48 protein-coding genes (2 of these 48 only partly in view) are annotated in these 57,671 nt (G+C 60.4%); 26 read left to right on the top strand and 22 right to left on the bottom strand.

The annotated features are described in order from the left end of the window. The 5 genes from NMB39_RS02350 to NMB39_RS02330 all read right to left on the bottom strand — a co-directional run. Positions 1 to 2,910: the 5' portion of a sarcosine oxidase subunit alpha gene (locus NMB39_RS02350; RefSeq protein WP_057022906.1), read on the bottom strand. Its footprint begins 108 nt before the window's first position; 2,910 of the gene's 3,018 nt are visible here — the first part of the coding sequence; the start codon lies at positions 2,908 to 2,910; its stop codon lies off the left edge, out of view. Next, the gene (locus NMB39_RS02345) at positions 2,907 to 3,209 is read right to left on the bottom strand and encodes a sarcosine oxidase subunit delta (protein ID WP_027605979.1); all 303 of its coding nucleotides are present in this window, start codon (positions 3,207 to 3,209) and stop codon (positions 2,907 to 2,909) included. Before NMB39_RS02345 ends, NMB39_RS02350 begins: the two co-directional genes overlap by 4 nt. 15 nt (positions 3,210 to 3,224) lie before the next feature. Beyond that, positions 3,225 to 4,475 carry a sarcosine oxidase subunit beta gene (locus NMB39_RS02340; protein ID WP_010207084.1) on the bottom strand — a complete coding sequence of 417 codons (1,251 nt, stop codon included), beginning with the start codon at positions 4,473 to 4,475 and terminating at the stop codon, positions 3,225 to 3,227. Between the two features lie 22 nt (positions 4,476 to 4,497). After that, positions 4,498 to 5,751: a serine hydroxymethyltransferase gene (gene glyA, locus NMB39_RS02335; protein WP_046069843.1), complete on the bottom strand. Its 1,254-nt coding sequence runs from the start codon at positions 5,749 to 5,751 to the stop codon at positions 4,498 to 4,500. Between the two features lie 251 nt (positions 5,752 to 6,002). After that, on the bottom strand, positions 6,003 to 6,731 hold the full coding sequence (locus NMB39_RS02330) for a TraX family protein (protein WP_494339652.1): 729 nt from the start codon (positions 6,729 to 6,731) through the stop codon (positions 6,003 to 6,005). Between the two features lie 90 nt (positions 6,732 to 6,821). Between NMB39_RS02330 and NMB39_RS02325 the strand changes: the two genes are divergently transcribed. Both NMB39_RS02325 and NMB39_RS02320 read left to right on the top strand, forming a co-directional pair. Next, positions 6,822 to 7,862: a threonine aldolase family protein gene (locus tag NMB39_RS02325; RefSeq protein ID WP_046069845.1), complete on the top strand. Its 1,041-nt coding sequence runs from the start codon at positions 6,822 to 6,824 to the stop codon at positions 7,860 to 7,862. 182 nt (positions 7,863 to 8,044) lie between these two features. Continuing rightward, a complete protein-coding gene (locus tag NMB39_RS02320) occupies positions 8,045 to 8,245 on the top strand; it encodes a hypothetical protein (RefSeq protein ID WP_367235711.1) in 201 nt (66 codons plus the stop codon). 49 nt (positions 8,246 to 8,294) lie between these two features. On the opposite strand, the gene gbcB is transcribed toward NMB39_RS02320, so the two are convergent. After that, complete coding sequence (gene gbcB, locus NMB39_RS02315; RefSeq protein ID WP_043046144.1) at positions 8,295 to 9,395, bottom strand: glycine betaine monooxygenase reductase subunit; 1,101 nt, start codon at positions 9,393 to 9,395, stop codon at positions 8,295 to 8,297. Between the two features lie 281 nt (positions 9,396 to 9,676). Here gbcB and gbca point away from each other — a divergent pair, with 281 nt between their 5' ends. Further along, positions 9,677 to 10,972, top strand: coding sequence for a glycine betaine monooxygenase oxygenase subunit (gene gbca, locus NMB39_RS02310; RefSeq protein ID WP_057022900.1), 1,296 nt, complete (start codon positions 9,677 to 9,679; stop codon positions 10,970 to 10,972). Between the two features lie 672 nt (positions 10,973 to 11,644). Further along, the gene (locus NMB39_RS02305) at positions 11,645 to 13,156 is read left to right on the top strand and encodes a lytic polysaccharide monooxygenase (protein ID WP_057022899.1); all 1,512 of its coding nucleotides are present in this window, start codon (positions 11,645 to 11,647) and stop codon (positions 13,154 to 13,156) included. A 93-nt stretch (positions 13,157 to 13,249) separates the two neighbouring features. Here the strand turns inward: NMB39_RS02305 and etfB are convergent, their stop codons facing one another. From etfB to NMB39_RS02275, 6 genes are all read right to left on the bottom strand, one after another. Then, positions 13,250 to 14,020 carry an electron transfer flavoprotein subunit beta gene (gene etfB / locus NMB39_RS02300; protein ID WP_057022898.1) on the bottom strand — a complete coding sequence of 257 codons (771 nt, stop codon included), beginning with the start codon at positions 14,018 to 14,020 and terminating at the stop codon, positions 13,250 to 13,252. Between the two features lie 10 nt (positions 14,021 to 14,030). After that, on the bottom strand, positions 14,031 to 15,251 hold the full coding sequence (etfA, locus tag NMB39_RS02295) for an electron transfer flavoprotein subunit alpha (RefSeq protein ID WP_367235710.1): 1,221 nt from the start codon (positions 15,249 to 15,251) through the stop codon (positions 14,031 to 14,033). Further along, positions 15,251 to 17,194: a dimethylglycine demethylation protein DgcB gene (gene dgcB, locus NMB39_RS02290; RefSeq protein WP_046069853.1), complete on the bottom strand. Its 1,944-nt coding sequence runs from the start codon at positions 17,192 to 17,194 to the stop codon at positions 15,251 to 15,253. Before dgcB ends, etfA begins: the two co-directional genes overlap by 1 nt. 172 nt (positions 17,195 to 17,366) lie before the next feature. After that, entirely contained in the window at positions 17,367 to 19,427 is a 2,061-nt protein-coding gene (gene dgcA, locus NMB39_RS02285; protein ID WP_124402142.1) for a dimethylglycine demethylation protein DgcA, read from the bottom strand. 16 nt (positions 19,428 to 19,443) lie between these two features. After that, positions 19,444 to 19,974, bottom strand: a complete 531-nt coding sequence (locus tag NMB39_RS02280; protein ID WP_003194877.1) for a DUF5943 domain-containing protein — start codon at positions 19,972 to 19,974, stop codon at positions 19,444 to 19,446. A 77-nt stretch (positions 19,975 to 20,051) separates the two neighbouring features. Beyond that, positions 20,052 to 21,029 (bottom strand): dipeptidase, encoded by a 978-nt coding sequence (locus NMB39_RS02275; RefSeq protein WP_014720245.1) that lies wholly within the window; start codon positions 21,027 to 21,029, stop codon positions 20,052 to 20,054. Between the two features lie 218 nt (positions 21,030 to 21,247). Here NMB39_RS02275 and NMB39_RS02270 point away from each other — a divergent pair, with 218 nt between their 5' ends. Then, entirely contained in the window at positions 21,248 to 21,649 is a 402-nt protein-coding gene (locus NMB39_RS02270) for a lysozyme inhibitor LprI family protein (protein ID WP_043046153.1), read from the top strand. Between the two features lie 39 nt (positions 21,650 to 21,688). Here the strand turns inward: NMB39_RS02270 and NMB39_RS02265 are convergent, their stop codons facing one another. Further along, positions 21,689 to 22,654, bottom strand: coding sequence for a tyrosinase family protein (locus NMB39_RS02265; protein WP_057022896.1), 966 nt, complete (start codon positions 22,652 to 22,654; stop codon positions 21,689 to 21,691). 188 nt (positions 22,655 to 22,842) lie between these two features. Between NMB39_RS02265 and NMB39_RS02260 the strand changes: the two genes are divergently transcribed. Next, positions 22,843 to 23,259, top strand: coding sequence for a DUF3010 family protein (locus NMB39_RS02260; protein WP_046069857.1), 417 nt, complete (start codon positions 22,843 to 22,845; stop codon positions 23,257 to 23,259). A gap of 7 nt (positions 23,260 to 23,266) precedes the next feature. On the opposite strand, the gene NMB39_RS02255 is transcribed toward NMB39_RS02260, so the two are convergent. Both NMB39_RS02255 and NMB39_RS02250 read right to left on the bottom strand, forming a co-directional pair. Beyond that, positions 23,267 to 23,542: a hypothetical protein gene (locus tag NMB39_RS02255; RefSeq protein WP_367235709.1), complete on the bottom strand. Its 276-nt coding sequence runs from the start codon at positions 23,540 to 23,542 to the stop codon at positions 23,267 to 23,269. Between the two features lie 475 nt (positions 23,543 to 24,017). Then, the gene (locus tag NMB39_RS02250) at positions 24,018 to 24,962 is read right to left on the bottom strand and encodes a GlxA family transcriptional regulator (protein WP_198719718.1); all 945 of its coding nucleotides are present in this window, start codon (positions 24,960 to 24,962) and stop codon (positions 24,018 to 24,020) included. Between the two features lie 194 nt (positions 24,963 to 25,156). Here NMB39_RS02250 and NMB39_RS02245 point away from each other — a divergent pair, with 194 nt between their 5' ends. The 5 genes from NMB39_RS02245 to NMB39_RS02225 all read left to right on the top strand — a co-directional run bounded on the left by NMB39_RS02245 (position 25,157) and on the right by NMB39_RS02225 (position 29,142). Beyond that, positions 25,157 to 26,101: a choline ABC transporter substrate-binding protein gene (locus NMB39_RS02245; RefSeq protein WP_057022893.1), complete on the top strand. Its 945-nt coding sequence runs from the start codon at positions 25,157 to 25,159 to the stop codon at positions 26,099 to 26,101. A gap of 71 nt (positions 26,102 to 26,172) precedes the next feature. Next, positions 26,173 to 27,060 carry a 3-dehydrocarnitine:acetyl-CoA trimethylamine transferase CdhC gene (cdhC, locus tag NMB39_RS02240; protein WP_494339653.1) on the top strand — a complete coding sequence of 296 codons (888 nt, stop codon included), beginning with the start codon at positions 26,173 to 26,175 and terminating at the stop codon, positions 27,058 to 27,060. Between the two features lie 80 nt (positions 27,061 to 27,140). Continuing rightward, positions 27,141 to 28,106: an L-carnitine dehydrogenase gene (locus tag NMB39_RS02235; protein ID WP_494339654.1), complete on the top strand. Its 966-nt coding sequence runs from the start codon at positions 27,141 to 27,143 to the stop codon at positions 28,104 to 28,106. 43 nt (positions 28,107 to 28,149) lie between these two features. Then, positions 28,150 to 28,626 carry a thioesterase family protein gene (locus tag NMB39_RS02230; RefSeq protein ID WP_494339655.1) on the top strand — a complete coding sequence of 159 codons (477 nt, stop codon included), beginning with the start codon at positions 28,150 to 28,152 and terminating at the stop codon, positions 28,624 to 28,626. A 252-nt stretch (positions 28,627 to 28,878) separates the two neighbouring features. After that, positions 28,879 to 29,142: a hypothetical protein gene (locus NMB39_RS02225; RefSeq protein ID WP_032879047.1), complete on the top strand. Its 264-nt coding sequence runs from the start codon at positions 28,879 to 28,881 to the stop codon at positions 29,140 to 29,142. Between the two features lie 93 nt (positions 29,143 to 29,235). On the opposite strand, the gene gbdR is transcribed toward NMB39_RS02225, so the two are convergent. Next, positions 29,236 to 30,339, bottom strand: coding sequence for a choline metabolism transcriptional regulator GbdR (gene gbdR, locus NMB39_RS02220; RefSeq protein ID WP_043046168.1), 1,104 nt, complete (start codon positions 30,337 to 30,339; stop codon positions 29,236 to 29,238). A 494-nt stretch (positions 30,340 to 30,833) separates the two neighbouring features. Further along, positions 30,834 to 32,210 (bottom strand): L-serine ammonia-lyase, encoded by a 1,377-nt coding sequence (locus NMB39_RS02215; protein ID WP_056846928.1) that lies wholly within the window; start codon positions 32,208 to 32,210, stop codon positions 30,834 to 30,836. 415 nt (positions 32,211 to 32,625) lie between these two features. Here NMB39_RS02215 and NMB39_RS02210 point away from each other — a divergent pair, with 415 nt between their 5' ends. From NMB39_RS02210 to choV, 3 genes are all read left to right on the top strand, one after another. Then, complete coding sequence (locus NMB39_RS02210; protein ID WP_046069867.1) at positions 32,626 to 33,573, top strand: choline ABC transporter substrate-binding protein; 948 nt, start codon at positions 32,626 to 32,628, stop codon at positions 33,571 to 33,573. A gap of 66 nt (positions 33,574 to 33,639) precedes the next feature. After that, complete coding sequence (gene choW, locus NMB39_RS02205; RefSeq protein WP_046069868.1) at positions 33,640 to 34,485, top strand: choline ABC transporter permease subunit; 846 nt, start codon at positions 33,640 to 33,642, stop codon at positions 34,483 to 34,485. After that, a complete protein-coding gene (gene choV, locus NMB39_RS02200; protein ID WP_043046175.1) occupies positions 34,482 to 35,660 on the top strand; it encodes a choline ABC transporter ATP-binding protein in 1,179 nt (392 codons plus the stop codon). The genes choW and choV overlap by 4 nt, the downstream gene beginning before the upstream one ends. Before the next feature lie 169 nt (positions 35,661 to 35,829). Here the strand turns inward: choV and NMB39_RS02195 are convergent, their stop codons facing one another. Beyond that, a complete protein-coding gene (locus NMB39_RS02195; protein WP_306958595.1) occupies positions 35,830 to 37,764 on the bottom strand; it encodes a BCCT family transporter in 1,935 nt (644 codons plus the stop codon). Between the two features lie 389 nt (positions 37,765 to 38,153). Between NMB39_RS02195 and betI the strand changes: the two genes are divergently transcribed. The 10 genes from betI to yccS all read left to right on the top strand — a co-directional run bounded on the left by betI (position 38,154) and on the right by yccS (position 52,889). Next, positions 38,154 to 38,747, top strand: a complete 594-nt coding sequence (gene betI, locus NMB39_RS02190) for a transcriptional regulator BetI (RefSeq protein ID WP_057022888.1) — start codon at positions 38,154 to 38,156, stop codon at positions 38,745 to 38,747. A gap of 110 nt (positions 38,748 to 38,857) precedes the next feature. Then, on the top strand, positions 38,858 to 40,330 hold the full coding sequence (gene betB / locus NMB39_RS02185) for a betaine-aldehyde dehydrogenase (protein ID WP_057022887.1): 1,473 nt from the start codon (positions 38,858 to 38,860) through the stop codon (positions 40,328 to 40,330). A 143-nt stretch (positions 40,331 to 40,473) separates the two neighbouring features. Further along, entirely contained in the window at positions 40,474 to 42,177 is a 1,704-nt protein-coding gene (gene betA / locus NMB39_RS02180; protein ID WP_043046183.1) for a choline dehydrogenase, read from the top strand. A 222-nt stretch (positions 42,178 to 42,399) separates the two neighbouring features. Then, on the top strand, positions 42,400 to 43,842 hold the full coding sequence (locus NMB39_RS02175; protein ID WP_367235707.1) for a TldD/PmbA family protein: 1,443 nt from the start codon (positions 42,400 to 42,402) through the stop codon (positions 43,840 to 43,842). Continuing rightward, positions 43,842 to 45,158, top strand: coding sequence for a TldD/PmbA family protein (locus tag NMB39_RS02170; RefSeq protein ID WP_367235706.1), 1,317 nt, complete (start codon positions 43,842 to 43,844; stop codon positions 45,156 to 45,158). Before NMB39_RS02175 ends, NMB39_RS02170 begins: the two co-directional genes overlap by 1 nt. A 172-nt stretch (positions 45,159 to 45,330) precedes the next feature. Further along, positions 45,331 to 46,221, top strand: coding sequence for an alpha/beta fold hydrolase (locus tag NMB39_RS02165; RefSeq protein WP_367235705.1), 891 nt, complete (start codon positions 45,331 to 45,333; stop codon positions 46,219 to 46,221). 35 nt (positions 46,222 to 46,256) lie between these two features. Then, positions 46,257 to 47,684 (top strand): multidrug transporter subunit MdtD, encoded by a 1,428-nt coding sequence (gene mdtD / locus NMB39_RS02160; protein WP_057022883.1) that lies wholly within the window; start codon positions 46,257 to 46,259, stop codon positions 47,682 to 47,684. A gap of 130 nt (positions 47,685 to 47,814) precedes the next feature. Then, entirely contained in the window at positions 47,815 to 49,152 is a 1,338-nt protein-coding gene (gene dbpA / locus NMB39_RS02155) for an ATP-dependent RNA helicase DbpA (RefSeq protein WP_231501119.1), read from the top strand. Between the two features lie 159 nt (positions 49,153 to 49,311). Next, the gene (locus NMB39_RS02150; protein ID WP_306956599.1) at positions 49,312 to 50,490 is read left to right on the top strand and encodes a BaiN/RdsA family NAD(P)/FAD-dependent oxidoreductase; all 1,179 of its coding nucleotides are present in this window, start codon (positions 49,312 to 49,314) and stop codon (positions 50,488 to 50,490) included. Positions 50,491 to 50,705: 215 nt separating this feature from the next. Then, positions 50,706 to 52,889 (top strand): YccS family putative transporter, encoded by a 2,184-nt coding sequence (yccS, locus tag NMB39_RS02145; protein WP_057022881.1) that lies wholly within the window; start codon positions 50,706 to 50,708, stop codon positions 52,887 to 52,889. A 22-nt stretch (positions 52,890 to 52,911) separates the two neighbouring features. On the opposite strand, the gene NMB39_RS02140 is transcribed toward yccS, so the two are convergent. After that, positions 52,912 to 53,649: a substrate-binding periplasmic protein gene (locus NMB39_RS02140; RefSeq protein ID WP_057022880.1), complete on the bottom strand. Its 738-nt coding sequence runs from the start codon at positions 53,647 to 53,649 to the stop codon at positions 52,912 to 52,914. A gap of 198 nt (positions 53,650 to 53,847) precedes the next feature. Between NMB39_RS02140 and NMB39_RS02135 the strand changes: the two genes are divergently transcribed. Beyond that, complete coding sequence (locus NMB39_RS02135) at positions 53,848 to 54,300, top strand: GNAT family N-acetyltransferase (protein WP_057022879.1); 453 nt, start codon at positions 53,848 to 53,850, stop codon at positions 54,298 to 54,300. A gap of 51 nt (positions 54,301 to 54,351) precedes the next feature. On the opposite strand, the gene NMB39_RS02130 is transcribed toward NMB39_RS02135, so the two are convergent. The 3 genes from NMB39_RS02130 to NMB39_RS02120 are packed head-to-tail and all read right to left on the bottom strand — an operon-like array spanning position 54,352 to position 57,314. Beyond that, positions 54,352 to 54,648, bottom strand: a complete 297-nt coding sequence (locus NMB39_RS02130; protein WP_057022878.1) for a winged helix-turn-helix domain-containing protein — start codon at positions 54,646 to 54,648, stop codon at positions 54,352 to 54,354. A 17-nt stretch (positions 54,649 to 54,665) separates the two neighbouring features. Then, positions 54,666 to 55,166: a M48 metallopeptidase family protein gene (locus NMB39_RS02125; protein WP_032879017.1), complete on the bottom strand. Its 501-nt coding sequence runs from the start codon at positions 55,164 to 55,166 to the stop codon at positions 54,666 to 54,668. Positions 55,167 to 55,208: 42 nt separating this feature from the next. Next, positions 55,209 to 57,314, bottom strand: a complete 2,106-nt coding sequence (locus NMB39_RS02120; protein ID WP_057022877.1) for a putative bifunctional diguanylate cyclase/phosphodiesterase — start codon at positions 57,312 to 57,314, stop codon at positions 55,209 to 55,211. Positions 57,315 to 57,624: 310 nt separating this feature from the next. Between NMB39_RS02120 and NMB39_RS02115 the strand changes: the two genes are divergently transcribed. Further along, on the top strand, positions 57,625 to 57,671 hold the beginning of the coding sequence (locus NMB39_RS02115; protein ID WP_043046198.1) for a polysaccharide lyase family 7 protein. The gene runs 619 nt beyond the window's last position; the window shows 47 of its 666 coding nt (coding positions 1–47); it begins with the start codon at positions 57,625 to 57,627; its stop codon lies off the right edge, out of view.

Genomic DNA, 57,671 nt, shown 5'->3' with positions numbered 1-57,671 from the left:
CTTCAAGCCGCCCTTCACCACACCCATGGCGAACGAATAACCCAGGGAGTTGTGCGCATAGCTTGAAGTGACATGACCGACCATCTTCATCGGGATCGTCTGCTTCGGATCGAACACCAGCTGCGCGCCTTCCGGCAGCCACACGTTCGGATCAATCGGCTTCAAGCCCACCAGTTGCTTGCGCTCTTCACGCACGCAGTCTTCGCGGTTCATGCCACGCCAGCCGATCCACGAGAACGGTTTGGTGCGGCCCACGCACCAGCCCATGTTCAGGTCATCCGGGGTCATCGAGCCGTCGGTGTCTTGCCCAACGATGATGAAGCCCTTCTCGGCACGCAACACGTGCATGGTCTCGGTGCCGTACGGGGTCAAGTTGTACTTCTTGCCCGCCTCGACGATCTGTTCCAGCACGCCCATGGCGTAGTCGGCCTGCACGTTGATTTCGTAAGACAGCTCACCGGTAAAGGAGATACGGAATACCCGCGCCGGTACGCCGCCGACCAGGCCTTCCTTCCAGGTCATGAACGGGAAGCCGTCCTTGTCCAGGTCGATGTCGGTCACTTCACTCAGCAGCTTGCGGCTGTTGGGACCGGACAGGGTCATGGTCGCCCAGTGGTCGGTGACCGAGGTGAAGTACACCTTGAGGTCCGGCCATTCGGTCTGTTGGTAGATTTCCAGCCACTGGAGAACGCGCGCCGCGCCGCCGGTGGTGGTGGTCATCAGGAAGTGGTTGTCGGCCAGGCAGGCAGTGACGCCGTCGTCGAAGACCATGCCGTCTTCCTTGCACATCAGGCCATAGCGCGCCTTGCCCACGTCGAGCTTGGTCCAGGCATTGCTGTAGATGCGATTGAGGAACTCGCGCGCGTCCGGGCCCTGGATATCGATCTTGCCGAGGGTGGAGGCATCCAGCAGGCCGACGCTGTCGCGCACCGCCAGGCATTCGCGTTTCACCGCGGCATGCAGGTCTTCACCGTTGCGCGGGAAATACCAAGGGCGCTTCCACTGGCCGACGTCTTCAAATTCGGCGCCATTCTTCACGTGCCAGGCGTGCAAGGCGGTGTAGCGCACCGGTTCGAAGATGTGCCCACAGTGACGTCCCGCTATCGCACCGAAGGTCACTGGCGTGTAGTTGGGGCGGAACATAGTGGTGCCCATCTGCGGGATGGTCACGTTCAGCGAGCGCGCCGCGATAGCCAGGCCGTTGACGTTACCGAGCTTGCCCTGGTCGGTGCCGAAGCCCAGTGCGGTGTAGCGCTTGACGTGTTCCACCGACTCGAAACCTTCGCGAGTGGCCAGTTCGATGGCAGCAGCGGTGACGTCATTTTGCAGGTCGACAAATTGCTTTGGCGCCCGTGCGGTAGCTTTCTCGTGGGGCACCTGGAACAGCGCAAGGGTCGGTTCTTCCAGACGGCTCAAGGCCTTTGGCAGCGTACCTTCCACCGGCGCAAAACCGGCTTCGCTGGCGGCGCGCACGCCGCCTTCAAAACCATCGGCCAGGGAATCGCCAAGCCCATAGACGCCGTTGATGCCGCCGACGCATACGCGTTTCTGTGGTGCTTCACCCGGGACGAAACCGAGGATGTCTTCGCGCCAGGTCGGCTTGCCGCCCAAGTGCGAGGCCAAGTGAACCACCGGGCTGTAGCCGCCGGAACTGGCCACCAGGTCGCAGTCCAGCCATTCGCCTGGGCTGGTGACTTTATGCGCTTTGACATCGATGGCGGCGACGCGCACACCGGTCACATGCTTGCTGCCACGGGCTTCGATCACGGCGCTGCCGGTGAGGATGCGAATGCCTTTGGCACGGGCCTCTTCAACCAGGGCGCCGCGGGGGTTGTGGCGTGCATCGGCCACGGCGACGACTTGCAGACCGGCATCGAACCAGTCCAGTGCTACGCGGTAGGCGTGGTCGTTGTTGGTCGACAGCACCAGCTTTTTACCCGGTGCCACGCCGTAGCGACGCACGTAGGTAGAAACCGCACCGGCGAGCATATTGCCCGGCACGTCGTTATTGCCGTACACCAATGGACGCTCGCACGCACCCGTCGCCAGTACCACGCGCTTGGCACGTACGCGGTGGATACGCTGGCGTACCACACCAATCGGCGCACGGTCGCCGAGATGATCGGTAAGGCGCTCGTGGATAGTCAGGAAATTATGGTCGTGGTAACCGTTGACGGTGGCGCGGGGCAGCAGCACCACGTCCGGCAGGGCTTTGAGTTCAGCGATCACGCTGGCAACCCATTCCGTGGCCGGCTTGCCGTCGAGGCTTTCGCGGGAGTCGAGCAAAGACCCGCCGAACTCTTCCTGCTCATCGGCGATGATCACCCGCGCCCCGCTGCGTGCGGCAGCCAGTGCAGCGGCGAGGCCCGCAGGGCCTGCACCGACGATCAGCACGTCGCAGTGACGGTTGAAGTTGTCGTAGGTGTCCGGATCATTCTCGGTCGGCGAGCGGCCAAGACCGGCGGCTTTACGGATGTACTTCTCGTAGGTCATCCAGAACGATTGCGGGTACATGAAGGTTTTGTAGTAGAACCCCGGCGGCATCAGCTTGCCGCCGACCTTGCCGAGAATCCCCATCATGTCGTTGTTGACGCTCGGCCAGCCGTTAGTGCTGGTGGCGACCAAACCCTGGTAAAGCGCCTGCTGGGTAGCACGCACGTTGGGAATCTGGGTGGCTTCGGTGGCGCCGATCTGCAGCACTGCGTTCGGCTCTTCGGCGCCAGCGGCGAAGATGCCCCGTGGGCGCGAATACTTGAAGCTGCGACCGATGATGTCGACGCCGTTGGCCAGCAACGCGGCGGCCAGGGTATCGCCTTCAAAGCCTTTGTAAGTCTGGCCGTTGAAACTGAAAGTCAGGACTTTATTGCGGTCGATCCGGCCACCGTTGGACAGGCGATTGATCTGGCTCATACCTTCTCTCCAGAAGCCTTGGCGGTGAACTGGGGTTTTTCGCCAATCTTGTAGGTTTCAAGAATTTCGTAGGTGACGGTGTCGCGGGTGGCGTTGAAGTACTGGCGGCAACCGGCGGCATGGATCCACAGCTCGTGGTGCAGGCCACGGGGGTTGTCGCGGAAGAACATGTAGTCGCCCCACTCTTCATCGGTGCAGGCATTCGGGTCCAGCGGGCGCGGGATATGCGCTTGGCCGGACGCATGAAATTCCTCTTCGGAGCGCAGTTCGCCACAGTGAGGACAGAAGATATGCAACATAGGGAATTTCTCCTGTTAGTGGGCGACGGCCGCAGCGCCGTGTTCGTCGATCAGCGCACCGTTGTGGAAACGGTCGATGGAAAAGGGGGCGGCCAGCGGGTGCATTTCACCCTTGGCCAGGCTTGCGGCAAATACGTTGCCTGAACCCGGGGTGGCCTTGAAGCCACCGGTGCCCCAGCCGCAGTTGAAGAACATGTTCGGTACCGGGGTCTTGGAGATGATCGGGCAGGCGTCCGGCGTGGTGTCGACGATGCCGCCCCACTGGCGGTTCATTCGCACTCGTGACAGCACCGGGAACATCTCGACGATGGCCTGAATGGTGTGCTCGATCACCGGGTACGAGCCGCGCTGGCCGTAGCCGTTGTAGCCGTCGATACCGGCGCCGATCACCAGGTCGCCCTTGTCGGACTGACTGATGTAACCGTGCACGGCGTTGGACATGATCACGCTATCGATAATCGGCTTGATCGGCTCCGACACCAAGGCTTGCAACGGATGTGATTCGATCGGCAGGCGGAAGCCGGCAAGCGAGGCCATGTGCCCTGAGTTACCGGCGGTGACCACACCGACGCGTTTGGCGCCGATAAAACCCTTGTTGGTTTCCACACCGATGCACACACCGTTTTCCTTGCGGAAACCAATCACTTCGGTCTGCTGGATCAAGTCCACGCCCAGGGCATCGGCGGCACGGGCGAAGCCCCAGGCCACGGCATCGTGACGGGCCACGCCGCCGCGCCGTTGCACGGTGGCGCCCAGGACGGGATAGCGGGTGTTTTTCGAGCAGTCCAGATACGGAATCTCATCCGCCACCTGCTTGGCATTCAGCAGCTCGCCGTCCACGCCGTTGAGGCGGTTGGCGCTGACGCGACGCTCGGAATCACGGATGTCTTGCAGGGTATGGCACAGGTTGTAGACGCCGCGCTGGGAGAACATCACGTTGTAGTTCAAGTCCTGGGACAAACCTTCCCAGAGCTTCATCGCGTGTTCATACAAATGCGCCGACTCGTCCCACAGGTAGTTGGACCGCACGATGGTGGTGTTGCGCGCGGTGTTACCACCGCCCAGCCAGCCCTTCTCGACCACGGCCACGTTGGTGATGCCGTGCTCCTTGGCCAGGTAGTAGGCGGTCGCCAGACCATGCCCGCCGCCGCCGACGATGACCACGTCGTAGACCTTTTTAGGCGTCGGCGTGCGCCACATTTTCTGCCAGTTTTCGTGATGGCTGAGGGAGTGCTTGAAGAGGCCGAAGCCTGAGTAGCGTTGCATAGTCATTACTCCAAAACCGCGCTCAGCGATAAACCGGGAAATCAGCGCACAGGGCAGACACATGCTTGGCCACGTTGGCCTCGACATCGGCGTCACCGAGGTTGTCGAGGATGTCGCAGATCCAGCCGGCCAACTCAATGCATTGCGGCACTTTGAAACCACGGGTGGTTACCGCCGGGGTGCCGATACGCAGGCCCGAGGTCACGAACGGCGATTGCGGGTCGTTCGGCACTGCGTTCTTGTTAACGGTGATGTGGGCGCGACCGAGGGCGGCGTCCGCCTCTTTACCGGTGAGGCCCTGGCGTATCAGGCTGACCAGGAACAGGTGGTTGTCGGTACCACCGGAGACTACGTCATACCCGCGCTTGATGAACACGCCGGCCATGGCCTGGGCATTGTCGATCACTTGTTGCTGGTAAGCCTTGAAACCGGGTTCCTGGGCTTCCTTGAAACACACCGCCTTGCCGGCGATCACGTGCATCAGCGGGCCACCCTGGGCACCAGGGAATACCGCGGCGTTGAGTTTCTTTTCGATCTCTTCGTTGGCCTTGGCCAGGATCAGGCCACCACGCGGACCGCGCAAGGTTTTGTGGGTGGTGGTGGTGACCACATCGGCGTAGGGCAGCGGGTTCGGGTACAGGCCGGCAGCGACCAGGCCGGCGACGTGAGCCATGTCGACGAACAGCAGCGCACCGACCTTGTCGGCGATGGCACGGAAACGTGGGAAATCCAGGGTCTTGGAATAGGCAGAGAACCCGGCCACCACCATCTTCGGCTTGTGCTCCACCGCCAGGCGCTCGACTTCGTCGTAGTCGATCAGGCCAGTGTCGGTGTTGATGCCGTATTGCACCGCGTTGTACAGCTTGCCCGAGGACGACACCTTGGCGCCGTGAGTCAGGTGACCGCCGTGGGCCAGGCTCATCCCAAGGATGGTGTCACCGGCGTTCAGCAGCGCCAGGTACACCGCACTGTTGGCCGAGGAGCCTGAGTGCGGTTGCACGTTGGCGTAATCGGCACCGAACAGTTGCTTGGCGCGTTCGATGGCCAGGGCCTCGACCTTGTCCACATGTTCGCAGCCGCCGTAGTAGCGTTTGCCAGGGTAGCCTTCGGCGTATTTGTTGGTCAGGCCGCTGCCCTGGGCTTGCATGACGCGCTTGCTGGTGTAGTTCTCCGACGCGATCAGCTCGATATGGTCTTCCTGACGCTGCTCTTCGGCATTCATCGCCGCCAACAGTGCGTCGTCATATCCCTGGATCTGGTCTTGTTTGCTGAACATCGCGTCTCTCCCAGCCTTTCGTATTGTTGAGGCCCGTGCAGGGCCCTTTGATGCGATGGTAGGGCTGGCGCAGACAGGCCAAATGCCTGCGCACGCCACGCAAAGGTGCGTTTACGACATTCCTTCAGAGACACAGAACAAATGTGGAATAGGGCTTGTGTGGGAGGGGGCTTGCTCCCGATAGCGGTGGGCCAGGCTCTATATGTGCAAGTGATACACCGCTATCGGGAGCAAGCGCCCTCTCACAAGGTTTAGGCGGTGATCTGACGGACGAGTAGCAACAGGAGGAAGTGCAGCGGATAGAGGGTGTAGGCCCAGCGGCGCATGGCTGGCGGTGAGGCGCTGCGGGCGTGTCGCAACAAGACCAATCCCGCCAATGGCGCAATCAGACATGCCGCCAGGCCCAGCAGCGCCACCGGCGTACCGCTATTGAGCAAAATCTGCCATTGATTAGCCGCTACGCACACTAGTCCCGGCAGCACGCTGAAATACCAGGGCCTGCGAAACACCAACAACATCGCCAGCGGCAGCAAAACACCAAAGAAACCGAACATCAACTGAGTTGAAAATACAGCCGCCATTGTAACGGCGATCAGCGCCAATCCTCGATCAACCAACGCCTTCTGCAGCCAACCTCGGGCAACCAACAGGCCCAGCGCCAGGGTCGGTAACACGTTCAATGTATCGGCATCATCGATAAACATTCGATACGGCACTTCGCTGATCACGCTAAACAGTAGCAACCAACCCAGGTAGCGCCAATGACCGGTCACCGGAGCGCTCCGGAGCCGATACACATTGGCCGCAATGGCCAGGCAAAACCATGGGAACGCCAGGCGCCCCGGCACATACAGGCCATCCAGGCTTAACCCGACGTAGCGCAGGTGGTCCAGCACCATGCTCAGCAACGCCAGCCACTTGAGCAAGTCCAATGCGCCATCGCGGACGCGTCCTACAGGAGCCGTTACAGTACCGTGCATAATTCCCCAGTGACTTTGCATTTACAGGGCGTGCGCCCTCCTCACAATCTTGGTTAAAGTGCGCACCAACATCGACCACAGGAATGGGCCATGACCGACAAGAGCCAACAATTTGCCAGTGACAACTATTCCGGCATCTGCCCGGAAGCCTGGGCCGCCATGGAACAAGCCAACCACGGCCATCAACGCGCCTACGGCGATGATGAATGGACCCACCGTGCCGCTGACGGTTTCCGCAATCTGTTCGAGACCGACTGCGAGGTATTCTTTGCCTTCAACGGTACGGCAGCCAACTCCCTGGCGCTCTCCTCGCTGTGCCAGAGCTACCATAGCGTGATTTGCTCGGAAACCGCCCACGTCGAAACCGACGAATGCGGCGCGCCAGAGTTCTTCTCCAACGGTTCCAAGCTGCTCACCGCCCGCACTGAAAACGGCAAGCTGACTCCGGAATCGATCCGCGAGATCGCCCTCAAGCGCCAGGACATCCACTACCCCAAGCCGCGCGTGGTCACCCTGACCCAGGCCACCGAAGTCGGCAGCGTCTACACCCCGGAAGAAATCCGCGCCATCAGCGCCACCTGCAAGGAACTGGGCCTGAACCTGCACATGGACGGCGCGCGCTTCTCCAACGCCTGTGCGTTCCTCGGTTGCTCACCGGCTGACCTGACCTGGAAAGCCGGTGTGGACGTGCTGTGCTTTGGCGGTACCAAGAACGGCATGGCGGTAGGTGAAGCGATCCTGTTCTTCAACCATAAGCTGGCTGAAGACTTCGATTACCGCTGCAAGCAGGCTGGCCAGCTGGCGTCGAAGATGCGCTTTCTGTCGGCCCCCTGGGTGGGCCTGCTGGAAAACGATGCCTGGCTCAAGCATGCACGCCATGCCAATCACTGTGCGCAACTGCTGAGCAGCCTGGTATCAGACATCCCCGGCGTGGAACTGATGTTCCCGGTACAGGCCAACGGCGTGTTCCTGCAGCTCTCGGAACCGGCCATTGCGGCGTTGACGGCCAAGGGCTGGCGCTTCTACACCTTCATCGGCAAAGGTGGTGCGCGCTTCATGTGTGCGTGGGATACCGAGGAGGAGCGTGTAAGAGAATTGGCTGCGGATATTCGGACAGTGATGGGGGCCTGAAGCTAACGAATACTGGCGGAGTGCCGAGACTGTTTTTTGATATTTCTGACAGGCACGCAGTTGGATTTTATTGTCTAGCCTCTTGTTACCCGCAAGGAAAAGCCGCTGCAGAGGCCGCCTTACGGGGACAACTGCCTGCCGAACAATCGGCCGGAAACGGAAATCCAGCAGAGAGCCAAACCATGGAATATCAAAGCAACAGCAACACTCTTCAGAGCGATGGCACTATCAGCACCACGGTGATTGATTGGGATGAGTTCAGGAAGTACGCCAAAGTCGGGGACACCATCCGTGAACCCTCGAGGACGCTGAGGATCTACGACAAAGTCTATGAATTGACAGCATCAGGCCAACACTTCGTGGTTCATATCTACGCTCAATAATCATTAACCCTGATTGTTCCCACGCTCAGCGTGGGAACAATCAACTGTCTTAAAACTCGATGCGCACATCCCCCTTCGGCACACTGCAGCACGACAGGATATAGCCCTCAGCTTCGTCTTCCTCGGTGATCCCGCCGTTGTGCTCCATCTCCACCTCGCCGCCCAGCTTCATCACCTTGCATGTCCCGCAGATGCCCATGCCACAGGCCTTGGGAATCAGCAGGCCGAGCTTGGCGGCCGCGGCGTGCACCGTTTCACCCGGTGCCACACGGATGCTCTTGCCGGAGGCAATGAACTCCACCTGGTGAAGATCCGCCAAGTCGATCTCCGGCGCATCCGCCGCTTGCTCGGCTTGCTCCACTGCATCGGCCCGCGCTTCCGGCGGGGTCGCGCCAAAGGACTCTTCGTGATAGCGCGCCATATCGAAACCAGCGGCTTCGAGCAGGCGCTTCACCGCGCTCATGTAGGGCGTCGGGCCGCAGCAGAACACTTCGCGCTCGAGGAAGTCCGGCACCATCAGTTCCAGCATCTTGTGGTTCAGGTAACCACGGTACCCGGCCCAAGGCTCTCCCAGACCATGCTTTTCGCAGATCAGATGCAGACTGAAGTTGTCGATCCGCGACGCCATATGTTCCAGCTCGCGGTGGTAGATGATGTCCTTGGGCGAGCGGGCGCTGTGAACAAAGGTCATGTCGACATTCGCGTTGGTGTCGTAGAACCAACGGGCCATGGACATGACTGGGGTGATACCGACGCCGCCGCTGAGGTACAGCACTTTCGGGCTGGGAAAGTCGATGGCATTGAACAGCCCCACCGGGCCGTGCACCGCCAGCTCCTGCCCTTCATGCAGCGTGTCGTGCAGCCAGTTGGAGACCTTGCCGCCCGGTACGCGCTTGATGGTCACCGAAAAGCTGTAGGGCACCGAGGGCGAACTGGAAATCGTGTACGAGCGCATGATCGGCTGGCCTTCGATCTCCAGCTCCAGGGTGACGAATTGCCCGGGCTTGAAAAAGAACAGGATCGGCTGGTCAGCCATGAAGCAGAAGGTGCGCACGTCCCAGGTTTCCTGGATGACTTTGACGCAACGGACGATGTGTCGACCATTGGCCCAGGTCTGGGTGGTTACCGGATTCAGGAAATTGCTAGACATGTTGTTCTCCACCGCCGACGTCGGCCTTATGGTGGCGATTCTGCGTAACGCCGGGGCCACCCATTTACCTATCTGCGACATTCACATACTTACGGCGACCAGCCCCCAACTACCGGGGGTTGCGCGTCGGGATCAGATTGGGCCATGTCGCCCACGGATAAGGTTCGACGCAACGCCGGGCCCACACTCGCTCCCAACAAAGACGCTTTCTTTACGCCTTGCAACGCAACAACCGTAGCCACTTATCCCGGCCACACAGAATGGCCACGAGGACACATACGATGGACGTCACCGCAACCTTAAGCTTGGGCGATCCGCTGGAACCCGCACGCAAGGCCACCGCGCAAATGCTGCACGAGCGCGAGCGCACCTTTTCACTGCCGCAGCCGTTTTACTCTGATGAGCGGTTGTTTGATATCGACATGCAGGAGATCTTCCAGAAAGAGTGGTTGATCGCCGGCATGACCTGCGAAATCCCTACCAAGGGCAACTACCTGACCCTGCAAGTGGGCAAGAACCCGATCATCGTGATCCGTGGCGCCGACGGTGTGGTGCATGCGTTCCACAACGTCTGCCGCCACCGTGGCTCACGCTTGTGCACCAGCGACAAGGGCAAGGTCGCCAAGCTGGTCTGCCATTACCACCAGTGGACCTACGAGCTGGACGGCCGCCTGCTGTTCGCCGGCACCGAGATGGGCGCCGATTTCGATATGAAGCAGTACGGCCTCAAGCCGGTGAACGTGAAGACTGCCGGCGGCTACATCTTTATCAGCCTGGCCGAGAACCCGCCGGCCATCGATGACTTTCTGTCGACCCTGAATCACTACATGGAACCCTACGACATGGAAAACACCAAGGTGGCGATCCAGACCACCTTGTTCGAAAAGGCCAACTGGAAACTGGTGCTGGAAAACAACCGCGAGTGCTACCACTGCAACGCGTCGCACCCCGAACTGCTGAAAACCCTGCTGGAGTGGGACGACGTCACCGACCCTCGCGCCGACCAAGCTTTCAAGGACCATGTGGCCGCTTCCGCCGCCGCCTGGGATGCCGAGAAGATTCCTTACGCCCACGCCAGTTTCGGCCTGCGCAACCGTATCGTGCGCATGCCGTTGCTCAAGGGCACCGTGTCCATGACGCTCGACGGCAAACAGGGCTGCGCCAAGCTCATGGGCCGTATCAAGAACCCGGACTTGGGATCGATGCGCATCCTGCACCTGCCCCACTCCTGGAACCACTGCATGGGCGATCACATCATTGTGTTCACCGTGTGGCCGATCAGCGCCCAGGAAACCATGGTCACTACCAAGTGGATCGTGCACAAGGACGCCGTGGAAGGCGTGGACTACGACGTGGAGCGCATGCGCCAGGTGTGGGACGCCACCAACGACCAGGACCGTCGGCTGGCCGAAGAGAACCAACGCGGCATCAACTCCACCGCTTACCAGCCTGGCCCATACTCCAAGACCTATGAGTTTGGCGTGGTGAATTTTGTGGATTGGTACAGCGAGCGCATGTTGAACAACCTGGGCGCCGCTCCAGCGCCGTACCTCAAAGGTGTGGCAGCACACGAGTAACTGACACGCCGTAGATCAAATGTGGGAGGGAGCTTGCCCCCTCTCACATTAAAATCCGAGCCGTTCAAAATTTGACCAACAATAGCCAAGCCCTCTGCGGTTGGGGCCTCCAGCGTTCGCCCAACAACTTATCCACAGAGGCACCCACAGCTATTGTGGGCAAGTGCCTGGTGCAGCCCAAATTAAATCAAGAAAATCCGTGACTTATTCATTTTTCCGAGTTCACACAACACCTGATCACTTATTGATCAACCCTTTGAAACCATTGATCCACGTGGCTTTCAGAGGTACGCGAACACCTTATCCACAGAACCACCAACAGACTTTGGGGGCAACTTTCGCAGTGCTGTGGAAAACCATGCCAAAGCCTCATGAATTGGGCTGTCCAGCGTTTTCAGTGGGCAAAAAAGCGCATCTGGTTAAATTTCGACCATCTCAGCCAAGCCCTTGTTATATAAGGCCTGTAGCCAACAACGAACATCTTACCCACAGCCAGGCTCACAGCGTTTGTGGGTAAAAATTATTGCTCGATGCGTTGTACAAAACGCCCTCTGTCTCGCAGCTCATCTACACTCATTGGGCAGCCATTGAACCAATGGCGCAGGAGTTGGTGCACACATCGATCGTTCCAGCAGTTCGGAACTTACCTATCTGAATTGAAGGAGCGCGAGCATGAATATACTCACGAAAAAACTTGGCACATGGGCGCTGGCAGCAATGTCTCTGCTACCGCTTGTAGGGTGGACGCACGGGGCGCTGGACATTCCGCCGTCACGCGCAGTGAACTGCCAGGCAACCGGGGGCTACTGGCAATCCGAGGATGGCTCCTCCATCGTCGACAGGGGTTGCCGAGAATCCGCCAGGATATTCAACACCCCCGCCGGAAAAGTATTTGCAGCCCAACAATGGAATGAAGTCGCTCATATTCCTGGCATCAACAATCCCTCGCTGGATCAGATCAAGGCCGTGATCAAGGATGGACTGATCTGTTCTGCGAATGACCCTAGAAAAGCCAGCCTGGACCAACCTACGCCCTACTGGACCAAGGCGGATGTCATTCCCGGCCATTCATTGACCATGCGTCTGATCGGTACGGCTCCCCACGTGCCCAGCAAGTTTTATGCTTTTGTCAGCAGGGCCGGCTTCAATACGGCCACTGACACGCTGAAATGGAGCGATCTGGTGCAGTTGGGCCAGGTCGAGACGTTCACTGTCGCCAGGACAGACTGGCAGACGCCACCCAAGATAGCGGGGGCAGCAGGTTTCTTCGAAATTACCAGAACGATTCCAACGGGCCTATCGGGTAACGGCCTGATCGTCGGTATTTGGGTAAGGAATGACCCGAATGGAGAGTTTTTCATCTCGTGTGCGGATGTGAGTTTCCAGGGAGGAAGCATACCCGAGCAATTTCACAATATCGGCACGTTTATCGCCGCCGAGATGCAGACCCTGAAGCCAGGCGACTCCGTACACTTCCGCATCTTTGATAACAAAGGGGAGAGAAAGGAGCTGGTGGATATCACCCATAAGATCACCACGGCTAATTTAGCGCCCGCCAAATGGGGCAAGGAAATAGCCGATAAAGTCGATCCTGCCATTGCCAGAATTGGCGAGCGACATGGCCAGGATATCGTGTTCAACCAGCAAAACCCGCTGATCAACGCGACGTTTGCCACGGTAAAAGATTACAGCCAGGCGATGTCGATTATTGCCGGGCAAGATCCAGGCCCGGTGGATCCGGCGCCACCGGTGGCACGCATCACCGGCCCGACATCCCTGAAATCGGGGCAAGCCTTTACGTTCAGCGGTACGCAATCGACTGGCGCCAACGGCCCTGTGCGTTATGAGTGGGCAGTTCCGGGCATGACTGGCGCAGAAGACGCCGCGACCGTCAGCGGCAAAGCCCAGATGGTTTCCGAACCGACACCGCTCAAGGCAAGGCTGACGGTTAAAGACCAGGAAAATGGCAAAACCGACACGGCTGAATTTGGCTTTACCGTTCTCCCCGCAGACCCTGGACAGTACCCGCCCTATGTGCCGGAAGGTCTACACGAAGCGGGCAAAACCTACTCCCATCAGGGTAAAAATTATAAGTGCAAACACGCCCCGTGGTGCTCAGGGTCGCCACGATATTACGAGCCCGGCGCGGGCCTGGCTTGGCAAGAGGCGTGGGACGAGCAATAAGACACGTATCCCCGCCTCACTACGCCGCACAGACCGTGCGGCGTTTTTTTGCCCTGTATCACTTGAATGCGGCACCTGCGTTCCCCCCACTGCTCAGCGAACCACGCCCTCCTCAAGCAATAATTGGAGAATCGCCTGGGCGCCCTCTTCAGCGCTGACGCCCTTGAGCACTCGTCCGCCGCCACCGCTGGCCTTGGCCGTGGCTGCCTTCATGCGGTCGGCGCCGCTCTTGGCCTTGATAACCTTGAGCCGCTTGGGTCGCGGCTTGGCTGGTTGCAGCTGCGCCCCTGTGAATAACTCATCCTGTTCGATCTCGACTTCATGGGCCGCCAGCTCCCCGCGCTGCGCCGGGCCGTAGGCGCTTTGGCGTGGTTTGGGTGCGGCGTTATCCACTGTCGCGAGAAATGGCAGGCGCACCTTCAGGCGGCGCCGCTGGCCACGGGGCAACGCTTGCAGCACATGCGCCACGCCAGCCTCGATGGATTCCACCTGGGCCAACCCTACAATCAGCGGCCAACCCAATTGTTCGGCCAACAGGAACGGCAGCATGCCCGAGCCTTCACCGGTTTCGGCCTGGCTGCCGGTGAGTACCACTTGGGCACCGGCATCGCGCAGATACTCACTGAGTATCGGCAAGGCATCGGAGCCTGGCGGTTGCTCCAGTACCTGCAGTTGCGCCAGGCCCATGCCCAGGTAGCTGCGCAGGGTCGGTTCAGCGATGTTGCCGGCGTGCAGCACCTGCAACTTATCCCCAGCCATTTGCAGGCCCAGCTCGACGGCACGCGCATCCTGCTCCGCACGGCGCGGACGCCCGGAAGTGGGGTGGGCGCCGATGGATACCAGGCTGATAACATTGCTTGTCATGGTCATGTCCCTAAGCTGCATCGCGCTTGGCGCCGTTGCGGTAGGCCTCGACCGCATCGATCAAGGCTTGCAGAATCGCGGCGCTCTCGCCGATTACCGACAGGTCGGCACGCTTGATCATGTCGCAACCCGGGTCGAGGTTGATTGCCACCACCTTGTCGCAGGTACCGATGCCTTGCAGGTGCTGGATCGCCCCGGAGATACCCACGGCCACATACACCCTTGCCGTGACCCAGGTGCCGCTGGCACCGACCTGCCGATCACGCGCCATGAAGCCATCATCCACTGCCACCCGCGAGGCGCCTTCGGTGGCGCCCAGGGCCGCGGCGGTCTGGTGGAACAGCGCCCAGTCCTTCACGCCGTTACCGCCGGAGAAAATGAACTCGGCCTCGGCCATCGGAATCGCCGCCGGGTCCACCGCTACCGCGCCGAGATCTTCGATGCGTGGCAGGCTGCGCGCCAGGCTTGTGGATAACTCCACGGGCAACACTTCATGGCGAGTATCGCTGACCGGGTCGGCACATTCGGCAGCAGCCAGAATCAGGCGTGGCAGTGGTCGGGCCAAGTCTTCCTGACCTGCGCCGGCACGGCCGATGCAGGTCTGATCCTTGATTTGCCACACCCGCGTGGCGGGGCGTTCCTTGAGGCTGGCGGCAAAGCGCCGGCCCAACTCGCCACCGCCACTGCGGCTGTCCGGCAGCAGCCAATGACGCGGGTTGAACTGGTTATCCACAGCACGCAGCCCCTGCACACGTTGCTCGGGTGAGTAACCGTCGAATTCATGGCCCTCCAACACCAGCAGGCGGTCGACACCGGCGGTGGAAAATCCAGCTTCCTTGGGTTCGCCGAATACCACCGCCAGTACTGCGCCGTCGCTGCCGGCCAGTTGTCGCGCCAGGCCGAGCAAGTCACGGTCGTGGCTGCTCAGGCGGCCACCGACCATGTCCGGCACCACGTTGACGTAGAACGCAGGCGCTTGCACCTGATGCAGTGGCAATTGCACTTCCACTGCTGCCGTGCGCTTGGCCGCACCACCCTGCTGGGCGCCGCTGCGGTCGATACGCTTGATGCCGTTGGGGCCGATAAAACCGACGCCATGCACATTCTTGCGGATGATCCCGTTAGGGCCCATCCAACTGTGTTGTACCGGCTGCATGGCCGCATGCAGCGGGTGCAGGCGGTTACGGGCGATCCATTCGGCCCGTGGGTCGCGGCGGATAATGTCGCTCATCAGTGCACCTCCGCAGGTTCACGTTTGATCGGGGTCTTGACCGGTGCCGGGTCCTCAAGCAAAGCGTCGGCCACCAGCTCCGCGATGTCTTTGATCAATGGGCGTGGTTCGACCACGCCCTCAAGCATCGCCGTACATTGCGGGCAACCTACAGCCACCAGCTCGGCACCGGTTTCGCGGATGTCATCCATGCGCATATCCGGGATACGTTGCTTGCCGGGAATATCGGTGATCGGCGCGCCGCCACCGCCACCGCAGCAGCGCGAACGGAAGCCCGAACGTTGCATTTCCTTGACCTCGATCCCCAACGCCCGCAGCACTTGGCGCGGTGCCTCGTATTCGCCGTTGTAGCGGCCCAGGTAGCAAGGGTCGTGGTAGGTCACGCTATTGCCCTTGTGCTGGCCCAGGTTCAGCGCGCCGTCGCCGATCAGTTCGGCCATGAAAGTGCTGTGGTGTTGCACGAGATAATTGCCGTTGAACGCACCGTACTCGTTTTTCAGCACATGGAAACTGTGGGGGTCACAGGTGACGATGCGCTTGAAGCTGTACTTGGCCAGGGTCTGGATATTGCGCGTAGCCAACAGCTGGAACGTGGCTTCATCGCCCAGGCGCCGCGCAACGTCGCCGCTGTCGCGCTCCTCCAGGCCGAGTACCGCGAAGTCAACCTTGGCGGCTTTCAGCACTTTGACGAATGCGCGCAGGGTTCGTTGGTTGCGCATGTCGAAGGCACCGTCACCGACCCAGAACAGCACTTCGCAGCTGCCGTTGTCGCTGAGCAGCGGCAGGTTCAAGTCCGCGGCCCAGTTCAGGCGGCCGCCAGGTGCGAAGCCGCCTGGGTTATCGGTGGCGATCAGGTTTTCCAGGACTTCGGCGCCCTTGTTCGGCGTGGCGCCTTTTTCCAGGGTCAGGTGACGGCGCATGTCGACGATGGCATCCACGTGCTCGATCATCATCGGGCACTCTTCCACGCAGGCGCGGCAGGTGGTGCACGACCACAACGTCTCGGCGTCCACCAGGCCGTTGACGATCGGTTGATGAGGATTGCCGCCATGCTCGCCTATGGGTTTGCCCGGATACGGGCTGCCGGCGAACTTGGCATCGGTGCCGCCGGCCAGGCCGACCACCATGTCCTGGATCAGCTTTTTCGGGTTCAGCGGCTGGCCGGCAGCAAAGGCCGGGCACGCCGCTTCGCATTTGCCGCACTGTACGCAGGCGTCGAAACCAAGCAGTTGGTTCCAGGTGAAATCCTTGGGTTTTTCCACACCCAGCGGTGCAGATTTATCGCTGAGATCCAGGGGTTTCAACCCCGTGGAGCGGCCACCGCCAAAGCGCTCGGCGCGACGGTGCCAGGCCAGGTGCAGGGCACCGGCGAAGGCGTGCTTCATTGGCCCGCCCCAGGTCATGCCAAAAAACATCTCGGACACGCCCCACAGCACGCCCACGCTCAATAGCGCAGCGAGCAGCCAACCGCCGAAGTCCGCTGGCAGGATCCCGGCCACCGGCAAGGTCACCAGGAAGAAGCTCACCGAGAAAGCCATCAGGCTTTTCGGCAGGCGCATCCACGGGCCCTTGGACAGGCGCGCCGGCGGATTGCGACGACGCAGGTAGACGAAGGTGGCGCCAACGAACATCAGCACCGAGGCCAGCAGCAGGGCATAGCCGAGGATACGGTTATGCAGGCCAAAGCCATGTACGAGAATGGCCAGCAGTGCCGACAGCACAAAGCCCAGCGCCGTGGCGACGTGGGTGTTGGCGATGTATTTGTCGCGGGCGACCACGTGGTGCAAGTCGACCATGTAGCGCTTGGGCATGGCCAGCAGGCCGCCGAGCAAGTCGACTTTGGATGCACGGCCACGACGCCACATGTTCATGCGGCGCAGGGCGCCAAGGACCGCAAGGCCCAGGGCAGCAAACAAGAGGATTGGCAGCAAGGTGTTCAACATGATGAAGCTCCCACAGACCACACAGGTCTACTGTGAAACTGGCCTTGAATGTGGGAGGGGGCTTGCTCCCGATGGCGGAGTGTCAGTTGATACTGTTGTAGCTGACCCATCGCTATCGGGAGCAAGCCCCCTCCCACATTTGGACCCAGTCCCACATTGGTTCGGTGTCGGGTCAGAAATCCTTGCACAGGCGCAGGGCGTCATAGATCGCAGCGTGGGTATTACGCTGCGCCACACAGTCACCGATGCGGAACAGCAAGTACCCCTCGCCCGCCTCGCTCAGGCACGGCTGCGGCTTGATCGCGAACAGGGCTTCGACGTCGATCTGGCCCTTGTTGCGCGACCCTTCCTTGAGCCCGTAGTAGATGGCTTCGTCCGGACGTACGCCGTTCTCCACCACCACCTGGTCGACCACCCGTTCCTCTTTGGCGCCGGTGTATTCGTTCTCCAGCACAGCCACCAGCTTGTCGCCCTCGCGATAGACCTTTTCCAGCATCATGTCGCCGGTCATGATCACTTCCTTGGGGTACATGCTGCGGTAGTAAGTCGGGAACGACGTACCGCCAACTGCCACGCCGGGTTTGATGTCATCGGTGACGATTTCCACCTGGCAACCTTTGTCGGCCAGGAAGTCGGCCACCGACATGCCGGTGAATTCACAGATGGTGTCGTACACCAGCACGTTCTTGCCTGGCGCGACTTTGCCATCGAGTACATCCCAACTGCTCACCACCAAACCTTCGGCGGCGCCCCAGTGTTCGTTCTGCTCGATGAACGGATGCCCGCCGACAGCCAGCACTACTACATCCGGACGCAGGTCCAGGATGGTCTCGGCATCCGCCGCCACGCCCAGGCGCAGGTCGACTTTCAAGCGCGCCAGCTCCAGTTGGTACCAACGAGTGATACCGGCGATCTGGTCGCGTTGCGGGGCTTTCGAGGCAGTGGTGATCTGCCCGCCGATAAATTCCTTCTTCTCCAACAGGGTCACATCGTGGCCACGTTCGGCGGCGACCCGCGCAGCTTCCATCCCGGCCGGGCCGGCACCGACCACCACGACTTTGCGTTTGGGTCCGGTGGATTTTTCGATGATGTGCGGCACGCCCATGTATTCACGGGACGTCGCGGCGTTCTGGATGCACAGCACATCCAGGCCCTGGTACTGGCGATCGATGCAATAGTTGGCGCCGACGCACTGCTTGATCTGGTCGATCTGGCCCATCTTGATCTTGGCGATCAGGTGCGGGTCGGCGATGTGCGCACGGGTCATACCGACCATGTCCACATAGCCGCCTTCCAGAATGCGCGTGGCCTGGTTTGGGTCCTTGATGTTCTGCGCGTGCAGCACCGGAACCTTGACCACTTCCTTGATACCGGCGGCCAGGTGCAGGAATGGCTCCGGTGGATAACTCATGTTGGGAATCACGTTGGCCAAGGTGTTGTGGGTGTCGCAACCCGAGCCCACTACGCCGATGAAATCGAGCATGCCGGTGTCGTCGTAATACTTGGCGATCTGCTTCATGTCCTCATGGGACAGGCCGTCCGGATGGAACTCGTCACCGCACAGGCGCATACCCACGCAGAAGTCATCACCGACTTCTGCACGCACGGCTTTCAAGACTTCCAGGCCGAACTTCATGCGCCCTTCGAAGCTACCGCCCCATTCATCGGTACGCTTGTTGACCCGCGGGCTCCAGAATTGGTCGATCATGTGCTGGTGCACCGCAGACAATTCCACACCGTCCAGGCCACCGGCCTTGGCACGCCGCGCAGCCTGGGCGTAGTTGCCGATCACGCGCCAGATTTCTTCCGGTTCGATGGTCTTGCAGGTGGCACGGTGCACCGGCTCACGTACGCCGGATGGCGACATCAGGGTCGGCCAGTTGAAGCCGTCCCAACGCGAGCGACGGCCCATGTGGGTAATCTGGATCATGATCTTGGCGCCATGCTTGTGCATGGCGTCGGCCAGGTTCTGAAAGTGCGGGATGATGCGGTCGGTAGCCAGGTTCACCGAGCTCCACCACTCCTGGGGGCTGTCGATGGCCACCACCGAGGAACCGCCGCAGATCGCCAGGCCGATACCGCCCTTGGCTTTTTCTTCGTAGTACTTCACATAGCGGTCGGTGGTCATGCCGCCGTCGGTGGCATACACCTCGGCGTGGGCGGTACTGAGCACGCGGTTGCGGATGGTCAGTTTGCCGATCTGGATCGGCGCGAACATTGCTTCGAAAGCCATGGCAGGGTTCCTCGACTTACAACGGCTTGACGGTGAACAGCCCGTCGTCATGGCCCTCTTCGGAGCCTCCATAGACTTGTTCGGCCACGGTGCGGATGTTGCTGCCGCGCGCTTGCAGAATCTGGTCCATGGCACCGGCAAACCAGCCGGTGAACATGTAGTCCACCTTGCGCCCGACCTTGCCGTACACATAGACAAACGCCGAGTGCTCCAGCTTGACGCTGGCGGTGCCTTTATCCAGGTCGATATCCTGGATCTTGAACAGGCCCCAGCCGCGTTGCGACAGGCGCTTCATGTAGTGCTCGAACACCGCGACACCTTCCAGGCCGTGGCATTCGGCTTCTTTTTCACACCAGTGCCAGGCGGATTTGTAGCCGGCCTTATAAAGGATTTCGGCATAGGCGTCGGCGCCCAGTACTTCTTCGATACCCATGTGGTTATTGACGAAGAAATGCCGCGGCACGTACAGCATTGGCAGGGCGTCGGAGGTCCAGACACCGGTTTCGCTGTCGACTTCAATAGGCAATTGCGGGGCGATCTTGGCCATGGAAACTTAACTCCAGAAAATTTGTTTTGATGCCCCCGCCGTCGGATGGCCGGGGGAAAAGAAGTGTCAGCGGTGGCTTATTCGCCCCAGACGTCCTTGAGCACGTTGACCCAGTTCTCGCCCATGATCTTGCGCACTACGCGCTCGCTGTGGCCGCGCTTGAGCAGGGTTTCGGTGAGGTTGGGGAACTCGCCCACGGTGCGGATGCCCAGCGGGTTGATGATCTTGCCGAAGCTGGTCAGGCGGCGGGCGTAGCCCTTGTCATGGGTGAGCATTTCGAAGAAATCCTGGCCATGGCCCTGAGTGAAGTCGGTGCCGATGCCGATAGCGTCTTCGCCGACGATATTCATGGTGTATTCGATGGCTTCGGCGTAGTCGTCGATGGTCGAGTCGATACCTTTGGCCAGGAACGGCGCGAACATGGTCACGCCGACAAAACCGCCATGATCGGCGATGAACTTGAGCTCTTCATCGGATTTGTTGCGCGGGTGCTCCTTGAGGCCCGACGGTAGGCAGTGGGAATAACACACCGGCTTTTTCGATTCGAGGATCACCTCTTCGGAGGTTTTGGACCCGACGTGTGACAGGTCGCACATGATGCCCACGCGGTTCATCTCGCCGACGATTTCGCGACCGAAACCTGACAGGCCGCCATCGCGCTCGTAGCAACCGGTGCCCACCAGGTTCTGGGTGTTGTAGCACATCTGCACCACCCCCACGCCGAGCTGCTTGAAGATCTCCACGTAGCCGAGCTGGTCTTCAAACGCATGGGCATTCTGGAAGCCGAAGATGATGCCGGTCTTGCCTTGTTCCTTGGCGCGGCGGATGTCGGCGGTGGTTTTTACCGGGATCACCAGGTCGCTGTTCTCACGGATCAGGGTCTGGCTGGCAACAATGTTATTAATCGTGGCCTGGAACCCTTCCCACACCGACACGGTGCAGTTGGCGGCGGTCAGGCCCCCCTTGCGCATGTCCTCGAACAGGTCGCGATTCCACTTGGCAATGATCAGCCCGTCGATAACGATGCTGTCGGCGTGCAATTCGGCTGGGCTCATCAGGCGTCCCCTTATTGGCGATTCATGCGCCGAATCGTGTGCCGGCGCTTTGGGGCCAGCATATGCCCAGGGATCGACGGAGCCGAGTGCAAAAACGACAGGGGAATTGCCGAAAGCGTCAATCCGCGACAAAGGCTATGTAGACATGCCTGCTGGGCGGCTGTTCTTTGTCTTACGCTTGAGCCAGAATTGCGCATCACCTGATATGAGACGGCGCAATGAAATCGATTTTCCTGGCTTTGGCACTCATCGCAACCACCGCCCACGCAGCCGAAGACACCGACAGCACACCGTGCGACGGCATCGAAAACGACAAACAGACCCTGGCCTGCGCCGCCTACAACAAAACCACTGCCGAGCAACTGCTCAAGGATAACTACCAGGGCCTGCTGGAACGCATGGGTTCGATCTATGGCAGCGACAAGACCAAGCTGGCCGACATTACCGCTCGTCTGAAGGACGCCCAGCAGAAGTGGGAAAAACTGCGTGACGCCGATTGCGCGGTGGACACCTTCCCGGCGGTGAATGGCAGCAAGGAATACGCGATTGCGCAGAATGATTGCCTGGCCCGGATGAGTGATGAGCGGTCGGAGTTTTTGGAGTCGATTGGGCAGGAGTAAATGCCCCCCACAGCCATGCCATGGGGGACACCCTTACATTCAAGTCATGAAGGGTGACTTGAAGCGGGGCTTGGGCAATACCAATGGAGGGCTGGGATCGTAGGCGTAATCCAATGCGGTGATATCCATTACATCGCGGATACGATTGGTCCAGGGTTTGAGTACGTCATCGAAATTGTGCCCAGGCGGACCACCCTCCATTGGACAATAATGAGGTGCCAGGGTGGGTTTACCCAGCTCCATCTTCGCCTGCCAATCGGCCCAGACCTTGTCGACGAAGCAGTGATGCAGAAAAAACACCGGATCCTCAGGTGAGGTCATCGCCAGCATGTTGCCACCGATCCACAGGTGAACTCGATTGTGCAACTGCGAACCCGGGGTGGTGACTTGCGGGTCACCCTTCTGGGTAATCCAACCTTCCAGACGGTTTCGAAAACCTCGATTGAACGGGCTGGCGTTGTAATAGGGCTCGTCATAGATTTCTTCGTTCATTGCCTTGTTCAAATCGTCAGGCGTCGGCAACGTAAAGACCCATTGCCCAAACTGCCGTTTCAGACCCGGCTCTGGTAGACCGTCTTGCGGATACCCGGGTACGTCCCAATTATTAAATTTGTGTGCAAAGGGTCCATCTTGCACCCTGAAGTAATCTTTAGGATCACCGTTACCGCCTATCAGCCCCCATACCGGTGAGATCCAGGGCTCTGCCGCGTCCAATGTCCAATCCCAGTAAGGGATCGCTATTTCTTTTTGAGTGACGCGCAGAATGACCGCTTCCAACTGCAGCAACATTTCACGGTGCCAAGGCAAAAAGGCAGGGCCCAAGTGCGCACCGTTACGATAGTCGGGGTCCTGGGGTTCATGAGGATGAACAGTAGGTACCATTACTGCGTGGTGCCAATGGACAAACTTGTCGTATTCTTTCGCGGCTTTGACCGCCAACAACGCATTGAGAAATTCCATCCACTCATGCCCGCTCAATGTGCGAATTTCCTTACGTATCTTCATTGCGCAACTCCTTTGTAGGAAGGCGTGGAGCTACGAGAACTCCTGTCCCGAATCTAGATGCGGGTCCCACTAAGATCTACTGTCAGATCTGACAGTTCAGGCACTACCTCCGACAAATGGTCGAAACCTCTGCACCTCGCCGAGCCTGTTACCATGCACGACTTCTTCTCGCGTTTAAGGCAACGTCCATGACTCTCTGCGGCATCGAAATCAAAGGCAGCGAAGCCATCATCGCCCTCGCCGCCCTGGACAACCAGGCGCTGACCCACGTCGCCCTGGCCACCAAGAAAATCGCCCTCGATGACGACGATGAGGCAGCCAACGTCAAAGCCTTCGCCGCCCAGGTAAAGGCCTTCGTGCAGGACAACGGCATCCAGCGCATCGCGATCAAGAAGCGCAGCAAAAAAGGTGAATTCGCCGGCGGGCCGACGACGTTCAAGATTGAAGGGGTGTTTCAATTACTGGAGGGCGTTGAAGTGACGCTGCTGTCGCCGCAGACCATCAATGCACAGAACAAGAAGCACACCTTTGATCTGCCCGCGACGCTCAACAAGTATCAGCACGAGGCGTATAAGACAGCCTGCTCATGCCTGATGAAGAAATAACCGCACATCAGCTTTTGACGCAGTGTTCCAGGCCGTGCCCGCCGCCTTCGTATTCAGGGCCGTAATAATACTTAACGAAGGACACTTTACCGTCTGGGGTTGGCGTCACTTGTGCCACGCCCACGCCAAAGTCTTTCAAGGCTGGGTCAGTATGGGCAAAGTAGATGCCCAGCGTATCTGCGGTCCCGGCGGCCATGCCGTCATAGCGGGACTTGTCCTCCAGGGTCAGGGTGAAGGTGTAAGCCGCGTACTTGCCAGTGCTTTGCTTGGCGTCGAGCTTCATATCGACAACACCCTTGAAGTTGCCAATATGTTTATCCTGGCCGTTACATTCATAACGCCCGCTGTAATCGGCTCCGGTGAAGGGTGCCGGAGCCGGAGCCGGAGCCGGAGCCGGAGCCGGAGCCGGAGCCGGAGCCGGAGCCGGAGCCGGAGCAGCCCAAACTGGGGTAGAAACGAACACAATCACAGCAACTAGTTTTTTCAGCATGCCAACCTCTTATGGTTAAGTAGTGACGCTCCCAGCACACGCGCCTTAACTTTCAAAGCACCGAGCCAAGAGCGACTTCAAGCCCATAGGACGTTAGCAGCAACTTTCTATACGTCGTAGTTAACGACAGAAAATAAGAAAATTCCCACGTACCAAATGTTTTTTTACGCCGGCTTATCCGAAATTTCGTTGCAGTAACAACCAAACACACCACGTCACAAGCGCTGAATCCAATTATAGTCACCACCATAATTGACTATAATTCGCGTCAAACCATCTCCCGTCGCCGATCCTCTCTCGGGCACTTGGCAAACCTGGCTCGATAGCTACGGGTGAAATACGACGGCGACTCAAACCCACACGCAATGCTCACCTCCAGCACACTCATGCCGCTCTGGCGCAGCAGTTTCCGGGCTTTCTCCAGGCGCAGGCCGAGGTAGAAGTTGCTCGGCGTGTCGTTGAGGTGCAGACGAAACAGCCGTTCCAGCTGGCGCCGGGTAACCTTGATCGCCTCGGCCAGGGCCAGGGTGCTCAGGGGCGGTTCAGTGTGTTGCTCCATCTCGCCAATCACCTGCACCAACTTCTTGTTGTTGATGCCATAGCGCGTGGCGATCTGCATGCGCTGGTGGTCTTTGCGTGGGCGGATGCGCCCCAGTACGAATTGCTCCGAGACCTGGATCGCCAACTCCGGGCCGTGGGCCTGGGCGATCAGGTCGAGCATCAGGTCGATGGACGCCGTACCACCGGCGCAGGTGATGCGGCGGCGGTCGATTTCGAAGAGTTCCTGGGTCACGCTCAGGTGTGGATAGGACTCCTTGAAGGCGTCGATGGCTTCCCAGTGCAAGGTCAGGCGGTGACCATCGAGCAGGCCGGCCTCGGCCAGCACGCAGGCACCGGTGTCGATGGCGCCGAGGGTTACGCCGTCATGATCGAGACGGCGCAGCCAGTGTTCCAGCAAGGGAGTGGCGAACTGAAGAGGTTCGAAGCCGGCCACCACCAATAACGTCGCGCCTTTTTTCAGCGGCTCCAGCGCGGCGTCAGCGTTGACCGACATGCCATTGCTCGCCAGCACCGCGCCGCCATCGGCGCTCAATATATGCCAACGGTACAGCTCTCCGCGAAAGCGGTTGGCAACCCGCAACGGTTCCAGTGCGGAGATAAAGCCGATGGCCGAAAAACCCGGCATCAGCAGGAAGTAGAAATCCTGGGACATGGTGGCGCTCTCGTAGTACGGGCAGCGTGGTCACTGTGATACGCCAGTTCAACCAGCCATTCAAGAGCACAGGTCGCTGCAGTGCAAGAGTCGGTCGCCGCCGTGCGTTTTGTTGGCACTCAAGCTGCGTAACTTGATGCCACGGCGCACAAAGACGCCGGAACCCACAATAACGACCTGCCGAGGGATCCACCATGAACCGACTGATCAGCCGCTGTGCACTTGCACTCAGCGCCAGCGCTATTTTGAGTACCCACGTCATGGCAGCGGACGCCGCTTCTTGCCAGAACGTGCGCATGGGCGTGGTGAACTGGACCGATGTAATCGCCACCAGCGCCATGACTCAAGTGCTGCTCGACGGCCTCGGCTACAAGACCAAGCAAACCAGCGCCTCCCAGCAAATCATCTTCGCCGGGATCCGCGACCAGCGCCTGGACCTGTTCCTCGGCTACTGGAACCCGCTGATGACCCAGACCATCACGCCGTTCGTCGATGCCAAGCAGGTCAAGGTCCTCGACAAGCCCAGCCTGGAAGACGCCCGCGCCACCCTGGCGGTGCCCACCTACCTGGCGGACAAGGGGCTGAAAACCTTTGCCGACATCGCCAGGTTCGAAAAAGAGCTGGGCGGCAAGATCTACGGCATCGAGCCAGGCTCCGGCGCCAACACCCAGATCAAGGCGATGATCGCCAAGAACCAGTTCGGCCTGGGCAAGTTCCAGTTGGTGGAGTCCAGCGAGGCCGGCATGCTCGCCGCCGTGGACCGCGCCGTGCGGCGCAAGGAAGCCGTGGTGTTCTTCGGTTGGGCGCCGCACCCGATGAACATCAACGTTGCGATGACCTACCTCAGCGGCAGCGAAGATGCCCTGGGCCCGAACGAAGGCAAGGCCACCGTCTGGACCGTAACCGCGCCGACCTATGCCCAGCAGTGCCCCAACGTGCACAGACTGCTGACCAACCTGACGTTCACCGCCGCCGACGAGAGCCGGATGATGCAGCCGTTGCTGGATCACAAGGACGCCCTGGAGTCCGCCAGGCAGTGGCTCAAGGATCATCCGCAGGACAAGGCGCGCTGGCTGGAAGGGGTGACCACCTTTGACGGCAAACCGGCTGCGACCAATCTGCAATTGACCAACCAATAACCTTTTTTCATCACCGCTTCGCAGCCCGTCACGGCTGCGAACGGCACCACCACGCCCGTAAGGAACCGCCCATGAACCACGACGTCATCATCACCTGCGCACTCACCGGTGCTGGCGACACGACCGCCAGAAGCCCGCATGTGCCGGTCACACCCAAACAGATCGCCGCCGCCGCCGTAGAAGCGGCCAAGGCGGGCGCCACCGTGGTGCATTGCCATGTGCGCGATCCGCAAACCGGCAAGTTCAGCCGCGACGTGGCGCTGTATCGCGAAGTGATGGAGCGCATCCGTGAGGCCGATATCGACATCATCGTCAACCTCACCGCCGGCATGGGCGGCGACCTGGAAATCGGTGGCGGCGAGAACCCGATGGAATTCGGCCCCAACACCGACCTGGTCGGCCCGCTGACCCGTCTGGCCCACGTCGAGGAGCTGCTGCCGGAGATCTGCACCCTGGACTGCGGCACCCTCAATTTCGGCGATGGCGACACGATTTACGTGTCCACCCCGGCACAATTGCGGGCCGGTGCCAAGCGTATCCAGGCGCTGGGCGTAAAGGCCGAACTGGAAATCTTCGACACCGGCCACTTGTGGTTTGCCAAGCAGATGATCAAGGAAGGCCTGCTCGATAACCCGCTGTTCCAACTGTGCCTGGGCATCCCCTGGGGCGCGCCGGCCGACACCACCACCATGAAAGCCATGGTCGACAACCTGCCCGCCGACGCGGTGTGGGCCGGCTTCGGGATTGGCCGCATGCAGATGCCGATGGCGGCGCAAGCGGTGCTGCTGGGCGGCAACGTACGGGTCGGTCTGGAAGACAACCTGTGGCTGGACAAAGGCGTGCTCGCCACCAATGGTCAACTGGTGGAACGCGCCAGTGAAATCCTCAGCAGGCTGGGGGCACGGGTCATGACCCCGGCCGAGGGCCGAATCAAGATGGGGCTGACCAAACGCGGTTAAAAAATGTGGGAGGGGGCTTGCCCCCTTCCACATTGAGCTGATTCCAAAACAGAACCTTGAATACTTCAGGAAATTCGCCAATGAGCTTTATTACTGAAATCAAAACCTTCGCTGCCCTGGGCAGCGGTGTAATCGGCAGCGGCTGGGTATCCCGCGCCCTGGCCCACGGCCTGGACGTAGTGGCCTGGGACCCGGCGCCCGGAGCCGAGATTGCCTTGCGCAAACGCGTCGCCAACGCCTGGGGAGCCCTTGAGCAACAAGGATTGGCGCCTGGTGCATCTCAAGACCGCCTGCGCTTTGTGAGCACCATCGAAGAATGCGTCAAAGACGCCGATTTCATCCAGGAAAGCGCTCCGGAACGCCTGGAGCTGAAGCTGCAATTACACAGCCAGATCAGCGCGGCGGCCAAGCCTGATGCACTGATCGGTTCGAGCACGTCCGGGCTGTTGCCGAGTGAGTTCTACGAAGGTTCCACACACCCGGAACGCTGCGTCGTCGGCCACCCGTTCAACCCGGTCTACCTGCTGCCACTGGTGGAAGTGGTCGGCGGCAAAAACACCGCCCCCGAAGCGATCCAGGCTGCAATCAAGGTGTATGAATCCCTCGGCATGCGCCCGCTGCATGTGCGCAAGGAAGTGCCTGGGTTTATCGCTGACCGCTTGCTCGAAGCGCTGTGGCGCGAGGCGCTGCACCTGGTCAATGACGGCGTGGCGACCACCGGCGAAATCGATGACGCGATTCGCTTTGGTGCCGGCTTGCGCTGGTCGTTCATGGGCACCTTCCTCACCTACACCCTGGCGGGCGGCGATGCCGGCATGCGCCACTTCATGGCGCAGTTCGGGCCGGCGTTGCAGTTGCCGTGGACTTATCTACCTGCGCCTGAACTGACCGACAAATTGATCGATGATGTGGTCGATGGCACCCGTGACCAATTGAGCAGCCACAGCATTTCGGCGCTGGAGCGCTATCGTGATGATTGTCTGCTGGCAGTGCTGGAGGCCGTCAAGGTTACTAAAGCCAAACACGGTATGACCTTCGCCGAATAACCCTCTCCCACATGTGATCGAGTTCATAACCGGAATTTATGCCATGCCCGCACTGACCACCTACACCACTCGCATCCGTCCCGATTGGGTGGACTATAACGGCCACCTGCGCGACGCGTTCTACCTGCTGATTTTCAGCTACGCCACCGATGCGCTGATGGACACCCTGGGCCTGGACAGCGACAACCGTGAAGCCAGCGGCCGCTCGCTGTTCACCCTGGAGCTGCACCTGAACTACCTGCACGAAGTGAAACTCGACGCCGAGGTGCAGGTGCGTACCCAACTGATCGCCCACGACGCCAAGCGCCTGCACCTCTACCACAGCCTGTATCGAGTGGGCGAAGACCGCGAGCTGGCGGGTAACGAACAGATGTTGCTGCACGTTGACCTCGCCGGCCCGCACGCGGCGCCGTTCACTGCGGCCACGCTGGAAAAACTCACGACCATCAGCGCCGAACAGGCCGAGCTGCCAAAACCTGCCCTCCTCGGCCGCGTCATCGGTTTGCCGGTCAGGAACTGAGCAAAAAAAGCCCCGGTCCAGCCGTGACTGGATCGGGGCAGAGTGCCTTGTGTGAGCCGTGCATCCCGAGGGTGACCAAACCATCAAGCTGCGTGCCTGGGATTGAGTGTGCCGAATCCTTCTAAGGGTGAGTGACCCGAAAACGACCTGTTCATAGCCATCCGAGCCATTCGTTGATTCTGCCCTTGCCGACCGGCCGGGGCCCTACCAGAATCCAAGTCAGTTCCCGCTCCCTACACCAGGATGAACGTCATGATGCACGCGGATTTGATTGACCAGGATGACCTGCTGAGCCAACTACGCTCGCTGGGTTTTGAAGTGTCCAGTGGTACCACCGCCGAGCAGGCTTGCGAGTGTGCGGTGCGCGGTTTGAGCGAGGCGCGGGCCAAAGCGCTCAAGGGTATGGTTGAAAAGATGTACAGCGGCAGTGCGACGATTTTGCCGGCGGTAAGGCAGGCGATCGACAAGCAGTTGTTGCCGGCTTTGATGCAGTTCAAACAGAATTCGGGCGCCTGACAGACCGCTATCGGGGGCAAGCCCCCTCCCACCTTACTGTGTTCACAAATCCAGATGTGGGAGGGGGCTTGCCCCCGATGCAGGCGACCCGGTTTAAAGCCTTACACTGGCAAACGTCGATTCATTCCTGGCCTGGCTCAACGCCGACATCGGCCCCGACAACGGTGACAGCACCAACGCCTGCGGAATCGGCATCATCGCCACCTGCTGGGTGGTATTGGAGCCGACGCGCTCATCCCGCGGCGGTATGCCGAAGTATTCGCGGTAGCACTTGGAGAAGTGCGGCGTGGAGACAAACCCGCACACCGACGCCACTTCGATGATCGACATCGGCGTTTGCTTGAGCAATTGCCGCGCGCGGATCAGGCGCAGCTTGAGGTAGTAGCGCGATGGCGAACAATGCAGGTATTTCTGGAACAGCCGCTCCAACTGTCGACGCGACACGGCGACATATACCGCCAGTTCATCCAGGTCGATCGGCTCTTCCAGGTTGGCTTCCATCAGCGCGACGATTTCCTGCAGCTTCGGCTGGTTGGTGCCGAGCATGTGCTTGAGTGGCACGCGCTGGTGATCTTGTTCGTTGCGGATGCGCTCGTACACAAACATCTCGGAGATAGCCGCCGACAATTCACGCCCGTGGTCGCGGCTGATCAGGTGCAGCATCATGTCCAGCGGCGCGGTGCCACCGGAGCTGGTAAAGCGGTTGCGGTCGAGGGTGAACAGGCGTGTGCTCATGGACACCCGCGGGAAGGCTTCCTGCATCGACGCCAGGCATTCCCAGTGCACACTGCAATCAAAACCGTCGAGCAAACCCGCGCAAGCCAGCGCCCAGCTGCCAGTACACACCGCGCCGAGGCGCCGGGACTGGCGCGCCTGGCTTTGCAGCCACGACACATGTTCACGAGTGACGGTGCGTTGGATACCCACGCCGCCGCACACGATGACAATGTCCAGGGCCGGCGCTTTATGCATGGAGGCATCGGGGGTGATCTGCAGGCCATCGCTGGCCCATACCTGGTTGCCGTCGACGCTCAGGGTCGTCCAGCGATACAGCTCGCGCCCGGACAACTGGTTGGCCATGCGCAGCGGTTCCACTGCCGAAGCCAGGGAAATCAGCGTGAAATTGTCCAGCAGCAAAAAGCCGATGGATTGAGGCGCACGGTTCTGGGGTTGGGCCCCGGAGTTGAACGACGTCATCGCGGTATCTCCTCACACAAAGCGGGTGTTGGCCTCAGGCGAGGCTCTTGTTATGGCGGTCGTCCTCAGGAAGGCGACGCTTTGAATTAATAGAGCAAATGCCATGCCTAAATTGGATGGCTATTCAATAACTCCTGAAAACGACCTGTTGACGCGTCTATATAAGCCCGCGCCTGGAGTGCCCGGCAGGTCGCATAACGAGTGATGTTCAAGGGGTGTGAGCAGATCGGTAGCACTTGTGGGAAGGCGCTTTGCGAGCGTAGGAGAAGTCTGTCACCCAAAGCACATTGCACGGGTGATCGTGTAGGAATAGTTCGGAAGCTACTTATCTATTTGCGACGCGCTAAAAGGTGGCGTTTTTGGTTGGAATGTTCACTTTTTGAGCAGTGTTGGCTGGACCACCGCTATCGGGGGCAAGCCCCCTCCCACCTTTGGACCCTGTTCACAGATCAAAATGTGGGAGGGGGCTTGCCCCCGATGCAGGCGGCTCGGTCTCAACACTCAACAGCACTCACCGCCAAACCACCCCGCGAGGTCTCTTTGTACTTGTCATGCATATCCGCGCCGGTATCGCGCATGGTGCGGATCACCCGGTCCAGGGAGATAAAGTGCTGGCCGTCGCCACGCAGGGCCATTTGCGCCGCGTTGATTGCCTTGACCGCCGCAATTGCATTGCGCTCGATGCATGGCACCTGCACCAGCCCACCCACCGGGTCGCAGGTCAGGCCGAGGTTGTGTTCCAAGCCAATTTCAGCAGCGTTGCACACCTGCTCCGGCGTGGCGCCGAGAATCTCGGCCAAGCCGGCCGCGGCCATGGCACAGGCGGAACCGACCTCGCCCTGACAGCCGACTTCAGCACCGGAGATCGAGGCGTTCTTCTTGCACAGAATGCCCACCGCTGCGGCGCCGAGCATATAGTCGACCACGTTGGCTTCGGTGACTTCCTCACTGAATTTCATGAAGTAATGCAGCACCGCCGGAATGATCCCCGCCGCACCATTGGTCGGTGCCGTGACCATGCGCCCGCCGGCAGCGTTCTCTTCGTTGACCGCCAAGGCGAACAGGTTCACCCATTCCATGGCGCTCAAAGTCGAGCCGATCACATTGGGTTTGCCCAGTTCCTGCAAGCTGCGGTGCAACTTGGCCGCGCGGCGGCGCACGTTCAAGCCGCCGGGCAGGATGCCTTCGTGCTTGAGGCCCTGCTCCACGCAATCCTGCATGGCGCGCCAGAGCTTCATCAGGCCACTGCGGATTTCCTCTTCGGAGCGCCAGGTTTTTTCATTTGCCAGCATCAGCTCGGCGACGCGCAGGTTATGGGTCTTGCACAGCTGCAACAGCTCCACTGCGCTGGAGAAATCGTAGGGCAGTTCGGTGCGATCCATGTCCGCCACTCCGCTCTGGGCCTGAGCCTCATCCACCACAAACCCACCGCCGACCGAATAGTAGGTATCACGGTGCAGTTCGCCGTCATCGCCCCATACCACCAGGGTCATGGCATTGGGATGAAACGGCAGGTTTTCGTCAAGCAGGCGCATGTCCCGCGCCCATACGAAAGGCACCGGCAGGCGACCGTCGAGCAGCAGAGTGTCGGTTTCGCGCAGGGTGTGGATGCGCACGCCGATCTGTGATGGGTCGATTGCGTCGGGCCACTCGCCCATCAGGCCCATGATGGTTGCGGTGTCGCTGCCATGGCCGATGCCGGTGGCCGACAGCGAGCCGTAGAGCTGAACTTCGACGCGCCGCACCTGTTCCAACACGTCACGTTCACGCAACGCCTGGACGAACAACGCCGCGGCGCGCATGGGGCCGACGGTGTGAGAACTCGAAGGCCCGATGCCGATCTTGAACAGGTCGAAAACACTGATAGCCATTGCGGTAGAACTCCTCGATAAGCACGGCCAGGCTTGAACGAGGTGCTACGCTCAGATCGCCCAGATGGCGGCATCATCAAGCTTTTGTCGCCGCTCACGGCGTCTCACACCGACGCATCCATGCTCACCAGCGTCGCTCGCGTGCGAACGCCTGTTTCGGCCGTTTTTTGCGGTGCAGAGGGGTAAAAACAGCGGTTTCACCTTCGGAAAAACCTGTAAGCGACGTCATCGGTACTGGATGCGACCCTCCCTGTACTGGATACGACGCCCCCTGTAGGCGTCAGATTTTCACTGGTACATGATCAGTTCCGACTCGTTTGCAAGGCACCGTGCCAGAGCTGTTGTCGCACGCTCCAACCGCAACACTTATAAAGCGCGGCAAATGCCGCCAGAAAAAACACAGGAGTCTAGCCTTATGAAAGCTTCACCCTCGTTGTTGTTGGCCGCCATGTTGAGTCTGCCAGCCCTGGCAAACGCTGCAGAACCGGAACAGTGCAAGACCGTCAACTTCTCCGATGTCGGCTGGACCGACATCACCGTCACTACCGCGACCACCAGCGAAATCCTCAAGGGCCTGGGCTACAAGCCGCGCACCACGATGATTTCGGTACCAGTGACCTACAAGTCCCTGGCCGACGGCAAGAACATGGATATCTTCCTCGGCAACTGGATGCCGACCATGGAAAACGACATCAAGCAGTATCGTGATGCCGGCACCGTGGAAACCGTGCGCGCCAACCTGGAGAACGCCAAGTACACCCTGGCGGTGCCCGAGGCGCTGTACGACAAAGGCCTGAAAGACTTCGCCGACATTGCCAAATTCAAGGACGAGCTGGGCGGCAAGATCTACGGGATCGAGCCGGGTAACGACGGCAACCGCACTATCCAGACCCTTATCGACAAAGACGCCTTCGGTCTCAAGACCGCAGGGTTCAAAGTGGTCGAGTCCAGCGAAGCCGGCATGCTCTCCCAGGTCGAACGCGCCTCCAAGCGCAACCAGGCCATCGTGTTCCTCGGCTGGGAACCGCACCCGATGAACACCCGCTTCAAGATGAAGTACCTGACCGGAGGGGACGACTCGTTCGGCCCCAACTACGGCCAGGCCACCATCTACACCAATACCCGCAAGGGCTACACCCAGGAATGCAGCAACGTCGGCCAGTTGCTGAAGAACCTGGTGTTCACCCTGAACATGGAAAGCACGCTGATGGGCAATGTGCTGGACGACAAAATGAAGCCCGACGCCGCCGCCAAGGCGTGGCTGAAAAAGAACCCCCAAGTGCTCGACACCTGGCTTGCAGGCGTCAACACCGTCGATGGCAAACCAGGGCTGGAGGCCGTCAAAGCCTACCTGGACAAGTAACCACTATCCCGGGCCGTTAAGCCGGTCCGGGATGTTTCCCCCCTTCGCATGTGGACATTCACTACCATGCTGACTGAACAGAAAATCCCACTAGGCCAGTACATCGCTGCCTTCGTCGAATGGTTGACCCAGAACGGTGCCAACTACTTCGATGCAATCGCATCGACACTGGAAACGATGATCCACGGCGTGACGTTTGCGCTGACCTGGTTCAATCCGCTGGCATTGATCGGTCTGATTGCGCTGCTGGCTCACTTTATCCAACGTAAATGGGGCCTGACGGTCTTCGTCATCGCCTCCTTCCTGCTGATCCTGAACCTTGGGTACTGGCAGGAAACCATGGAAACCCTCGCCCAGGTGCTGTTCGCGACCCTGGTCTGCGTGGTCATCGGTGTGCCGCTGGGCATTGTTGCCGCGCACAAGCCGATGTTCTACACCATGATGCGGCCGGTACTCGATCTGATGCAGACCGTACCGACCTTCGTCTACCTCATCCCTACCCTGACCCTCTTCGGGCTGGGTGTGGTACCTGGGCTGATTTCCACGGTGGTGTTCGCGATTGCCGCGCCGATCCGCCTGACCTACCTGGGTATCCGCGATGTACCGCAAGAGCTGATGGACGCCGGCAAGGCCTTTGGCTGCTCGCGCCGCCAGTTGCTCTCGCGCATTGAACTGCCCCACGCCATGCCGAGCATCGCCGCCGGTATTACCCAATGCATCATGCTGTCGTTGTCGATGGTGGTGATTGCCGCACTGGTGGGTGCCGACGGCCTCGGCAAGCCGGTGGTCAATGCACTCAACACGGCCGATATCGCCCTGGGCTTTGAAGCGGGCCTGGCCATCGTGCTGCTCGCCATCATGCTCGACCGTATCTGCAAACAACCCGACGCTAAAGTAGGGGGTGATGCATGAGCATTATCCGATTCGACAAAGTCGACGTGATCTTCTCCAAAGACCCACGCGAGGCGCTCAAGCTGCTGGACCAGGGCATGAGCCGTAACGAAATCCTGAAAAAGACCGGGCAGATCGTCGGCGTCGAAAACGCCAGCCTGGATATCGAGAAAGGCGAGATCTGTGTGCTGATGGGCCTGTCGGGCTCCGGCAAATCGAGCCTGCTGCGCTGCATCAACGGCCTCAACACCGTGAGCCGTGGCCAACTGTTTGTGGAGCATGAAGGGCGCCAGATCGACATCGCCTCTTGCACCCCCGCCGAACTGAAAATGATGCGCACCAAACGCATCGCCATGGTGTTCCAGAAGTTCGCCCTGATGCCCTGGCTGACGGTGCGCGAGAACATCAGCTTCGGCCTGGAAATGCAGGGCCGCCCGGAAAAAGAACGGCGCACCCTGGTGGATGAAAAGCTCGAACTGGTGGGCTTGAGCCAATGGCGCAACAAGAAGCCCGATGAGCTGTCCGGCGGCATGCAGCAGCGTGTCGGCCTGGCCCGCGCGTTGGCGATGGACGCCGATATCCTGCTGATGGACGAACCTTTCTCGGCCCTCGACCCACTGATTCGCCAGGGTCTGCAAGATGAACTGCTGGAACTGCAACGCAAGCTGAGCAAGACCATTGTGTTCGTCAGCCACGACCTCGATGAAGCGCTCAAGCTAGGCAGCCGGATCGCGATCATGAAAGACGGCAAGATCATCCAGTACAGCGTGCCGGAAGAAATCGTGCTGAACCCGGCGGACGACTATGTGCGCACCTTCGTCGCCCACACCAACCCGCTGAACGTACTGTGCGGGCGCAGCCTGATGCGCACGCTGGATAACTGCACGCGGGTCAATGGTTCAGTGTGCCTGGATCCGGGCGGCGATTCATGGCTGGACCTGGCTGAAGGCAACACCATCCAGGGCGCACGCCAGAACGGCGTGGTGATGAATTTGCAGAACTGGGCACCGGGGCAAGCGGTGGAAGATTTGGGTCGGGTCCCAACCCTGGTGGACTCCAATATCGGCATGCGCGATGCGTTGCAGATCCGCTATCAAACGGGGAACAAGCTGGTGCTGCATGACAACAACAAGGTGGTGGGGATCCTGGGCGACAGTGAGCTCTACCACGCGCTCCTAGGCAAAAACCTGGGCTGACAAACACTGCAAAACAACTGAAGAAACTGGGTCAATGTGGGAGGGGGCTTGCCCCCGATAGCGGTGTATCAGTAACAGATGTACTGACTGACACACTGCAATCGGGGGCAAGCCCCCTCCCACATTTGGACCCAGTGGTGTCAGCAAGGACACCACTGGCTTTCAACTATCAGCTATAGACACGGCCAAGGAGCTGCCGATGGCTTTCGAACTGATCGAGCACATCCCGGGTAATCTGCTCCTGGGTGAAGCCCATCAGGTCATATTCCTGCGGCCCGTTGTGCAGGTACACCTCGGCACGGTAGTAACGGGTGCGTTCTTCTTCAGGCAGGTCAGCCGGCGCCGCCGAGTAACCATCCAGGCTCACCTCGTAGACAAACGGGTTGCCCTCTTGCATCTCGATACGCACGCCGATGCAGCGCTTGGATTTGCCCAGCAAGGTCTGCACCTCCAAGCCTTGCTCACGCAGCGCAACCGCCGCTTCTTCCAGCGCCGGCGTTACGTGCTTGTCCATAAAGCGCTGCACGGTGGCCTGGCTCGGTTGCAGGTCCAGGGCGGTCAAGCGCTCGCTGAAACCACGGCGGCCACGCTCAGCCAGTTGCGCCTGTTCCAGTTCTGTCGCCACATCCTGACGCATGGCCTTGTGCAAACCGAACATAAACAGGATCAGCACCACCGAAAACGGCAGCCCCGCCAGCACGACCATGGTTTGCATGGCTTCGAAGTTACCGGCAAACAGCAGGCCGATGGTCACCAGGGTGATCACCACCGACCAGAAGATCCGCAACCAGTGCGGCGCATCTTCATCCACATTGCCGCCTTTGCAGGACAGGTTGGCCATCATCACCGCGCCGGAATCCGCCGGGGTCAGGAACAGCACAAAGCCTACGAAGATCGACACGCCGATGACGACTTTCGACGCCGGATAATGCTCAAGCAGTTGGTAGATGGCCATGGACGGTTGTTCCAGCGCCGTCTTGCCCAACTCCACGGCACCATGGTTCAACACCAGGTCCAGCGCCGAGTTACCGAAGATCGACAGCCATGCCAGAGTAAAGCCCAGCGGGATCAGCAAGACGCCGGCCACCAGCTCACGCACGGTACGACCACGAGAAATACGTGCGATGAACATGCCCACGAATGGCGCCCAGGAAATCCACCAGGCCCAGTAGAACAGGGTCCACAGGCCCATCCAGCGCTCGGTCTTGGCACCGTCGCCTTCATATACATACAGGTCGAAGGTTTTCAGCACGATGCCGTTGAGGTAATCACCGGTGTTCTGCACCAGCCCGTTGAGCAGGTGCAGGGTCGGGCCGAACAGCAGCACGAAGATCAGCAAGCCGCTGAACAGCACAATGTTCAGGTTGGACAGGCGGCGAATACCGTTTTCCACACCCGACACAGCGGCGATGGTGGCCACGGTGCTCATCACGATGATCACGATCAGCAGGTTGGTGTTGCTGTGCTCCATGCCAAACAGGTTTTCCAGCCCCGACGACACCTGCATCGAGCCGATCCCCAGGTTGGTCACCAGGCCCAGCAGGGTCACGAACATGCCGAAACCGTCTACCGCGTGGCCCGCCGCGCCCTTCACCCAACGCTCGCCCACCAGTGGGTACAGCGCCGAACGCAAGGCCAGCGGCTGATTGTGACGGTAGGCAAAGTACGCTACGGCCAGGCCGACCAGTGCATAGATCGCCCAGCCGTGCAGGCCCCAGTGCAGGAAGGTCAGTTGCAGCGCCTGGCGGGCCGCACCATTACTGGCCGCCGCGCCCTCGGGCGGGTTGAAGTAATGATCCAACGGCTCGGACGCACCGAAATACAACAGCGAAATACCGATGCCCGACGAGAACAACATGCCCGCCCAGGCGCCGTAACTGAAGTCCGGGGTGTCGTCTTTACTACCCAGTTTCAATTTTCCATAGGACGAAAACGCCAGGCCGACCACAAACACCAGGTAGGCGGCGATGACCACCATGTAGTACCAGCCAAAGCTTTTGGAAAGCCAGGCCTGGGCGACGCCGAGCATGCGCCCGGCCTCCTGCGGGGCGATGATCAGGATGGCGGTCAACAACAGAATCAGCGCGGTGGAGGTGTAGAACACCCAACCGTTGACCCGAACCTTTTCCGGCGGGGTCTTTATAAGAGAGGCAGAACTCATGGCGCAGATGCTCCAGGCAGTGCGAGAGAGAAACACAAGGCAGCGGTTATCCCGGGACATCGATTTTTCGGCAGTCGACGGACGGGTGTTATAAAGACACCCCGAAAATTCTTGAGCCGCCGAAGCGGTGATCAGGCTCTGAAATGGCCTGTTTCAAGGGTTTTTGCAGGTGTCAGCGGTTGCGGCCAGCAGGTAGGAAACATCTGTAGGTAGCGACCATTTGTCGCAGATCTTATTCTTTGTTGATTGAACGTTCAATCAAAACAAAATAGACTGGCCCTCAAGCCGACGGACGTTCTTCGTCCATCGGCAGGCCTAAGGAGAGGTGCTACATGCCCAAGGTCGGTATGCAACCCATACGCCGCCAGCAGTTGATCGAAGCCACATTGACGGCCATCGATCAGGTCGGGATGGGAGATGCCAGCATTGCGCTGATTGCGCGTCTGGCCGGCGTCTCGAACGGCATCATCAGTCACTACTTTCAGGACAAGAACGGCCTGATCGCAGCGACCATGCGCTACTTGATGAATGCGCTGATCGAGAACGTCCAGGAACGTCGGCGCACCTTGAAGGATGACAGCCCACGGGCACACCTTCAGGTGATCATCGAAGGCAACTTCGACGCCAGCCAGGTCAACGGCCCGGCAATGAAAACCTGGCTGGCCTTCTGGGCCACCAGCATGCACCACCCGTCATTGCACAGGTTGCAGCGGATCAACGATCACCGCTTGTATTCCAACCTGTGCTGCCAGTTCCGCCGTGCGATGCCGTTGTCCGAGGCTCGCAGCGCAGCCCGCGGCCTGGCGGCGTTGATCGACGGTTTATGGTTGCGCGGCGCCCTGTCGGGAGACGCTTTCGACACGGAGCAGGCGCAACGGATCGCTTACGAATACATGGATTTCCAATTGGCCAAGCAGGTGAGTTAGAGCACTTATAAACGCTCAACCCCTGAACGTCCGCCGCTCAGTGTTGCCACAACCCCATGGCCCACTGTTCGGCGGGTAACGCCAACCACTTATGCACTTGCGAGGACTTTATGGCCCGTTTCGACCTGCAAAAACTCTACATTGACGGCGGCTACAGCGACGCTGGCAGCGATGCCACCTTCGAAGCCATCAACCCGGCTAACGGTGAAGTTCTCGCCCAAGTGCAACGCGCCACGAAAGAAGACGTCGAGCGTGCCGTAGCCAGCGCTGAAAAAGGCCAGAAGGTCTGGGCTGCCATGACCGCCATGGAGCGTTCGCGCATCCTGCGTCGTGCTGTCGACATCCTGCGCGAGCGTAACGATGAGCTGGCCGCCCTGGAAACCCTGGACACCGGTAAAGCCTTCTCCGAAACCAAGTATGTCGACATCGTCACCGGCGCCGACGTGCTGGAATACTACGCCGGCCTGGTGCCCGCCATCGAAGGCGAGCAGATCCCGCTGCGCGATACCTCGTTCGTCTACACCCGCCGCGAGCCGCTGGGCGTGGTCGCCGGTATCGGCGCATGGAACTACCCGATCCAGATCGCCCTGTGGAAATCCGCCCCGGCCCTGGCCGCCGGTAACGCGATGATCTTCAAGCCAAGCGAAGTCACTTCGCTGACCACCCTGAAACTGGCCGAGATCTACACCGAAGCTGGCGTTCCAGCAGGCGTGTTCAACGTCTTGACCGGCAGCGGTCGTGAAGTCGGCACCTGGCTGACCGAGCACCCGCGCATCGAGAAAGTCTCGTTCACCGGCGGCACCGACACGGGCAAGAAGGTAATGGCCAGCGCTTCGAGCTCCTCGCTCAAGGAAGTGACCATGGAACTGGGCGGCAAGTCGCCGCTGATCGTGTTCGAAGATGCCGACCTGGATCGCGCCGCCGACATCGCGATGATGGCCAACTTCTACAGCTCCGGCCAGGTCTGCACCAACGGCACCCGTGTGTTCGTGCCTAAGCACCTGCAGGCTGCGTTTGAAGCCAAGATCCTTGAACGCGTTGCGCGCATCCGTGTGGGTGACCCGCAGGACGACAACACCAACTTCGGCCCGCTGGTCAGCTTCGCCCACATGGAAAGCGTGCTGGGCTATATCGCCAAAGGTAAGGAAGAAGGCGCCCGCCTGCTGTGCGGCGGCGACCGCCTGACCGACGGCGATTTCGCCAAGGGCGCCTTCGTAGCCCCGACCGTGTTCACCGACTGCACCGACGAGATGACCATCGTCCGTGAAGAAATCTTCGGCCCGGTGATGAGCATCCTCACCTATGAAACTGAAGAAGAAGTGATCCGCCGCGCCAACGACACCGACTTCGGCCTGGCTGCGGGCCTTGTGACCAAGGACCTGAACCGCGCCCACCGCGTGATTCATCAGTTGGAAGCCGGTATTTGCTGGATCAACGCCTGGGGCGAGTCCGACGCCAAGATGCCGGTCGGTGGCTACAAGCAATCCGGTGTGGGCCGTGAGAACGGCATCAGCTCGCTGAACAATTTCACCCGCATCAAATCGGTACAGGTTGAGCTGGGCGACTACGCCTCGGTGTTCTAAGAGCCGAGCCTTGTAGTGCCTTTGAGGCCGCCATCGGGGGCAAGCCCCCTCCCACCTTTGACTGTGTGAACCCGATCAAATGTGGGAGGGGGCTTGCCCCCGATGAGGCCTGACCTGACTAGACTTCAAAGAGGGTGCATCCAATGTCCCAAGAATACGATTACATCATTGTGGGTGCCGGCTCCGCCGGTAACACCCTGGCGACCCGTCTGACCGAAGACGAAGGCGTCACCGTTTTGCTGCTGGAGGCCGGTGGCCCCGACTACCGCCTCGACTTCCGTACCCAGATGCCAGCCGCCCTGGCCTTTCCGCTGCAGGGCCGCCGCTACAACTGGGCCTATGAAACCGATCCAGAGCCACACATGGACGGTCGTCGAATGGAATGCGGCCGCGGCAAGGGCCTGGGTGGCTCGTCGCTGATCAACGGCATGTGCTACATCCGTGGCAACGCCATGGACTACGACAACTGGGCGAAACTGCCGGGCCTGGAAGACTGGACCTACCTCGACTGCCTGCCGTATTTCCGCAAGGCCGAGACCCGTGACATCGGGCCCAACGATTACCACGGTGGCGAAGGCCCGGTCAGCGTGACCACGCCGAAAGCGGGTAACAACCCGCTGTTCCACGCCATGGTCGAAGCCGGCGTACAAGCCGGCTACCCGCGTACCGAAGACTTGAACGGTTACCAGCAAGAAGGCTTCGGCCCGATGGACCGTACCGTCACGCCGAACGGCCGTCGCGCCAGCACCGCACGCGGTTACCTGGACACGGCTAAAAAGCGTTCGACCCTGACCATCGTCACCCACGCCCTCACCGACAAAGTGTTGTTCGAAGGCAAGCGAGCCGTAGGCGTGCGCTACCTGATCGGCGCCGCCGAAGAGCGCGTCGAAGCCCGTGCGCGCAAAGAAGTGCTGGTGTGCAGCGGCGCAATCGCTTCGCCGCAACTGCTGCAACGCTCCGGCGTCGGCCCGGCCAAACTGCTGGAAAGCCTCGACATCCCGGTGGTCCACGACCTGCCAGGCGTCGGCGAAAACCTGCAGGACCACCTTGAGCTGTACCTGCAATATGCGTGCACCCAGCCGGTGTCGCTGTACCCATCATTGCTCTGGTACAACCAGCCTGCGATTGGTGCCGAATGGCTGTTCAACGGCACCGGCATCGGCGCCAGCAACCAGTTCGAAGCCGGCGGCTTTATCCGTTCGCGTCCGGAATTCGAATGGCCGAACATCCAGTACCACTTCCTGCCGGTAGCGATTAACTACAACGGCAGCAACGGTGTGAAAGAGCACGGTTTCCAGGCACACATGGGCTCCATGCGTTCGCCTAGCCGTGGCCGCGTGCAATTGAAGTCGAAGAACCCACGGGACTACCCGAGCATCCTCTTCAACTACATGGCCACCGAGCAGGACTGGCAGGAATTCCGCGACGGCATCCGCCTGACCCGTGAAATCATGCAGCAGCCGGCGCTGGATCCCTACCGTGGCCGCGAAATCAGCCCGGGCATCGAAGTGCAAACCGATGAGCAGCTGGACAAGTTCATCCGCGAGCACGCCGAAACCGCGTTCCACCCGTCCTGCTCGTGCAAGATGGGCACCGACGAGATGGCCGTGGTGGATGGCGAAGGCCGCGTGCATGGCATGCAGGGCCTGCGGGTGGTCGATGCGTCGATCATGCCGATCATCACCACTGGCAACCTGAACGCGCCGACGATCATGATCGCCGAGAAGATCGCCGACAAGATCCGTGGCCGCAAGCCGCTGCCGCGCAGCAGCGCCGACTACTACGTCGCAGGCGATGCGCCGGTGCGTGGCAAGCCGTTGCGTGAAGTGGGGCCTACTGCGCAGTAACTGAAACACCGCGGCGCCTTCATCGGGGGCAAGCCCCCTCCCACATTTGACTGTATTTACACATCTGGATTTGTGAACACAGTCAGTGTGGGAGGGGGCTTGCTCCCGATGAGGCCCTGACAGACACAGCAAAACCTTCCCCTACACTTTCCTTGATCAGCCCTCAGCCCCGGCCTACTCTGTTGGCCTGCCGCGCGCTGAGCCGCCCACAAGGAAGGCCCCATGTTCGAACACCACACCACACTCAAACAGCACTTCAGCGCCCTGCGCACCGGTGCTGAGTTCTTCTCGTTGCGTTACGTGCGCGAATCCGGCCAGTACCTGTCGGTGCGCAAGAACGTCGCCGAGCCGCCACACCTGGGTCACGACGAAGGCGCCATGCTTACCGTGCGTCTCAATGGCGTGGAAGCCTACGCCGCGACCAACGACATTTCCCTGGCCGGCCTGCAAGCGGCCCTTGAACGCGCCGAACAGCAAGCCCGGCTGATCCAGCCCCACGCCCTGCTCGATCTGCGCCAGCAGCCAGTTTCCAGTGATGTCGGCGACTACCTGTCTCCCGACCTTGAGCAGCCCTTCCCGTCCCTGAGCGATTGCTACCAACTACTTGGCGATGAGTCTGCCGCCGTGCCCAAGGATGAGCGCCTGGTGACCTGGGAAGTCAGCCTGGGCACCACCCGGGTTGAACAGATTTATCTCAACAGCGCCGGCGCGCAATTGCGCCAGGCCCAGCGTTTCGTCTTTCCCGGCCTGAGCGTCACCGCCTTCGACGGCAACGACAGCCAGACCCGAACCCTGGGCGGTACCAACTTCGGCCAGCAAGGCAGTGCCGGCGTGATCCAGCGCTTTGGCCTGGTCGGCGCTGCCAGCCAGGTGGCCGACGAAGCCCTGCAATTGCTGCTCGCACCGAACACGCCCCACGGCCCACGTGACCTGCTGTTGATGCCCGACCAGATGATCCTGCAGATCCACGAATCCATCGGCCACCCGCTGGAACTGGACCGTATCCTCGGGGACGAGCGCAATTACGCCGGCACCAGCTTTGTGAAGGCCAGCGACTTCGGCCATCTGCAATACGGCTCACCTTTGCTCAACGTGACCTTCGACCCGGACATCCCCGAACAACTGGCCAGCTACAGCCACGACGACGACGGCAGCCGCGCCAGCAAGCAATTCCTGATCCGCGACGGCCTGCTGCTCAAGCCCTTGGGCGGTGCGTTGTCGCAATTTCGCGCCAACCTGCCAGGCGTCGCCAACAGCCGCGCCTGCGGCTGGAACCGCCCACCCATCGACCGCATGGCTAACCTGAATATCGAGGCAGGCGATAAAAGCCTCGCGCGACTGGTGGGCGGCATCGAACACGGCATCCTCATGTCGACCAACCGTTCGTGGTCCATCGACGATGCGCGCAACAAGTTCCAGTTCGGCTGCGAGTGGGGCCAGTTGATCGAAAACGGCGAACTCAAGGGCGTGGTGAAGAACCCCAACTACCGGGCGATTTCCGCACAATTCTGGCGCAAGCTCAGCGCCGTCGGCGATGCCAGCACTTTCAAGGTATTGGGCACGCCGAACTGTGGCAAAGGCGAGCCCAACCAGGTGATCCGCGTTGGCCATGCATCGCCGGCCTGCGTGTTCAGTAACGTCGACGTATTTGGGGGAGATGCCTGATGGATGACTTCAAGGCATTGGTGGAGTGGCTCAAGCAAGCCATCACCGACAAGGAACAATTTCACCTCGGCTACGCGGATGAGTCGTCCGAATTCGTGCGCTTCAATCACGCCAAGGTACGCCAGGCCGGACAGGTGCAACAGGCCAGCCTGAACCTCAAGCTGATCGACGATGGTCGCCATGCGGACCTTGGCATCACCTTGTCCGGCGAGCCGGAACTGGACCGCCAGCGCCTCGCCGATGGCCTGGAACAGCTACGCCAAACCCTGCCGCTGCTGCCCCAGGATCCGTACCTGCTGCTCAACCACAACGCCTGGCAAAGCCACAACGAACAACTGCGACCGCTGCCGGACATGGCGCAAGTGCTGCAAGACATCAGCCTGGCTGCCGAAGGCGTAGACCTGGTCGGCTTCTACGCAGCCGGGCCCATCAGCCGTGGGTTCGCCAGCTCCGAGGGTGCATTCGGCTGGCATCGGGCCAATAGCTTCAACTTCGATTTCAGCCTGTTCCACGCCAATGGTGAAGCGGTAAAAGCCAGCTACGCCGGGCACACCTGGAACAGCGCAGAATTCACCGCCCGCTTGCAGCAAGCGCGCGAGCAGCTGGCGTTTCTCGGTCGCCCGCTGCACAACCTGGCGCCCGGCCAGTACCGTGCCTACCTCGCCCCGGCAGCGCTGGAAGAAATCATCAGCATCATCACCTGGGGAGGGTTTTCCGCCCAGGCCATCGCCAGCAAGAGCAGTTCATTGCAGCGCCTGTATGCCGCTGAGCAGTCGCTGAGCCCGCTGGTGACGATCGATGAGCAGATCAGCGGCTCCCTGAGCCAGGCGTTTTCCACCGAAGGCTACCCGCGCGAGGACGTTACCCTGATCTGCGCCGGCAAGGCGCGAAGCCAACTGGTGAATTCGCGCAGCGCCGCCGAATACGGCTTGAGCGCCAACGGCGCCAGCGGCGACGAATCGCCCAGTGCCCTGCAGATGGCACCAGGCAGCCTGGCCCAAGCCGATATCCTCAAGCAGTTGGGCACCGGCCTGTATATCAGCAACCTGTGGTACCTGAACTATTCCGATCTGCCGGCGGCACGCCTGACCGGCATGACGCGCTTCGCCACGTTCTGGGTGGAAGACGGCAAGATCAAGGCGCCGGTCAGTACCATGCGTTTTGATGACAGCGTCTTCCAGTTGCTCGGTTCGCAATTGGAAGCGCTGACCGCTGATCGGGAACTGCTGCTGTCGGCCAGTACCTACAGCCAGCGCAATACGGCCTCCAGCCTTCTGCCTGGCGCCTTGGTAAAATGCCTGACGCTGACCTTGTAATAACCAGCCCCTGCGGGAACGGGCTTGCTCGCTCCCACATTGGACTGTATGTGCCCTGTACGCTCGTGTGTTGTCGCCGGGAAAAAACCTCGATATAACGGTTGGTGGCCCCCCGCCACCTCACCCACGAGAGCACGACTTTGCCTGGGAACGGGCAAGCTGGAGCGTTGACATGAACCATGGAAGTTTTGTCATTGAAAAGCTGGTCAAGCACTACAACGTTCATGTTGAGCAGTTGGGAAACAATCCGGAAAAGAAAACCGTGCTGATGGTCAATGGCGCGTTGTCCACCACCCGCTCCTTTGCCCGTACCAGCAAATGCCTGGCCGAGCATTTCAACGTGCTGCTGTTCGACCTGCCGTTCTCCGGCTACTCCCGCGAGTACAATACCGACCTCGACCTGGTCACCAAGGATGACGAAGTACAAATCCTGCGCGCCCTGGTGGAACGCTTCCAGGTCAACCACCTGGTGTCGGCCTCGTGGGGCGGCATCTCCACGCTGCTGACCCTGGCGCACAACCCGCCCTCCATCGAAAGCTCGGTGGTGATGGCCCTGGCGCCCAACCTCAACCAAGCCATGCTCGACTATGTAGAACGCGTGCGCGTGCTCATTGAGGCCGATGACAAGTCTGCGGTCGGCCACCTGCTCAACGAGACGGTCGGCAAATACCTGTCTCCCCGCCTCAAGCGCAACAACCACCGGCACCTGTCGAGCATGGCCACTACTGAGTACCGCCAGGCACGCTTTCATATCCACCAGGTGCTGGCCCTGGGCGACGGTAACTACTTGCCAGCACTCCACAAGATTGAAACGCCAGTGCTCTTTCTCAACGGCGCCCTGGATGAATACACTCCGGCCACGGAGGCCCGATTGTTCAAACGGTATGTGGGCCATAGCAGCTTCGCCGTTGCCGCACACACCGGCCATCTACTGGACCTGGAGTCCCGCGAGGCGGCGTTGGCCGTGCACCGCGCGTTGTTGGATTTTCTAGTGGGCGAGCATGCGGCGTTATCGGACTTAGATGAACCGCCAGTGGGAAAAAACTTGAGGGTTAGCGCATAATCGCCAACACATAGCCTGCTAATCAAAGGGTCTCCATGCCGAATCGCGCCCCTCTCGATGCCAAGACCGCCCGCTGGCTACCCTGGGTGGTAGCGATTGCCTTCTTCATGCAGTCGCTGGATGGGACGATTCTCAACACTGCGCTGCCTGCCATGGCTCGGGACCTCGCAGAAAACCCGTTGCGCATGCAAGGGGTAGTGATCGCCTACATGCTCACCGTCGCCCTGCTGATCCCGGCGTCAGGCTGGATCGCCGACCGCTTCGGCACCAAGAAAATTTTCTTTGGCGCGATCATGCTGTTCAGCATCGGTTCGTTGCTGTGCGCTCTGTCCAGCAGTTTGACCATGCTGGTGGGGGCACGGGTGATCCAGGGCTTGGGCGGCGCTCTGATGCTGCCGGTGGGGCGCTTGGTGGTACTGCGGGCTTATCCGCGTTCCGAGCTGGTGCGGATCATGGGTTTCATTACCATCCCCGGCCTGCTCGGCCCGTTGCTGGGCCCGACCATGGGCGGCTGGATGGTGCAGTACCTGACCTGGCACTGGATCTTCCTGATCAACCTGCCGGTGGGCATGATCGGCTGCTACGCCGTGTGGAAGTTCATCCCCGACCTGCGCGGCAGTGAGCGCACACGCTTCGACGGCCTTGGTTTCTTGCTGTTCGGCGCAGCCATGGTGTTGATCACCATCGCCATGGAGGGCCTGGGCGAACTGCACCTGCCACACCTGCGGGTGATGTTGCTGCTGTTCGGCGGGCTGGCGTGCCTGGCTGCGTACTGGTTGCGCGCCGGGCATATCGATAGCCCGTTGTTCTCCCCGATACTGTTCAAGACCCGCACCTTTGCCGTGGGCATTCTCGGCAACCTGTTTGCGCGGCTGGGCAGCGGCGCATTGCCGTTCCTGGTGCCGCTGCTATTGCAGGTGGCGCTGGGCTACTCGCCGTCGGAAGCCGGGATGAGCATGCTGCCGCTGGCGGCGGCGGCGATGTTTGCCAAGTCCGTGGCCAGGCCGCTGATCGAGCGCCTCGGCTACCGCATCGTGCTGACCGGCAACACCTTGGCCCTGGGCCTCATGCTGGCGAGCATGGGCCTGGTCAGCGAGCACACACCCTACCCGCTGCTGTTGACCATGCTGGCGGTCCTGGGGGCGATCAACTCCCTGCAATTCACGGCAATGAACACCGTGACCTTGATCGACCTCGACGACGCCCAGGCCAGCAGTGGCAACAGCTTGCTGTCGGTGGTGGCGCAATTGTCCCTGAGCCTGGGCGTGGCCTGCGCCGGTGCATTGCTCGGCGGCTTTACCGCCGAGACGGGCAACGATGGGGTGGAAAGCGTGCTCGGCGCCTTCCAGCTGACCTTCCTCACCGTGGGCATCATGGCGATGCTGGCGGCGGCGATCTTCCTGCAACTGTCGCCAAAAGACGGCAAACGGGTGGTCAGCCGCGAGCACGATATCGAGCACTGACGGGCTTCTCGTCGAGAACTTGCAGGGAAAATCCCACGGGGCTGGTACACTGCGCGACATTTTGTTTTGCAGAGCCAGTCCCGTGACTACCATCGCCACCGCTTTTAATACTTTGCCCCTGTCCGCCGCCATGCTGGCTAACCTCGACTCGCTGGGGTATGTCGAGATGACGCAGATCCAGGCGCAAAGCTTGCCGGTGATCCTCAAGGGGCTGGACCTGATTGCCCAGGCCAAGACCGGCAGCGGCAAGACCGCCGCCTTCGGCATCGGCCTGTTGAACCCGATCAACCCACGTTACTTCGGTTGCCAGGCACTGGTGATGTGCCCGACCCGTGAGCTGGCCGACCAGGTCGCCAAGGAAATCCGTCGCCTGGCCCGTGCCGAAGACAATATCAAGGTGCTGACCCTGTGCGGCGGTGTGTCCCTCGGCCCGCAGATTGCTTCCCTGGAGCATGGCGCCCATGTGATCGTCGGCACCCCGGGCCGTATCCAGCAGCACCTGCGCAAAGGTTCGTTGGTACTGGACGGCTTGAACACCCTGATCCTCGACGAAGCCGACCGCATGCTCGACATGGGCTTCTACGACGCCATCGAAGACATCATCAGCAAGACCCCGCCCCGCCGCCAGACCCTGCTGTTCTCGGCCACCTACCCGGTGAGCATCAAGCAACTGGCGTCCAAGTTCATGCGTGCGCCGCAACAGGTCAAGGCCGAAGCGTTTCACTCCGATGACCAGATCGAGCAGCGCTTCTACGAGATCTCCCCGGAAGAACGCATGGATGCGGTGACCAAGGTCCTGGCGCACTTCCGCCCGGCTTCCTGCGTTGCGTTCTGCTTCACCAAGCAGCAAGTGCAGGAAACCGTGGATCACCTGACGTCCAAAGGCATTTCCGCCGTCGGTCTGCACGGTGACCTGGAACAGCGCGACCGTGACCAGGTACTGGCCATGTTCGCCAACCGCAGCACCTCCGTACTGGTCGCCACAGACGTCGCCGCCCGAGGCCTGGACATCGACTCGCTGGACATGGTGATCAACGTCGAACTGGCCCGCGACTCGGAAATCCACATCCACCGCGTCGGCCGCACTGGTCGTGCCGGTGAGACCGGTATCGCCATCAGCCTGGTGGCGCCGTCCGAAGCGCACCGCGCCCAGGCCATCGAGCAACTGCAGAAGTCGCCGCTGAACTGGGACCAACTGGACAACCTCAAACCGCAAAGCGGTGGCCCGCTGCTGCCGCAGATGAGCACCCTGTGCATCGCCGCCGGGCGTAAAGACAAGGTCCGCCCAGGCGACATCCTCGGCGCGTTGACCGGTGAAGCCGGCATCCCGGGCGCCCAGGTCGGCAAGATCGCAATCTTTGATTTCCAGGCATTCGTGGCCGTGGAACGCGGGATCGCCAAGCAGGCGTTGCAGCGTTTGAATGATGGCAAGATCAAGGGCCGATCGTTGCGCGTGCGGATCTTGTAACAACATCTCCGACTTGTTGGAGATCCAATGTGGGAGGGGGCTTGCTCCCGATAGCGGTGTATCAGTTGATATATTTCTGGCTGACACACCGCCATCGGGAGCAAGCCCCCTCCCACATTTGACTGTATTTCAATTCAGAATTTGTATGAGGACACCGTTTTGCGCTCGACCGAAGTTGTGATCATTGGCGCCGGCGCCGCAGGCTTGATGTGCGCACTGACCGCCGCCGGGCGCGGGCGCAAGGTGATGCTGATCGACCACGCCAACAAAGCCGGCAAGAAGATCCTGATGTCCGGTGGTGGCCGCTGCAATTTCACCAATATGTACACCGAGCCGGCCAACTTCCTTTCGCACAATGCACACTTCTGCAAGTCGGCCCTGGCGCGCTATACCCAGTGGGATTTTATCGCGCTGGTCGCCAAGCACGGCGTGCCCTACCACGAGAAGAAACTCGGCCAGCTGTTCTGCGATAACAAGTCCAGCGACATCCTCGGCATGCTGCTCGATGAGTGCATCCAGACCGGCGTGAGCCTGCACCTGGAGACTTCGATTGAGGAGATTGCCAAGCTCGACAGCGGCTACCAGCTGCAGACCACCCTGGGCGAACTGCGCTGCGAATCCCTGGTGATTGCCACTGGCGGTTTGTCGATCCCCACGCTGGGCGCCACCGGTTTTGGCTATCAAGTCGCCAGGCAATTCGGCCATGAACTGTTGCCGACCCGCGCCGGGCTGGTGCCGTTCACCATCACCGACCAGCTCAAGGAATTATGCGGCGAGCTGTCCGGCACTTCGGTGGATTGCCTGGTCAGCTGCAACAACCAGAGTTTTCGCGAGAACATCCTCTTTACCCATCGTGGCCTGAGCGGGCCGGCGATTTTGCAGATTTCCTCGTATTGGGAATCCGGCGACACCGTGGAAATCAACCTGTTGCCCGACCACGATGCCCATGCCTGGCTGCAGCAGCAACAGGTCGAACGCCCTAACAGTGAGTTGAAAACCCTGCTGGGTGAAATTTTCACCAAGAAGATGGCCAACCTTTTGGCCGAAACCTGGTTTTTGTCCAAGCCGATGAAGCAGTACACCCACGCTGAAATTACCGACATCGCGCAAAAACTTGGTAGCTGGCAATTGGTGCCGGCGGGCACCGAGGGCTATCGCACCGCCGAAGTGACGCTGGGTGGGGTAGACACGCGGGAAGTGTCGTCCAAGACCATGGAATCGCTGAAAAGCCCGGGCTTGTACTTTATCGGTGAAGTGCTGGATGTGACCGGTCACCTGGGAGGGTTCAACTTCCAGTGGGCGTGGGCATCTGGTTACGCAGCCGCACAATACGTCTGACACAACGCAGCAAAAATGTGGGAGGGGGCTTGCTCCCGATGACGTGTATCAGCAACAGATGTACTGACTGACACGCCGCCATCGGGAGCGAGCCCCCTCCCACATTGGTTTTGTAGTGAACTTGAAAAATTTGCTGTTGGATGTGATCACCACCCTTGCCGTGGCGTCCTTGATAGCTCAATTTAGCGACACTGTCCCGGAAGACTCCAGACTTCATGTCATCGACCTCGTTCAAGCAGTCCATGCGGCGCCTGTGGGCGCTGGATAAATTCAGCTACAGCGTACGGGTGTTCATCGCCCTCACCGGCAGCATGGCGCTGTGTTGGTACCAGGATGAAATGACGCTGCTGATCCCGCTGTTCCTGGGGATTATCGCCAGCGCCCTGGCCGAGACCGATGACAGTTGGCAAGGCCGCCTCAATGCCTTGGCGGTGACGCTGGTGTGTTTCAGCATCGCTGCGCTGTCGGTGGAGCTGCTGTTCCCCTACCCGTGGATCTTTGCCATCGCCCTGGCCCTGGCCAGCTTCTGCCTGACCATGCTGGGCGCCTTGGGCGAACGCTATGGCGCGATTGCCTCGGCCACGTTGATCCTGTCGGTCTACACCATGATCGGCGTGGACCAGCGCGGCGGCGCCGTCACCGACTTCTGGCATGAGCCGTTGCTGCTGGTGGCCGGCGCCGCCTGGTACGGGGTGCTGTCGGTGCTGTGGCAGGTACTGTTTTCCAACCAGCCGGTGCAGCAGAGCCTGGCGCGATTGTTCCGTGAGCTGGGGCGTTACCTCAAGCTCAAGTCATCCTTATTCGAACCGATACGCCAGCTGGATGTGGAAGCACGCCGCCTCGAACTGGCCCAGCAAAATGGCCGGGTAGTCGCGGCGTTGAATGCGGCCAAGGAAATCATCCTGCACCGCGTCGGCAATGGTCGGCCGGGCTCGAAGGTCAGCCGCTACCTGAAACTCTACTTCCTGGCCCAGGACATCCACGAGCGCGCCAGTTCCTCCCACTACCCCTACAACGCCCTCACCGAAGCCTTCTTCCACAGCGATGTGCTGTTCCGCTGCCAGCGCCTGCTGCGCCAGCAAGGCAAGGCGTGCCAGACCCTGGCCGAGTCGATCCAACTGCGCCAGCCGTTCATCTATGACGACAGCTTCGCCGAAGCCCTGGGCGACCTCAACGCCTCCCTGGAACACCTGCGCATCCAGAGCAACCCGGCCTGGCGTGGCCTGTTGCGCTCGTTGCGCGCCTTGGCGGCCAACCTGTCCACCCTCGACCGCTTGCTGGGCGATGCCAGCAACCCCGATGCCCTGGCCGACGCCACCGACAGCAACCTGCTGGACCGCGCCCCGCGCAACCTCAAGGAAATGTGGACGCGCCTGCGCACCCAATTGACGCCGACTTCACTGCTGTTTCGCCACGCCTTGCGCCTGTCATTGGCGCTGACCATCGGCTACGGCACCCTGCATGCGATCCACGCGTCCCAGGGTTATTGGATCATCCTCACCACCCTGTTTGTCTGCCAGCCCAGCTACGGTGCTACGCGGCGCAAGCTCGGCCAGCGCATCATCGGTACCGCCATCGGCCTCACCGTGGCCTGGGCGCTGTTCGACCTGTTTCCCAACCCCGTGGTGCAATCAATGTTCGCCATCGCCGCCGGCCTGGTGTTCTTTATCAACCGCACCACGCGCTACACCCTGGCTACGGCGGCGATCACCCTGATGGTGCTGTTCTGCTTCAACCAGGTGGGCGATGGCTACGGGCTGTTCCTGCCGCGCCTGTTCGATACCTTGCTCGGCAGCCTGATCGCAGGGCTGGCGGTATTCCTGTTCCTGCCGGACTGGCAAGGCCGGCGCCTGAACAAAGTGCTGGCCAACACCCTGACCTGCAACGGCATCTACCTGCGCCAGATCATGCAGCAATACGCCGCCGGCAAACGCGACGACCTGGCCTACCGCCTGGCCCGCCGCAACGCTCACAACGCCGATGCCGCATTGTCCACCACCCTGGCGAATATGCTGATGGAGCCGGGACACTTCCGTAAGGAAGCCGATGTGGGCTTTCGCTTCCTGGTGCTGTCCCACACCCTGCTCAGCTATTTGTCAGGGCTGGGTGCGCATCGCGAAACCCAACTGCCGGCCGATGTGCGCGAGCATTTGATCGACGGCGCCGGGCACGCCCTGGCATTGAGCATCGATGAAATCGCCAGTGGGCTGGCGAATAAACAACCGATTGCGATTCAGAGTGATGCCGAGGAAGCGTTGGCGGCAGAGCTGGAGCAAATGCCCGATGAAATCGACGAAGGGCAGCGGCTGGTGCAGACGCAATTGGCGTTGATCTGTCGGCAATTGGGGCCGTTGCGCACGTTGGCTGCGCATTTGATCAAAGATACCAGCGCGGCTTAGGCCGCTATCGGGAGCAAGAACGCTACATCCCATGCGCCTTCATCAACCGCGCATAACTGCCATCCGCCTTCATCCTGGCAATCTCCCGATCGAAACCAGCGACGATCTGCGCATGCTCGGGGTTCCTCAGGCTGACCAGGATGTGCAGGCTGTTCTCACTCAATGGCTTGCCCACAAACACCACGGCATCGCGCACCCGCGGCGACTCCCGCGCCAGGTAATAGCGCGCTACGTATTCATCCTCCAGCGTCAGTCGCACACGCTGCGCCGCCAGCATGCGCACGGCCATGGCGAAGTTGTGCACCGGCACTTTCTGCAACTGGCTGTCTTGATCGAATGCCGCCGAGTAGGCATAACCGCGCACCACCGCGATGGCCTCGTCGTGCAGTGCGTCCAGGCTGTGATATTCGATGGTATCGTCGCTACGCTTGAGAAAGCGCACACGGTTAAGCAAGTACTCGCCGGAAAACTGCCCCAGGTGCGTGCGGTCCTCGTTATACCAGGCGTTGATCAGCACGTCGTAGCGCCCATCCCCCACGCCCTTCAATGCGCGCGCCCAGGGCACCTGTTCAAAATCACTGGCGTAGCCGGCGCGGGCCAGGGCCGTGCGGACGATATCAGTAGCCAAGCCGCCATTGACCAAGGTGGCATCAGTAAACGGTGGCCAGCCATCCGCCACCAGGCGCAAACGTTGTGCCAGCGCCGGTTGCGCCAGCAGCAGCACTGCGATCAAAGCAACGGCACGAGTCAATCGCGGCATGCTTAAAGTCCTTGGCGGGCAGGCGATGGCCTGATAACAGTAGCTCATCAATGAGCTTGCATTGCAGATTACACAAAGAAGCCCGCGGCGCATGCACAGAATGATGGCAAATTGACGCCATTCACAAAATGGCCGATTTTAGACAGCAGCGCCCGTCGCGCTTACTATCCCTGGCAGGTCTTTATAAGAGCGCACATCATGACGGTTGATTGGGTCTGCAAACATCACGACGACTTGGGCAAGGAACAGCTGTACGCCATCCTGCGCCTGCGCAGCGAAGTCTTCGTCGTCGAACAAAAATGCGTCTACCAGGACATAGATAGCCAGGACCTGGCGGGTGACACTCACCACCTCATGGCCTGGCAAGATGATGAGCTGGTGGCCTACCTGCGGTTACTCGACCCGGAGTCCCAGGGCGGCGATGTGGTGATCGGCCGCGTTATCGTAGCAAAGGTGGCACGGGGCAGCGGGCTGGGGCATCAGATGATGGATGAGGCGCTCAAGCGCGTAGAGGATATCTGGCCGCAAACGCCGGTTTACCTGTCGGCCCAAGCGCATTTGCAGGGGTATTACGGGCGGTATGGGTTTGTGGTGGCGGGCGAGGAATACCTGGAAGACGATATTCCACATATCGGTATGCGGCGGGCTTGAGGGCCTCATCGGGGGCAAGCCCCCGATGGCGCCAGACCAGTCCCCCCTGCCTCAGGGATAACCCAGCACTTGCTTGATCGCCGCAAGATTGGCCTCGATCCACCGCCGATCAATCGCGCCCCAATCACGAATTCGATAATTCCCCGCGTGGTTGCGCGCTCCCTCTTGCTGCTCAAACTCGCAGACGATATCCAGGTCCGCCAACGCCGCAATCGTGTCCTGGGCCGTACGCCGAGGCATGCCAGTGGCTTCGGTGAGCGCCGGCACGCTGCTGGCCAACTGGCTGTCGATCAGGTACGCCACGTACAGGCGCCGGTAGAAACTGCTTTTGGTCTTGCTCACATCCATGGTCAGTCGCCTTGTGCTCAGGGTTTGCCTTGCAGGTCTCGCCATGTGAGGTAGACCCGCAGGTCGAACTCCACTTGATGGTAGTCCGGCATCATGTATTGGCAGAGTTTGTAGAACGCCTTGTTGTGGTCCGATTCCTTGAAGTGGGCCAGTTCGTGCACCACGATCATGCGCAGAAACTGCGGCGCCGCCTCCTTGAACAGCGAAGCGATGCGAATCTCCTTCTTGGATTTGAGATTACCGCCCTGCACCCGCGAAATCGTAGTGTGCAAACCCAAGGCGCGATGAGTCAGGTCCAGCCGGTTATCGAACAGCACTTTATCGATAGAGGGTGCGTTGCGCAGGTGCTCCTGCTTCAAGGCCAGGGCATAGGCGTACAGGGCCTTGTCGCTCTGCACGGCGTGGCGTTCGGGGTAACGCTGTTCCAGGTAGGCGCCCAACTGGTCTTTGGCAATCAGCTGGCGCACTTGCTCCTGGAGCGCAGCGGGATAGGCCTGGAGGTATTTCAACGCGGTCATGGGGTCTGCAACGCAATTCGGACGGGCGCCAGTGTAGCAAATTCAAGGCAAACGCGGGTACGACCAACCAGCAACGTCCTCGGCCATCAATGGCGCCGCCGCCCACGGCCCCTGAATGTGCGTGCAACCATTGGCTTTGAGCCACTGGATTTGCTCAAGGGTCTGCACCCCCTCGGCAATCACCAGCACATCAAAATGCCCACACAACTGGATGATGCTGCGTGCCATCGCCGCATCCCGCGTCGAACCGGGCAGACGCGCCACCAGTTGCGGGTCAAGCTTGAGGGTATCGAACTGCAAGTCCCGCAAATGGGCCAATGAACAGTGACCTGAACCAAAGTCATCCAGGGCAATACGCACCCCAATCCGGCGCAATAGCTGCAGCTGTTTGGTCGACTCCTCCAGGTTACTCATCAGGCAGTTCTCGCCGATTTCCACCTCCAGTTGCCGCCCCTGCAGCCCATATCGCTCCAGGATCTGCTGCAGTTGGCTGGCCAGGTTGGGCATATTGAACTGGCTGCTGCTCAGGCTCACGCTCAGCACCAGCTCAGGGTCGAAGACGCCCTGCCAGGCTTGGCGCTGGGCAGCGACTTGCTGGTAGATCCAGGCGCTCAACTGGCTGATCAACCGCGCCTCTTCCAGCAGCGGCAAGAACAGACCCGGCGGTACATCGCCGACGCTTGGATGCTGCCAGCGCAACAACGCTTCGACACCGCGCAAACGTCCATCCACAACACAAACCTGGGGCTGGTACACCAGAGTGAAATCCTTGTTTTGAATGGCGGTGCGCACGCTGTCTTCAAGCATCAGCCGCGAACGGGCACGGCCGTTCATTTCCTGGTCGTAATAACGATACTGCTGACGGCCGGCCCGCTTGGCTTCGTACATCGCAATGTCCGCCGCTCGTAACAGACCATTCAGGTCCGAGCCACAATCCGGGAACGTCGCGATCCCGATACTGACCCCGAGCATCACCTCCAAACCGTCGACCTGCTGGCACACAGAGACTCGCTCGATGAGCTTTTCCGCGATCTTCGCCGCCTGTTCGGGAAATTCCAACTCAAGCAACGCGGTGAACTCGTCCCCGCCCATGCGCCCGAGAATGTCGTAGGAGCGCAGACAGGCTTGCATCTGTTCCGACACCCAGCGCAGCACCCGGTCGCCAGCGTCGTGGCCCAGCGTATCGTTGACCCGCTTGAAGCCATCCAAGTCCAGGTACAGCAAGACCAGCGCCTGCTCGTTGCGTTCGTTGCGCAACAAGGTGCTCTCTACCGCCTGATGGAATCCACGACGATTGAGCAGCCCGGTCAACGGGTCGGTCACGGCCTGGAATTCCAGTTGCTGATGAAGATGGCGCACTTCGGACATGTCCAGCACCGTCACGACCATGGCCTTCTGCTCGGCGGGCAACGGCGCACAGGACAATGCCACCGGCACCTGCTGGCCGCGCCCGGTGCGCAAAATGGCGTCATGCTGGCGCCATGTCTCACCTCTGCGATACGCCTCGTACATCGGGAAGCCCAACCAGGCGGGCACATGGGGTTTTTGCAGGAAACTCAGGAAACTCTCGCCCTGCAGCTCAGCCATCGTGGCGTTCAGCAAACGCGAGATAGCCGGGTTGGCGTACTCGATCACACTGCCTTCGCCCACCACCAGGATGCCCTCGGCAGCGTTATCCAGTATCGAGGCATTAAAGGCCCTGGCCAGCTCCAGGTCATGGCTCAGGCACTGCAAGGCACGGCGGTTGCGCTGATGCTCAAGCAACGCCTGCACCTTGGGCTTGAGGATATGCGGGTCAAACGGTTTGAACAGGTAGTCGATCGCTCCGCTGGCATAGCCTTCAAGCACCGCCGCGGGGGACTGGGCAGTGGCCGTCAGGAAGATAATTGGCGTCATGCGTGTGCGTTGGTTGCCACGCATCAGGCGCGCCACCTCAAAGCCGTCCATACCGGGCATGCGCACGTCCAGCAGCACCAGGTCGACATCGTGGGCCAGCAGCAACTCCAAGGCTTCCAGGCCGGACGTGGCGGTGATCACCTGCCAGTCTTCACGTTGCAACAGCGCACGCATGCTGACGAGGTTTTCCGGGTAGTCATCGACCACCAGAAGAACCGAACTTGCATCGCCGGGTTGTGGAGCGCCATCCATGCTACGTCTCTTCCTTAGGGAGCTGCACCGGTCACTTCTGATACAAAGGCCGGATAAACACTGAGGGCTCACTCTAGCCCCGGTTCCAAAAAAGCAGAAGTGACGCGAATGCCCTCATTGCACCAAAGCCAAGGTAGCCGACTAACGGTAAGGCCCTGTAGCCCGCGATTCATGGGCAACATGGCTTTTTGGCATTCCTCTGACGCCAATAAATTGCCAGCAATTGTTTAACAATCGTACGAGCAGCGCCTATAAAGAACCGGTAAGGCCTGCGGGCCAACGCTTTCACCCTCTGTAAAAGGCCAACACCATGATCGACCTTTCCACCTGGAACCTCAGCATTCCGGTCGGCTCCCC

This window comes from Pseudomonas sp. FBCC-B545 (genome assembly GCF_059134095.1).
Note: the sequence above shows the minus strand (reverse complement) of the source record. Positions and strands in the feature narration are given on the sequence as shown.

Bases quoted from the DNA above. Each gene is read 5' to 3' on its own strand.
- betI (WP_057022888.1), top strand. From the start codon at position 38,154: ATGCCCAAGGTCGGTATGCAACCCATACGCCGCCAGCAGTTGATCGAA.
- gbdR (WP_043046168.1), bottom strand. From the start codon at position 30,339: ATGACGTCGTTCAACTCCGGGGCCCAACCCCAGAACCGTGCGCCTCAA.
- NMB39_RS02325 (WP_046069845.1), top strand. From the start codon at position 6,822: ATGACCGACAAGAGCCAACAATTTGCCAGTGACAACTATTCCGGCATC.
- betB (WP_057022887.1), top strand. From the start codon at position 38,858: ATGGCCCGTTTCGACCTGCAAAAACTCTACATTGACGGCGGCTACAGC.
- NMB39_RS02210 (WP_046069867.1), top strand. From the start codon at position 32,626: ATGAAAGCTTCACCCTCGTTGTTGTTGGCCGCCATGTTGAGTCTGCCA.
- choW (WP_046069868.1), top strand. From the start codon at position 33,640: ATGCTGACTGAACAGAAAATCCCACTAGGCCAGTACATCGCTGCCTTC.
- NMB39_RS02120 (WP_057022877.1), bottom strand. From the start codon at position 57,314: ATGGATGGCGCTCCACAACCCGGCGATGCAAGTTCGGTTCTTCTGGTG.
- dbpA (WP_231501119.1), top strand. From the start codon at position 47,815: ATGCTGGCTAACCTCGACTCGCTGGGGTATGTCGAGATGACGCAGATC.
- NMB39_RS02270 (WP_043046153.1), top strand. From the start codon at position 21,248: ATGAAATCGATTTTCCTGGCTTTGGCACTCATCGCAACCACCGCCCAC.
- NMB39_RS02250 (WP_198719718.1), bottom strand. From the start codon at position 24,962: ATGTCCCAGGATTTCTACTTCCTGCTGATGCCGGGTTTTTCGGCCATC.
- NMB39_RS02275 (WP_014720245.1), bottom strand. From the start codon at position 21,029: ATGAGCCCAGCCGAATTGCACGCCGACAGCATCGTTATCGACGGGCTG.
- NMB39_RS02320 (WP_367235711.1), top strand. From the start codon at position 8,045: ATGGAATATCAAAGCAACAGCAACACTCTTCAGAGCGATGGCACTATC.
- NMB39_RS02330 (WP_494339652.1), bottom strand. From the start codon at position 6,731: ATGCACGGTACTGTAACGGCTCCTGTAGGACGCGTCCGCGATGGCGCA.
- NMB39_RS02215 (WP_056846928.1), bottom strand. From the start codon at position 32,210: ATGGCTATCAGTGTTTTCGACCTGTTCAAGATCGGCATCGGGCCTTCG.
- NMB39_RS02125 (WP_032879017.1), bottom strand. From the start codon at position 55,166: ATGACCGCGTTGAAATACCTCCAGGCCTATCCCGCTGCGCTCCAGGAG.
- NMB39_RS02230 (WP_494339655.1), top strand. From the start codon at position 28,150: ATGCCCGCACTGACCACCTACACCACTCGCATCCGTCCCGATTGGGTG.
- NMB39_RS02140 (WP_057022880.1), bottom strand. From the start codon at position 53,649: ATGCCGCGATTGACTCGTGCCGTTGCTTTGATCGCAGTGCTGCTGCTG.
- NMB39_RS02135 (WP_057022879.1), top strand. From the start codon at position 53,848: ATGACGGTTGATTGGGTCTGCAAACATCACGACGACTTGGGCAAGGAA.
- NMB39_RS02175 (WP_367235707.1), top strand. From the start codon at position 42,400: ATGTTCGAACACCACACCACACTCAAACAGCACTTCAGCGCCCTGCGC.
- NMB39_RS02170 (WP_367235706.1), top strand. From the start codon at position 43,842: ATGGATGACTTCAAGGCATTGGTGGAGTGGCTCAAGCAAGCCATCACC.
- mdtD (WP_057022883.1), top strand. From the start codon at position 46,257: ATGCCGAATCGCGCCCCTCTCGATGCCAAGACCGCCCGCTGGCTACCC.
- NMB39_RS02340 (WP_010207084.1), bottom strand. From the start codon at position 4,475: ATGCAACGCTACTCAGGCTTCGGCCTCTTCAAGCACTCCCTCAGCCAT.
- NMB39_RS02265 (WP_057022896.1), bottom strand. From the start codon at position 22,654: ATGAAGATACGTAAGGAAATTCGCACATTGAGCGGGCATGAGTGGATG.
- NMB39_RS02235 (WP_494339654.1), top strand. From the start codon at position 27,141: ATGAGCTTTATTACTGAAATCAAAACCTTCGCTGCCCTGGGCAGCGGT.
- NMB39_RS02245 (WP_057022893.1), top strand. From the start codon at position 25,157: ATGAACCGACTGATCAGCCGCTGTGCACTTGCACTCAGCGCCAGCGCT.
- NMB39_RS02260 (WP_046069857.1), top strand. From the start codon at position 22,843: ATGACTCTCTGCGGCATCGAAATCAAAGGCAGCGAAGCCATCATCGCC.
- NMB39_RS02130 (WP_057022878.1), bottom strand. From the start codon at position 54,648: ATGGATGTGAGCAAGACCAAAAGCAGTTTCTACCGGCGCCTGTACGTG.
- dgcA (WP_124402142.1), bottom strand. From the start codon at position 19,427: ATGGCTTTCGAAGCAATGTTCGCGCCGATCCAGATCGGCAAACTGACC.
- gbca (WP_057022900.1), top strand. From the start codon at position 9,677: ATGGACGTCACCGCAACCTTAAGCTTGGGCGATCCGCTGGAACCCGCA.
- dgcB (WP_046069853.1), bottom strand. From the start codon at position 17,194: ATGTTGAACACCTTGCTGCCAATCCTCTTGTTTGCTGCCCTGGGCCTT.
- NMB39_RS02345 (WP_027605979.1), bottom strand. From the start codon at position 3,209: ATGTTGCATATCTTCTGTCCTCACTGTGGCGAACTGCGCTCCGAAGAG.
- choV (WP_043046175.1), top strand. From the start codon at position 34,482: ATGAGCATTATCCGATTCGACAAAGTCGACGTGATCTTCTCCAAAGAC.
- NMB39_RS02280 (WP_003194877.1), bottom strand. From the start codon at position 19,974: ATGGCCAAGATCGCCCCGCAATTGCCTATTGAAGTCGACAGCGAAACC.
- glyA (WP_046069843.1), bottom strand. From the start codon at position 5,751: ATGTTCAGCAAACAAGACCAGATCCAGGGATATGACGACGCACTGTTG.
- yccS (WP_057022881.1), top strand. From the start codon at position 50,706: ATGTCATCGACCTCGTTCAAGCAGTCCATGCGGCGCCTGTGGGCGCTG.
- betA (WP_043046183.1), top strand. From the start codon at position 40,474: ATGTCCCAAGAATACGATTACATCATTGTGGGTGCCGGCTCCGCCGGT.
- gbcB (WP_043046144.1), bottom strand. From the start codon at position 9,395: ATGTCTAGCAATTTCCTGAATCCGGTAACCACCCAGACCTGGGCCAAT.
- NMB39_RS02225 (WP_032879047.1), top strand. From the start codon at position 28,879: ATGATGCACGCGGATTTGATTGACCAGGATGACCTGCTGAGCCAACTA.
- etfB (WP_057022898.1), bottom strand. From the start codon at position 14,020: ATGACAAGCAATGTTATCAGCCTGGTATCCATCGGCGCCCACCCCACT.
- NMB39_RS02165 (WP_367235705.1), top strand. From the start codon at position 45,331: ATGAACCATGGAAGTTTTGTCATTGAAAAGCTGGTCAAGCACTACAAC.
- cdhC (WP_494339653.1), top strand. From the start codon at position 26,173: ATGAACCACGACGTCATCATCACCTGCGCACTCACCGGTGCTGGCGAC.
- NMB39_RS02305 (WP_057022899.1), top strand. From the start codon at position 11,645: ATGAATATACTCACGAAAAAACTTGGCACATGGGCGCTGGCAGCAATG.
- etfA (WP_367235710.1), bottom strand. From the start codon at position 15,251: ATGAGCGACATTATCCGCCGCGACCCACGGGCCGAATGGATCGCCCGT.
- NMB39_RS02255 (WP_367235709.1), bottom strand. From the start codon at position 23,542: ATGAAGCTCGACGCCAAGCAAAGCACTGGCAAGTACGCGGCTTACACC.